Below are 55,855 nucleotides of genomic sequence, written 5' to 3'. Positions count from 1 at the left end.
GGTGCTGAACTCCCTGGCCGGCGACGATTTCGTCCGTACGGGATTCCAGTCGCGTACGCCCGCGACGCTGCGGGACTTCGAGTACACGAACGCGTATCTGACGCCGGAGGAGATCCGGGAGCGCACCGGGACCGGGTGACGAGCACGTCCGTGCGGTGCCGGAAAGCGGCCCGGAAGGCGGCCCGGAAGACGGGCCGCGTGATGCGTACCGAGGTGGGGCGCACGCCAATTCACGGCGTGCGCCCATCACTTCGGTGAGGGACCCTCCGAGGGGTACCCGCCGGGGCATGACCGTCTACGGATTGCACGCCTCGCACGAACAGGTGCCGCCCGCGGACCTGCTCGACGCCGTGGTGCACGCGGAACGCAAGGGCTTCACCGCCGCCATGTGCTCGGACCACTTCTCCCCGTGGAGCGTCCGCCAGGGCGAGTCCGGGTTCGCCTGGTCGTGGCTCGGAGCCGCCCTCCAGGCCACCGAACAGGTGCCGTTCGGGGTCGTGAACGCGCCGGGCCAGCGCTACCACCCCGCGATCGTCGCCCAAGCCGTCTCCAGCCTCGCCGCCATGTACCCGGCCAGGTTCTGGGTGGCGCTCGGCAGCGGTGAGGCCTCGAACGAGCACATCACCGGAGCGCGCTGGCCCCGCAAGGACGTCCGCAACGCACGGCTGCGCGAGTGCGTCGACATCATCCGCGCACTGCTCCAGGGGGAGGAGGTCAGCCACGACGGCCTGGTGACCGTCGACCGGGCCCGGTTGTGGACGCTGCCGGCCGAGGTCCCGCCGCTGATCGGAGCCGCCTGCAGCACGGCCACCGCCGCCCGGTGCGCCGAGTGGGCCGACGGCCTGATCACGGTCAACGCCCCGAGGGAGCAACTGCGCGCGATCGTCGGCGCCTACCGCGACGCGGGCGGCCGTGGCCCGCTGCACCTCCAGGTGCACCTGAGCTGGGCGCCCGGCGAGGAGGAGGCCGCCGCGCTCGCGCACGACCAGTGGCGCACCAACGTGCATGGCCCCCCGGCCAGTTGGGACCTGGACTCGGCGGAGCTGTTCGACGCCGTCAGTGAGCACGTCACCCCCGACCGGGTGGCCGGGAGCGTCAACATCTCCTCCGACCTCGGCCGGCACACCGCCTGGCTGCAGGAGTACGCCGAACTGGGCTTCGACGCCGTGATGCTCCATCACGTCGGCCGCGCGCAGGGCCCGTTCATCGACGCGTTCGCCGCCGAGGTGCTGCCGCGGCTCGACGTGACGCGCCCGCTGCCCGCCACGGCGAAGGAGTACCGATGCGTCTGACCCGTACCTCCGACCTGTGGTGGAAGAACGCGGTCGTGTACTGCCTGGACGTCGAGACGTACCAGGACGGCAACGGAGACGGGACCGGCGACTTCGCGGGCCTCACCCAGCGCATCGACCATCTGGTGCGCCTCGGGGTGACCTGCGTATGGCTCATGCCGTTCTATCCGACCCGCGAACGCGACGACGGATACGACATCACGGACTTCTACGGCGTCGACCCGCGCCTGGGCACCCTCGGAGACTTCACCGAGTTCGTCCGCACCGCCCGGGACCGCGGCATCCGGGTGATCGCCGACCTCGTCGTCAACCACACCTCCGAGGACCACCCGTGGTTCAAGGACGCCCGCTCAGGCCGGGACTCCGCCCACCGCGACTGGTACGTCTGGGCGGACGAGCCGCCCGAGGACGGCCCCGAGGGCGTGGTCTTCCCCGACGCGGAGGACAGCCTGTGGGAGTACGACCAGGGCAGCGGCCAGTACTACCTGCACCGGTTCTACAAGCAGCAGCCCGACCTCAACGTCGCCAACCCCGAGGTCCGCGACGAGACAGCCCGCGTCATGGGCTTCTGGACCCGGCTCGGACTGTCCGGCTTCCGCGTCGACGCCGTGCCCTTCCTGCTGGAGACCGACGGCCAGGCGGACGCCGGAGCGCTGCCCGACCCGCACGAGTACCTCGCCGATCTCCGCGCCTTCCTCGGCCGCCGCAACGGCGAGTCGATCCTGCTCGGCGAGGTCAACCTGCCCTATGACGGCCTCGCCCGGTTCTTCGGCGACCCCGACTCGGACCGCGGCGACGAACTGACCATGTGCTTCGACTTCGTCGCGATGCAGCAGATGTACCTGTCCATGGCGCGCGAGGACGCCGGACCGTTGGCCGCCGCGCTGCGCGAGCGCCCGGCGGCGCCGCGGGACGCCCACTGGGCCACGTTCGTGCGCAACCACGACGAGCTGACCCTCGACAAACTGAGCGACGCCGAACGCGCGGAGGTGTTCGCGTCCTTCGGCCCCGAGAAGGACATGCAACTGTACGACCGGGGACTGCGCCGCAGGCTGCCGCCCATGGTCGACGGCGACCGGCGCCGCGTCGAACTCGCCTACAGCCTGCTGTTCACCCTGCCGGGCACCCCCGTCCTCTTCTACGGCGAGGAGATCGGCATGGGGGAGAACCTGTCGGCCGCGGGTCGCCAGGCCGTGCGTACGCCCATGCAGTGGACTCCGGAGGCGGGCGCGGGCTTCTCCACCGCACGGCCTGAAACATTCCCCAACCCGCTGGTGGAGGGCGCGTTCGGCTGCCGGCAGGTCAACGTGTACGAGCAGAGCCGTGATCCGGGCTCCCTGCTGAGCCGCATCCGGCTGTTCGCCGAACGCTACCGGGAGGCACCCGAACTGGCCTGGGGTGAACACGGCCTGGTGGACACAGGGGAGCGGGCGGTCCTCGCGCACGTCGGCCGCACCGGCGACGGGACGGTCCTGGCGGTGCACAACTTCGCCGCCGAGCCGGTCACCGTACGGCTGCGGCTGTCCGAGGCCGGGCCCGGCGGGCGGCTGACCGATCTGCTCGACGAGGGGCATGCCGGCCTCACGGCGTCCGACGACGGGCGGTTCCGCGTCGAACTGCCCGCCTACGGCTACCGGTGGCTGCGCGTCGGCACCCCGGTGGACGATCCCGAGCGGGTGGTGGCCGACTGAGTCCGGTCCTGACCGGGGCCTGATCGGACCCCGGCCCGGCCCTGGCCCGTTCCTGACCGGTCCTTGGTCCGGCCCTGGCGCGCGTCACCGCCGGAGCACCCGAGAATCAGCGCAGGAACCTCCGCGAATCACCGCAGGAACCGCAAGGCCTCCGTATGTACCATCGACGTGCCCGTCACCTCCCACGCACCACGCGGACACCGCCCACCACACAACAGCGCAACGGGGCCCACGGCCCCCCACCACACGATGGGGTAACCAGTGCTTTTGAAAACCTTCGGCTGGTCGTTCGCGGTCACCGCGCTCGCCCTGGTCGCAGCGGTCTTCTACGGAGGGTGGACCGGCTTCGGCATCGTGGCGATCCTCGCCATCCTCGAAATCTCCCTGTCGTTCGACAACGCGGTCGTCAACGCCGGAATCCTGAAGAAGATGAACGCCTTCTGGCAGAAGATCTTCCTCACCGTCGGTGTCCTCATCGCCGTGTTCGGTATGCGGCTGGTCTTCCCCGTCGTCATCGTGGCGGTCAGCGCCTCCATGGGCCCGATCGAGGCCGTCGACCTCGCCCTCACGGACAAGGACCGCTACCAGCAACTGGTCACCGACGCCCACCCGTCGATCGCCGCCTTCGGTGGCATCTTCCTGCTGATGATCTTCCTCGACTTCATCTTCGAGGACCGCGACATCAAATGGCTCGGCTGGCTGGAGCGCCCGCTTGCCAAGCTCGGCAAGGTCGACATGCTGTCGGTCTGCATCGCCCTGATCGTCCTGCTCATCACCTCCCTGACCTTCGCGGTCCACGCCCACCAGCACGGTGGCGCGCACGCCGACAAGGGGGAAACGGTCCTTCTCTCCGGTATCGCGGGCCTGGTCACGTACATGATCGTGGGCGGTCTCTCGGGTCACTTCGAGAACCGGATCGAGGAGGACGAGGAACGCGAGCAGGAGGAGCAGGGCGAGGCCGAACGCACCGGCACACCCCGCTCCGCGGTCGCCCTGGCCGGCAAGGCCGCGTTCTTCATGTTCCTCTACCTCGAAGTGCTGGACGCGTCCTTCTCCTTCGACGGCGTGATCGGCGCCTTCGCCATCACCAACGACATCGTCCTGATGGCGCTGGGCCTTGGCACCGGCGCGATGTACGTCCGTTCGCTGACCGTCTACCTGGTCCGCCAGGGCACCCTCGACGACTACGTGTACCTGGAGCACGGCGCGCACTACGCGATCGGCGCCCTGTCCGTCATCCTCCTCGTCACCATCCAGTACGAGATCAACGAGGTCATCACCGGCCTCGTCGGCGTCGTCCTGATCGGCTGGTCCTTCCTGTCCTCCGTGCGCCGCAACAAGGCACTCGCCGCCGAGGAGGGCTCGGGGGACCCGGCCGATCCGGACCGGGCCGGGGCCTCGACAGGTTCCTGAGACCCCGCCAACACTTCCGTCCTGTCACCGAGGACCTTTGTCCATGGCCCCACCCTGCCGGCGACGGCGAGGGTGGGGCCATGAGTCGATCGGGCACACGGGCGGGCACGAAGACGCCGGCGGGTACGAGGCCGCCGACGGGTACCGGGATGCCGGCCGGGCTCGTCGCGCTGGCGCTCGGCGGGTTCGGCATCGGTCTGACCGAGTTCCTGATCGCCGGTCTGCTGCCGCAGGTGGCGTCGGGTCTCGCGGTGTCCGAGGCGGCGGCGGGCCGGCTGATCTCCGGGTACGCGCTCAGTGTCGCCGTCGGTGCGATGGTGCTGACCGCGGCGACGGCCCGACTGCCCCGCAAGGAGGTGCTGGCCGGTCTGGTGGCACTGTTCGTCGTCGGCAACCTGCTCTCCGCGCTCGCACCGAACTACGAGGTGATGCTGCTCGGGCGGATCGTCGCGGCGCTGTGCCACGGTTCGTTCTTCGGCATCGGCTCGCTGGTCGCGCGCGCTCTGGTCGCCCCGGAGAGGAAGTCCCGCGCGGTGGCGGTCATGTTCGCCGGACTGACGGTCGCGAACGTGCTGGGCGTGCCCTTCGGTGCCCTGGTCGGCGAACGCTGGGGCTGGCGCGCCGCCTTCTGGTCGGTCACCGCGATCGGCGTACTCGCCCTCGCGGGCATCCTCGCCCTGGTGCCGCCGGACCCGCGGGAGACACGGTCGGCCGCGGCGACGACGGGCGGGGTACGGGCCCAGCTCCGCGCGTTCCGGTCCTGGCAGGTGTGGCTGACCCTGACGGCCACCGCACTCGGCTACGGCGGCATGTTCGGCGCGTTCACCTACATCGCGTACACGTTCACCGAGGTAGGCGGCTTCTCCTCGGCGGACGTCGCCTGGCTGCTGATGGTGTACGGGGTCGGTCTGGTCGTCGGCAACATCGCCGGCGGGCGAGCGGCCGACCGGGACCGCGACCGCGCCCTGGTGCTCACCCTGCTCGGACTCGCCGTCACCCTGGCCGTGTTCGGTCTGCTGGCCCACAGCGCCGTCGCATCGGTGGTCCTGGTGTTCCTGATGGGGGTGTTCGGCTTCGCCGGTGTTCCCGGCATGATCACCCGGGTCACCGACCACGCCCACGGGGCGGCGCTGGCGGCGAGCGCCAACGTGTCCGCGTCCAACCTCGGCAACGCGCTCGGCGCCTGGCTCGGAGGCCTGGCCATCACGGCGGGCCTCGGCTACACCGCCCCGCTGTACGTCGGCGCGGGGACCGCCCTGATCGCCGCCGTGGTCATGGCCGTCGCCGCGCGGCAGGCCGGGACGCCCGTGCGGAACATCCCTGAGCACCGCGTGCCTGGTGCCTGACGGCCGGCGGCGCGGACCGACGGGCCACCCCCGCCGCCGACGGGCGCAGCCGCGGGCCGCCGGCAGAACCTCCGGTTCGACCCGCGGTGCCGACCTCGACGAGACTGGACGGGACCGCAAGAGAAACGACAGCCGTTCCCCCCCACCAGTAGGTCGGTAGATGCAGCAGCCACAGAACGAACTCGGTGCCTTCCTGCGAGCGAACCGCGCCCGCACCGAACCGACCGACGTCGGCCTGCCCGCCGGTGGCGGCAGCCGCAGGGTCGCGGGTCTGCGACGGGAGGAGGTGGCCGTACTGGCCGGTGTGAGCGCCGACTACTACGCGCGCCTGGAACAGGGGCGTGAGCGCAACCCCTCACCGCAGGTGGTCGACGCGGTGGGCCGGGCGATGCGACTGACACCGGACGCGCGGACCCACCTCTTCCGGCTGGCCGGACTGCACCCCGCACTCACCTCCGCCGCGGGCCGCGACCTGGTCCATCCCTCGCTGCTGCACCTCCTGGACGCCTTCCCCGGGGCCGCCGCCTACGTCCTGAGCCCCGCCTTCGACGTACTCGCGAAGAACGCCGTCGCCACCGCGCTCCTCGCCCCCTTCGAGGGCACGCCGAACATGGTCCGCGTCCTGTTCCAGCATCCGCGGGCGCGAGAGGTCTTCGTCGACTGGGCCGTCGTGGCGCGCGCCACGGTGCACGCCCTGCGGCTGCACGCGGGCCGCTTCCCCGACGACCCCGCCATCGGCGGCCTGGTGTCCGAGCTGTCGCGGACGGCACCGGACTTCCGGCGCCTGTGGCAGGAGAACGAGGTGGAGAACCTGGCCCGCGCGTACAAGGTGTTCGTGCTGCCCGGCGCAGGCCGCATCGAGCTGACGTACCAGACCTTCGACGTGCACGACGCTCCCGGGCAGCAGCTCCTGGTCGGTGTGCCCGAACCCGGCAGCGCGAGCGCCTTGGCGATCGAGTCCCTCCTGGCCCCGGCCGAACGGGGGAGCGGTTCCTGACGGGCGGCGGTGACGACCAGGTGGACCGGGCAGCGACCTCCGGGAAACCAGGACCGTAGGTGTCCGGATCTGCTCCTAGCCTGGACGCGAGGCACACAGCACCGGGCGGGACACCGCCCCGGACCGGCCTTGTCCGCAGTCCTCACCCTCCACCTGGTCCCTTTGGGAGCGCATCATGTCAGCCACCCCCCGCCTGCTTGTCTACGGAGCCACCGGATACACCGGAGGGCTCGTCGCCGAGCACGCCAAGGAGTCGGGCCTCGACGTCGTCGTGGCCGGCCGCGACCCGGAGCGCGTCGAAGCGCTCGGCGACCGACTCGGCGTCGAGAGCCGCGCCTTCACGCTCGACGACCCCGCACTTGTACGTGCCGCGCTCGACGACATCACCGTCGTCCTGAACGTCGCCGGCCCCTTCCACCGCACCGCACGCCCACTGATGGACGCCTCCATCGGCCAGGGCGTCCACTACCTCGACACCACCGCCGAATACGACGTCTTCGCCACCGCGCGCTCCCGGCACGCCGAGGCCACGGCCGCCGGCGTGATGGTCATGTCCGGCGTCGGCTGGGACGTCGTCCCCAGTGACTCCGTGGCCGCCCACGCCGCCGCACGCGTCGCCGAGCCCACCACCCTGCGCCTCGCCCTCAAGCTCCTCAGCGCCACCCCCGAGGAGGCAGAGGGCCTGAACCTCTTTTCCCGCGGGTCCATCGCCAGCGCCACCGAAGGCATCGGCGACCTCGGCACACTGGTCCGCACCGACGGGGACATCGTCGCGCTGCCGGAGCCCAAGGTGGCCTTTTTCGACTTCGACGACGACGGCCCCGAGGAGTCCGTGTCCGTGTCCATGGGTGACCTGATCACCAGTCACTACGCGCTGGGCATCCCCTCGATCGAGGTGTACGTACAGCTCGGGCAGCCCCTTCCCGTCGACCTCGACCTCTCGGCGCTGCCCGACGGGCCGACCGCGCGGGAGAGGGAGGTGGGACGCAGCAAGGTCGTCGCCGAGGTGACGGGCCGGGACGGTACCGTGGTCCGCTCCCTGATCGACACACCCACGGGGTACCGCTTCACCCAGCTCTCGTCCGTGGAGATCGCCCGCCGTGTGCTCGCCGGCTCCTTCACACCCGGCTTCCAGTCACCTTCCTCCGCCTACGGGCCCGAGCTGGCCCTGGCCGTCGGCGACACGCACATCAAGGACCTGTAGGCAGCCGCAGCCGGCCGTACCGACCGGCGACCGGGCGCAGCCTGGGTGTGGGACTCCTGGGCAGACACGTCCTTCTTGGTGGGGCGCCGCTCGACCAGACTGACGGTGTTCGCCCGACGGAGGCGAACGGAACCCGGTGAAAGGCCACCGCCATGCCGTCCCCCACTGCCCCGATGTCGAGCGCCCGACAGATCGAGAACCTCATCGCCCGCTACTCCCACCTCGTCGACGAGGGCGACTTCGAGAAGTTCGGCGCACTCTTCGAGAACGCCGACTTCGTATCCGGCGAGGTGAGCCTTCGCGGCGGCAAGGCCATCGAGGAGCTGATCGGCTCGATGCTCGTCGTGCACGACGACGGGACCCTGCGCACCCGGCACATCACCACGAACATCCTGATCGAGGTCGACGAGGACGACGACAGCGCCGAGGCACGCTCGTACTACAACATCCTCCAGGCGGTGCCCGGTCTCCTGCCGCTGCAGATGGTCGCGGGAGGCCGGTACCACGACCGCTTCGAGCGGCGCGACGGCATCTGGTTCTTCGCGCGACGGGAGGTCACCATCGACTTCACCGGCGACACCCGCTACCACCTCAAGGCCCCGCAGGACGCCTGAAACCTGCCGGAGAAGTCATCTGGCAACGCCCTGGGGGAGTTCCTGCGGGCCCACCGGTCACAGCTGACTCCCGCGGACGTCGGTCTGGGCTCCGGCGGCCGGCACCGACGGGTCGAAGGACTGCGCCGGGAGGAAGTCTCCGTCCTGTCGCAGGTCAGCGTCGACCACTACGGCAGGCTCGAACAGGGCAGGGAGCGACACCCCTCACCCCGCATCGTCGAAGCACTGGCCAAGGCCCTCCGGCTGGACCGGGACGCGCGAAACCACCTGTTCCGTCTCGCCGGGCTCGACCCCGCTCTGCGCCCCGACGACCCCCGCGAGCACGTACACCCCGAACTGCTGCGCCTGCTGGAGTCGTCGCACCCGTCGGCGGCCTACGCGCTGAGCCCGTCGTTCGACGTCCTGGCGGCCAACGCGGAGGCGAGGGCACTGCTGTCGCCGCTCGCCGGCGACGGCGGCCCGGCCGGTGCCGGCCGACAACTGAACCTGATCCGCGCCCTGTTCACCCACACGCAGGCCGGAAACTACTACCCCGCGTGGCAGCTGGCCGTGACCGCCTCCCTGTACGCACTGCGCCTCAACGCGGCCCGCCTGCCGGGAGACGTCGAGATCGCGGACCTCGTCGCCGAACTGTCCACCGGGACGGCCGGTTTCACAACGGCGTGGCAGGACGGGTCGGCAGCCTCCCTGGAGCGCGCGTTCGGGACCGTCGTCCACCCCGCGGCCGGACGTGTCGCGCTCACGTACCGCGTCCTCGGTGTGCCGGCCGCCCCGGGACAGCACCTGCTGATCGGCACTCCCGCCCCGGGCAGCCGCAGCGCCGAAGCCCTCGTCTACCTGGCGGCCCTGGGCGAGCAGTGACCACGACGCCGAGCGGCAACCGCGCCGCACGACGGCAGAACCGATGTCGAGAACCAAGAAGGAACATCATGTCTCTCACCTCGTACCGCACCCTCGGCCGCTCCGGTCTGCGGGTCAGCCCGCTGGCCTTCGGCGCCATGAACTTCGACGACGGCAGCTGGGGCTCCGGCCCGGAGACCTCGTTCGGGCTGCTGGACCACTATCTCGACGCGGGCGGCAACTTCGTGGACACCGCCAACATGTACAACGGCGGCGCCTCCGAGGAGACCCTGGGCCGCTACTTCGCCCAGCGCCCCGGCCGCCGCGACCGTGTCGTCCTGGCGACGAAGTTCGGTGGCACCATGCACGCTGACGACCCCAACTCGGGCGGCGCCGGCCGCAAGGCGATCCGCACCCAGCTCGACGGCTCCCTGCGCCGCCTGAACACCGACTACATCGACCTGTACTGGATGCACCAGTGGGACCGGCACACCCCCGTCGAGGAAACCCTGTCCACCCTCAGCGACCTGGTCCGTGCCGGAAAGATCAACGCCATCGGCCTGTCCAACGTGCCCGCCTGGTGGGTCGCGGAGGCCGCCACGACCGCCCGGCTGCGTGAGTGGGAGCCCGTCGCCGCGCTGCAGGTCGAGTACTCGCTGCTCGCCCGGAGCGTCGAGGGCGAGACCTTCGGCGCCGCCCGCCGTTTCGGGCTCGGCATCACGCCGTGGAGCCCGCTGGCCAGCGGCGTCCTGTCCGGGAAGTACTCACGCACCGCCACCGAGGTGGCCGGTTCCGGCCGCACGGCCTACGCGGCCGCCTACCTGAGCGAATCCACCTTCGTCCTCCTCGACGCCCTGCGGGCGATCGCCGACGACCTCGGTACGACCGTGGCCGCGGTGGCGCTCGCCTGGGTCCGCCAGAGGTCCGAGGTGACATCAACGCTCGTCGGCGCCCGTACACAGGAGCAACTGGCCGCCAACCTCGCCTCGCTCGACGTCACGCTCACCGAGGCGCAGATCGGTGAGCTGAGCGCCCTCACGGCGCCGGTCCTCGACTACCCGCACAACATGATCGAGTCCATGGTCGGCTTCCAGCAGGGCGACACCACGATCAACGGCCTGGCTGCCAAGGCCTTCGTCCGCTGACCGCTCCCTCCCCCCCCATGGGCCACCGGCCCCACCACGCCACGAGAACGGAACACACCATGGCCACCCTGTCCGAGACACTTGAGATCACCACCCTGCGCCCGGCCGCGGGCCACACCGCCGACGACTTCGTGAAGGCGAACGCCGACATCGACGCCTATCTCAGGCGCCGGCCCGGCTTCCTGTGGCGGCGCATCGTCGGGACCGACGACGGACGGATCATCGACATCGTCGCCTACGACAGCCTGCCCCACGCGCGTGCCGGTGCCGCCGGAATCACCGGCGAGATGGCGGACTCACCCGTCCACGCCACGATCGACCACGACAGCGTGGACTGGCAGCTCACCACGGCACTGCATCACCTGGCGTGATGGAGTCTGCCTACTGGACACGTCCCCATTTGTTGGCAGATGGACCTCATCGCCCACCATCACTCGAAGGACACCGGGATGAACGAGACACCAGCGCACGACGACAGGGCCGGACTCGCCGAGGCCGACGACAGGGCACTCAAGGTCCGGGCGCAGTACGAACAGGTCGAGCAGCACGTACTGGGCAGGACATGGACCCTGCCGGAACTCGCGATCGGCTTCACCAACGACGCCGCCTACGTCGGACGCCTGGTCCTCGCCGCCGAGCGCACCTGGGGCATCGACGGTGACGTGGACGCCGAACTGCGGCACAAGCTGGCCGAGTGCCTGTGGTGGGTCTTCGTGCTCGCCGACCGGCTCGACGTCGACATGCCGGAGGCGTACGCGGCCACGATGGACCGTATCGGCGACGGCCTGGAGCGGACCCTGCGCGGTATGGGCGCGTAGGGCCCCCGACCTACCGACCTACCGAAAGGAGTACTCCGATGGCTTCTCACACCGATTCCGTTCCAGCGGTCCGCTATCTGGCCGTCACCTTCGACTGCGCGGACCCCGTCGAGCTGGCACGCTTCTACAGCGAGGCACTCGGCCTGCCCGTCGCCCTGACCACCGACGGCTTCGTCCTGGTGGGCCGCGAGGGCACACCAGGACTGGGCTTCTACCGCGTGGACGACTACCGCCGCCCCACCTGGCCGGACTCCTCCGTACCGAAGCAGGCCCACCTCGACCTGGGCGTGGACGACCTGGACGCGGCCGAGGCCCGGCTCGTCGCTCTGGGAGCCGTCACGGCCGGGGTGCAACCGCTCCCCGACCGGCGCCGCATCCTGCTGGACCCCGCGGGGCACCCCTTCTGCATCACCCTCTGAGACCGCGTCCGGGCCGGGACGGCGGGCCGCGCGGTGGCCGCCTCAGCCGTCCTGGCCGACGGGGATGTAGTTCGCGTACGCCTCGATGCGGCTGATGAGTCCGGCGTCGTCGAAGCCGAAGTAGACCGCGGCGTGCACCTCGCCGCGCCTGCCGTCCTTCCCGGTCACGTGCACGACGTGCTGCTGGAGGACCCCGCCCGGCTGCGAGAGCTGGCGGAGGATGTCGTAGCGGACCGATTCATAGGACCCGATCTGCCCCTTCAGCCCGTCGAAGTACTCGTCGAGGGTCTCGTCGCCCTTGCCGTCGTTGTGCCAGACGGTGGCGGTGTCGGCGCACAGGGCACGCGCCGTCTCCCAGTCGGGCCTCTCCAGGGCGAGGAGATAGCTGACGACCCTGTCTTTGAGGTTCGAGCTCATGATGGTCCGTTTTCCTTACTGGGCGGGGGGCGGGTTGTCGTGGTTGACGATTCCGTAGTCCGCCGCGAGGTCGGTGTGCTCGGCGTCCTCCCGTGCGTCGGCGGGGCCGACCGTGTGGAAGAGGCCTTCGATGGCCCCGGGGTTGTTGATGACGAGGACTTCCGCGGTCGGCGTGATCGTCTGGAAGGTGTGCGGGACCAGCCGGGACACGTAGACATAGGCGCCGGGCTCGGCGTCCCGCACCTCGCACTCCGCCAGTGAGGTCGAGCCGACCCAGAACCGGACGCGGCCCGACAGGACCACCCAGCTCTCGTCCTCGCGGCTGTGGGTGTGCAGCGGGGGCGCGTCCGCGCGGCCCACGGTGAGCCGCATGACGCTGGCCGCGCCGCTGGTCTCGGCGTTCGTCGCCACCTGCTCGATGACGTTGTCGTAGTAGCGGAAGTCCTGGCCGTCGCCCGGATTGCGTACGAGGGCAATGCTCATGGTGGGTCTCCTTGCGACGCGCGGCCCCGTGCCGCGGCTCGGGGCCGCGGGCAGGGCGGATCGCCGACGGTGCGGGCCCGTCGCGGCCCGCACGCCGGTCATGCCGGGCGTCGAGGTTCAGAAGCCGCAGTGCGGCACAGGGGGCAGGGTGATGTCGTCGAGCGTGCTCGCCGTCCCGGCACGGGCCGGGAAGGCGGATCAGGCTGTCGTCGTCGCCGGCTGCGGTGGGTGGTGGATCCAGTCGGGCAGCAGTGCGTACAGGCGGACCGCGATCTCCTCCGGGTCGCAGTCGGTGTTGCCTCCGACGGCGGCCGAGAAGACTCCGTGCACTCCGGAGGCCGTGTAGACGTCCTCGACCGAGTTCTGCGGCCCGGACTCCCGCTCGTCGATGCCGAGGTCGCGCCGGAGAGCGTGGAGCTGTTCCAGGAGGAGGTCGCCGATACCCATCAGCCCGCTGGACGACCGCCACGTCGAAGCCAGCAGGAAGAGGCTTCTGCGCTGCTTGAGGGTGTCGAGCATCGCGTTGAGTGTCGCCACGGCCACCTCGGCAGGCTCCCCGCCCCTCCGCCGGTCGCTGATGTTCAGGTCGTGGAGGGCGCGGAAATCATCCGCGATCACGTACACCGCGGCCTCTTCCACCGAGTCGAAGTGGTTGTAGAAGGTGGCGCGGTGAATGCCGGCGGCTTCCGCCAGGGCGGAGACCGACGGAGTTGTCCGCTTCCGCTGCATGAGGTCGGCCAGGGCGTCCGCGATCGCCCGTCGCGAGCGGGTGAAGCGCGGATCCGCTTCGACGGCCGGGGACTGGTCACTCACCATGCACGCACACTACTGCGCAGGTCATCGACAGGCCCCACCCCCTCGGCCTTCGACTGCGGTCATGGGGCCCGCCCGTGACCGCGGACGGCGGACGGGCGCCTTTGCAGCACTGGATTCCACTTCGTACACGACACTCCTTCGGCTGGTTCGCTCTCGACGCTACCACTATTCGACAGCTGTCAATTAGTGGTCTACGGTGAAGGAACAACAACCCACCGACGAAGGACGCATCATGTCGACCACCGACAGCCCCACCTCTCCCACGGCGACCGAGGACAAGTTCGCCGTGGTGGAGACCCTCTACCGCTACGCCGCAGGTCTCGACCTGCGCGACAAGGACCTGCTCGCCTCCGCCTTCGCGGACGACGCGGTGGCAGACTTCGGTCCGGCCACGAAGAAGGCCGGCCAGGAGTACCCGCCGATCAAGGGCGGGGAGACCATCGCCACGGCCCTGCTGGGCTCGCTCGGCCACCTGGACACCACGCACTCGTTGAGCAACCCGCGGGTGAGCCTCGACGGCGACACCGCCCGCCTCGAAGGCATCATGGCGTGCCAGCACCTGCCCCGTACGGACCACTCGCGCCACGTCCTGATGACCAACCGGTACGACGTGGAGCTGGCCAGGCAGGGCGAGGTATGGGTCGTCCAGCACCTCACCGTCGACAATGCCTGGACCGAGGGCGACCCCTCCGTTCTCGCCGGGATCTAGGAACACACCCCATGAGCGACACAACCATTGCTGACCAGGTCCAAGTCCGTGACGGTGACGGTGACCAGGTCCGAGTCCGTGACCGTGACGAGATCCGTGGTCTGCTCACGGCCTATGTCTTCGGCCTGGACCGTCGCGACTTCGCCCGCGTCGCCGCCGCCTTCACCGAGGACGCCGAGGTGCGGAACGTCTTCGACGCCTATCTGCCGGAAGGAGAGGCATTCAGCGGCGTGACGGTCGGCGGCAGTGTCGTCGCCGAGGGCGCCCGGCAGTTGTTCGCCGGTCTCGACGCGACCCAGCACCTGCTGGGCGCGCAGGAAGTCGAGTTCACGGACGCGGGAGCGCACGCGTCCACGCAGATCGTCGCCCACCATCACCGGGGTGGCGAGTACTACCACAGCGGTGGCATCTACGAGGACGACCTCGTGCGTACACCCGACGGCTGGCGCATCTCCCGTCGCACCCTGCGCATCACCTGGACGACCGGCAGCCCGGACGTGTTCCTCGCTGCCTGAGCAGGTGTCCGGCCACAACTGGCGTCCGGGCGACAGCGGCTGTCCGGAGTCAGTGCGGGCGAGGCGCGTACATGATGACCGCCATGCCCGCGAGGCAGACCAGGGCGCCGACGACGTCGTAACGGTCGGGGCGGTAGCCGTCGGCGATCATGCCCCAGGCGATCGAACCCGCGACGAAGACCCCGCCGTACGCGGCCAGGATGCGGCCGAAGTTGTCGTCGGGCTGGAAAGTGGCGACCACGCCGTAGAGGCCGAGCGCGATGACGCCGGCACCGATCCAGATCCAGCCCTTGTGCTCCCGCACGCCCTGCCACACCAGCCAGGCGCCGCCGATCTCGAAGAGGGCGGCGACGACGAACAGGGCGACGGAGCGGGCTACGGTCATAACGGCCGACCCTACCCGCGGACCTCGGCCGCTACCTGCAGCGCCCGGTCGCGCCCGGGACCGCCCCCCGATGCGCCACCCGATGTCCGGAATCCGGCGGGAAGTCGTACCAAACCGGTGGGCGTTACTCCACGAACCCCGTAGTGACAGCCGGTGCGGTGCCCGATCGCCGAATCGCGGGATCCGAGCGGTAGCGGGATGCTCGCGCGTCCCGGGAGCGGTTCCGGAGATCGGGCGGCACCGGACGGGTTCGGATGGCCACGGCCGGGCGGCGCCCACAGCGCTCGCCCCGCCCGCGCCGGTGCGGAGGATGCGAACGAATGTCAGGCGGACCGGGGGCGACGGCACATCCGGCGGACGGGGAACCGAGGCAGGCGGCGGGCCTCGGCCCGGTCGACGCCGTGCACACGACCGAGGAACTGGCGGCGCTGCTGCGCCAGTTGCGCAGACGCGCCGCGCGCAGGGACGGCGGCGCACAGCCCACCTACCGTCAGCTGTCCGCGCGCACCGGCTGGGCGCACGGGGTGATCGGCGACTACTTCGCCGGCAAGACCCTGCCGCCGACGGACCGTTTCGACACCCTGGTCCAACTGCTCGGTGCCACCGGCCACGAGCTGCGGCAGCTGGCGACGGCCCGCGACCGGGTGGAGGAGACCCGCCGTGCCCGCCTGGCTCCGGCTTCCCACGGCCGCGCGGGCCCGCCCGGCACGGAGGACCCCGGTGCTCTCGTCCCCGTTCCCCGCCAGTTGCCCGCGGACATCCCCGAACTCCCGGGACGGAGCGGGGAGTTGCGCGCACTCGACGTGCTGCGTCCCGGGCAGCGGGGGAGCGGCCCCGTCGTGGTCGCTCTCGACGGCCCCGGAGGCGTCGGCAAATCGGCGCTGGCGGTGCACGCGGCCCACCGGCTCGGCGAGCGCTTCCCCGACGGCCAGCTCTACGCCGACCTGCGGGGAGCGCACCACGACGAGCGTCCCGTCCCGCCCGCCGCCGTTCTGAGGCGGTTCCTCGGCGCGCTCGGCGAGCCGAGGCCCTGCCCCGGCAACGAGGCGGACGCGGCGGCGGCCTACCGCACGCTGCTCACCGAGCGACGGATGCTGATCGTCCTGGACAACGCGCTGGACGCCGCCCAGGTGCGTCCGCTCCTGCCCGCGGCACACGGCTGCGCGGTCCTCGTCACCAGCCTCGGGGTCCTCGCCACTCTCAACGGCGCCGCCCACCTCCACCTCTCGCCCCTCGCACCCCCTGCGTCCGTCGAGGTCCTCGGTCTCTGGGCGGGTCCGGGGCGGCTGTCCGCCGAACGCGGCGCCGCCGAGACGATCGCCCACCACTGCGGCCATCTGCCCCTGGCCCTGCGGATCGCGGGCGCCCGTCTGGCGGCACGCCCCCGCTGGCCGGTACGGGAGCTCGCCGACCGGCTCGCCGATCCCGCGGGCCGCCTCGCGGAGCTGTCCTTCGCGGACCTGGACATACACGCGGCCCTGGACGCCGGCCACCGGGAGCTGCTGGCCAGAGGGCCGACCGGCCGCGCGGCGGCCCTCGCGCTGCCTCTGCTGGCGGCAGGACAGGGCGAGCTGACCGTCACGGAGGCGGCCGCGACGACCGGTGCGGCGGTGTCGGCGACCGAGGTGATCCTGGAGCAGCTGGTCGATGTGCAGCTCCTGGAGTCCCGCGCCCCGGGCCGTTACCGCTTCCACCCGCTCACCCGGCTGTTCGCCCTGCGATCGGCCGCCCGGAACACGGTCGTCGCCCGCGCGGCTGCACCGCCCGACGCGCAGTGGGCGGACTGACGGCGTCCGCGACGCCGGGCAGCCGGCGCATCCACGGCAGTTGCGGCCTCCGTGGCTGCCGCCGTCTTCAGTTCTGCGCTGCCGCCGCCCGGTACGGCCGGAAGAACGCCCGCAGTTCCTCCGCGTACAGCTCGGGCTCCTCGAACGGCGCGAAGTGCCCACCGCGCGCGGGCTCGTTCACGTACACGGCGTTCGTCGTGCGTTCCAGCCACGCTCTCGGCGGGCGGACGATGTCGCCCTGGAAGAGCGAGAAACCGGACGGCACCTCCACCCGGCGGGTGAGCTGCTCGGGCGGGAGCGCGCCGTTGGCGTGGTACATGCGCATGGACGAGCCGATCGTCCCCGTGAGCCAGTAGAGGGTGACGTTCGTGAGGATCTCGTCCTTCGTGAAGCTCCGTTCGACCTCGCCGTCGCAGTCGCTCCACGCCCGCAGCTTCTCGACGATCCACGCGGCGAGCCCGGCCGGCGAGTCGTTGAGTCCCGCGGCGGCGGTCTGGGGCTTCGTGCGGTGCACGGCGCCGTACGCGCCCTCGCTCGCGCCCCAGGCCGCGGCGTCCGCGAACCAGGCGCGTTCCTCGGGCGTGAGCTCGGCCGGGTCGCCGGTGAAGACGGGCAGCCCGCCGTCCATGCGGTGGACGGCCACGACCCGGTCGGGGTGGTCGAGCGCGAGATAGCGGCTCACGTGGCTGCCGATGTCCCCGCCCGCCGCACCGAACCGCGCGTAGCCGAGGACGTCCATCAGCTCGGCCCACAGACCGGCGACGCCGACGGAGTCGAGCGGCGGGCCGGAGGGACGGTCGGAGTAGCCGTAACCCGGCATGTCCGGCACGACCACGTCGAACGCGTCCGCGGGGTCGGCGCCGTGCGCGCCGGGGTCGGTCAGCAGTGGGACGACCTTCGAGTAGCGCCAGAACGAGTCCGGCCAGCCGTGGCTGAGGACCAGCGGCAGTACGGGGCCGGCCGGCGCGACGGCCCGGGAGTGCACGAAGTGGATGCCCAGGCCGCCGAGCCGGACGCGGAAGCGGGGCAGCCGGGCGAGCGCGGCCTCCTGCGCCGGCCAGTCGAACGTGTCCGTCCAGTGGGCGACGAGTTCACGGAGGTAGCCGACATCGGTGCCGAGGGACCAGCCGGCGTCCTCGGGGGCGTCCGGCCAGCGTGTCGCGCGCAACCGCGTACGGAGGTCGTCGAGCGCGGACGGCTCGGTGTACGGCGTGAACGGCTCCGGCCGAGGCGATGCGTCCGACATGGCACGCATGCTATCCGGGGCACGCCGGGCACGCGTGCGAGGCGGACCCCGGGCGCGAGCGGGTGCTCAGGCGCGCACAGCCTGTTCAATGGTGGGGTGGCAACTGATCAACGTGTCCATCCCGACGATCTGCAGGATCCGCAGCACGGACTCCTGCGCACCGGCGATGCGCAGCCAGCCCTGGGTGTCGCTCACAGCCTGGTACGCGCCGATGAAGACGCTGATCCCGCTGGAGTCCATGAAGGTCACACCGCTGAGGTCGACCACCGTCCGCGGATGCGCCACGTCGTCGGGCGGCAGCAGGGCCTTGCCGAGCATGTCCTTGACGGTGTGGTCGATCTCGCCGCGCACGGTCACGACACGGATGCCGTCGATCGCGGAGTGCTCGACGGAGAGCCGGCCTGGCTGATCCACGCTCTGAATGTTGGTCACCGTCTCCTCGACTGTGATCGGGTGCCCGGACTTGTCCCGGGCCACGAGATGCCCGGCCATTGTGCCCGAACGCTCCCGCTCCCGCACCCACACAGCTGTGCGGGAGAGCACATTTGTACGATGCATGAATGACGTGACGACGGGTAGCGGAGCGCCTGTGAACGGAGAATGAGGGCGATGTCGGTGGGATCCCACGACGACGGTGACGGCTGTACAGGGTCGGACAGACACATGATGCAGACCGGCTACGCCATAGGCGGGGACGACGGATGCATCGCCGAGGCCCGCCACCACGCCGCGGCCTTCCTCGAACAGGTCCGTACCGAGCACCACTCGTCCGTGACCGCCCGCGTGCTGGATCTGACGCAGCTGGTGGTCAGCGAACTGGTCACCAATGCCTGCAAGTACGCTCCCGGCCCCGTCCTGATGGAGCTTCGCGTCACGGCCGAGACCGTGGACGTCATCGTGTGGGACAGCGACCCGACGGTCCCCGAGGCGCATGCCGCCGACGCGGGCAGGGTCGGCCAGCACGGCCTGGAGATCGTCAAGGCGGTGGCCCAGGACCTGCAGATCGACAGTGAGCCGGTCGGGAAACGCATAACGGCCCGCATCGCCCTGACCGACCCGCGACAGTGACCGTGCCCGACAGCGACAGCGGCCGTGCCCCTGCCGTGGCCGTCCGTCCCGCCCCCGCACCTCGCTAAGGTCGGTCCGTGATCGCTACCTCCGCCCGGCTGCTGCGGCTGGTGTCCCTCCTGTCGAGCAGGCCCACCTGGTCGAACGCCGAACTGGCACGGCAACTGGACGTCACCGAGCGCACCGTGCGCCGGGACATCGACCGGCTGCGTGAGCTGGGGTACGGCGTCGAGTCGATCCCGGGACCGGGCGGCGGCTACCGCTTCGGCGCGGGCAACCGCATGCCTCCGCTGAACCTCGACGACGACGAGGTCTTCGCCGTGGCCGTGGCACTGCGGGAAGCAGCCCACGGCGCGGCGCTCGGCGCCGATCCGGCAGCCCTGTCGGCCCTGCTGAAACTGCGGCAGATCCTGCCCACCCGGATGGCGAAGCGTCTGGCCGGTCTGGACGCCACCGTCGAGCACACCCCGCGCTGCGAGCCGCCCCAGGCTTCGGCGGACGTGCTGTTGCTGCTGGCCTCGGTGTGCCGGGCGTCCGAGCGCACCACTCTCACGTACCGCGACATGCACGGCACCACCACCGTCCGGAGTGTCGATCCGCACCGCCTGGTCCATACCGGCGTGCACTGGTACTTCGTGGCCCGTGACGTCGACCGGGAGGCGTGGCGGACGTTCCGTGTCGACCGGGTGGTCGGTGTCGAGTCCAGCGGAGAAGTGGTCGAGCTGTCCGACGCCCCGGACGCCGCGCAGATGGTCTCCGACACCATCACCCGTACCGGCTACCCCTTCTTCGCCCGGGTCCGGCTCCCGTTGTCCTACGACGACGCCCGCCGGCTGGTGGCCCCCATCGTCGCCACCCACGAGGCCGACGGACCGGACGCGACGGTCATCACCATCGGCGGCTCCGATCCCGACCAGCTCGCCGGCTACCTGCTGAGCCTGCGCACACCGCTGGAGATCCTGTCCCCGGAGCCGGTGCGCGAGGCACTGCTCGCCCGGCTCGACGCCCTGTATCGCGGCAATCAGGCAGGCAGTCAGGGCCGTGACCCGGCCTCTCGCCCCCTTCCGGAGGAGCAAAGGTGACGTTCGAGGAGGGCTCCGGCAGCGTCCGGTACGAGATCAGGACCGTCACTGTCCTGATCTGCTCCTAGCCTGGAACGCAGCTCACCACGACCACCGCCGCCCGCCGCACCCCGCCCCGCAGACCGACAGTCCGAGCAGAGGGACCGCCATGCCGTTCGCCGACGAACTCATCGGCCGCCACACCGTCGACAGCCTCACCCGTGCCATTCGGACGGCCGCTCCGAAGGCCGGACTCACGGCGCTGCGTGCGGCGCCCGGGCTGATCGATCCGCTGTCCCTGCGGGAGCGCGCCGATCTGCTGCGCGACGCCCTGCTCGCGGATCTCCCGGGTGACTACGCGGCGCTGGCCCGGACCGTACGTACGGCCCGCGACGAGGCGCCGCAGTTCACCGGTTGGCTCATCTGGCCGGTCACCAGCGCGCTCGCCACCCGCGCGGTCCAGGAGGGCGGGACGGCGGCCTTCGACGACGCGATGGACCTGCTCGCGAGTCTCACCGGGCGGCTGTCCGCGGAGTTCGCCGTCAGGACCCTGCTGCGGCACGACCTCGACCGGGCCCTCGGCATCATCATGGGCGACTGGACGGGATCGGCCGACGCCGACGTGCGCAGACTGGCCTCGGAAGGCACTCGGCCCTACCTTCCCTGGGCGGTACGGGTCCCGGACATCCTGGCCCGTCCCGCGGTGACCGTGCCCATCCTGGACGCCCTCCACCGCGACGAGAGCGACTACGTACGCCGCTCGGTCGCCAACCACCTCAACGACCTCAGCCGCGACCATCCCGAGGCCGTCGTCGACACCGCCCGGCGCTGGCTGGAGAGTCCCGACGCCCCCACAGAGCGCCTGGTGCGCCACGGGCTGCGCACCCTGGTCAAGCGCGGCCATCCCGGCGCACTGGAACTGCTCGGTTTCCCTCCCGCGACCCTGGAGGTCGAAGGGCCCCGACTGGACGAGGACGTCGTCCCGTTCGGCGGCACGGTCCGCTTCACCGCCTCGATCCGCAACACCGGGGACGTCCAGGCGCGGCTGACGATCGACTACGTCGTGCACCATCGCAAGGCCAACGGCGGCCAGACCGGCAAGACCTTCAAGCTCACCACCCGCACCCTCGCACCGGACGAACGCATCGACCTCGTACGGGAGCATTCGTTCCGGCCCGTCACCACGCGCCGCTACCACCCCGGGCCGCACGCGGTGTCGCTCCAGATCAACGGAGTGACGACACCCCGCGCCGACTTCGAACTGGCGGCCCCGGACACGCCCTGAGCGGCCCACCGCACCTCATTGCCGGGTGCCGTCAGACGTAACCGGGCTCTCCGGACGCCAGCCGGGCCGGCGGCGGCAGCGGCGCGTGCCGGGGGCAGGCCTCGAACGCCTGGATGACGAATCCCGCGAACCGCCGCGAGGCCGTCACCTGGGCGGCGGTCGAGGCGGAGTGGATCCCCTTGTTGGCCATCAGCATCAGAACGAGGTCGTCCAGGACGAAGTCGGCACGCAGGCGCCCGGCCTCCTGGGCCCGCCGGGCCAGTCCGGCGATCGCTGTCACCGTGTACTCGCGGCCCGCGTCCACGTCCGTCGTGCCCGGGAACGTGGACATGAAGGCCTCGGTGAAACCCCGGTCGCGTGCGTGCAGTTCACAGACCCGCTCGATCACCTGGCAGAAGCCCCGCCAGGGGTCGGGGTCGGCGCACCCCTCGTCGACGATGTCCCGGCACGCGCGCAGCTGGTCCGCGAAGACCGCGGTGACCAGTGTCTGCTTGGTCGGGAAGCGGCGGTACAGGGTGGCGGGGCCCACCGCGGCACGGCGGGCGATCTCCCGCATCGGTACGTCCAGGCCCTCGGCCGCGAACAGCCGCCTGGCCGCGTCGAGGATGCGTTCGCGGTTGTCCAGGGCGTCGGACCGCAGGGTGTGAGGCAAATGATCGGTCACCGCTCTCACTTTACCCAAGTGGACGGGGGCGTCCGTTAGCGTCCGGCAGAGAAAGCAGCCGCCCAGGTCATCGGGGTGCGGCACACCGGTCCGAGCACGTGGAGACGACATTGAAGGCGATCGAGATCCGTACCTACGGAGGCCCCGAGGGGCTGACCGAGGTCGACCTGCCCACACCCGTACCGGCCGCCGGAGAAGTGGTGATCGACGCGGAGGCGGTGGGCGTCGGCGGTGTCGACACCGTGATCCGCAGCGGTGCTCTGGCCGCCTACGGTTTCCAGGAGGGGCATGTCCCCGGCAACGAGGTGGCCGGCACGGTCAGCGCGGTGGGCGACGGCGTCGACCCCTCATGGATCGGCCGACGGGTGTGGGGGTTCACGGGCACGGGCGGCGGTTATGTCGAACAGGCCGTCGTGCCGGTGGGGGAGATCCTCGCCCTCCCCGAGGACCTCTCCGCCGCCGACGCGGTGACGCTCGGCACCTCAGGAGTCGTCGCCCACTACGCACTGGCGCACGCCCGTTTCACCCCCGGCGAGGCGGTCCTGGTGCGCGGCGCGGCCGGCGGCATCGGCGTCATGGCCGTCCAGTTGGCGGCCAGGGGCGGTGCCGCCGCGGTGGCGGTCACCACCTCGTCTGCCGAACGCGGCACGCGGCTGCGCCAGTTGGGCGCGACCCATGTGCTGGACCGCTCCGGCGAGGGCGGCCAGGACGCCCCGGCGGGCTACGACGTCATCATCGACGTCGTCGCCGGCGCCGACCTGCCGTCCTTCTTCGACAGACTCAACCCCAACGGCCGCATGGTCGCCGTCGGCGTCGTGGCGGGCCAACCACCGGCGGACTTCGGTACGAGGATGCTGGCCTCGTTCCGCAAGTCGCTGTCCTTCGCCACCTTCAGCGCGGACACCGTCACCCCGGCCGACCGGCATGCCGTACGGGGCGAACAGTTCGCCGCGGCCGGGCGCGGCGAACTGGAGGCCGTCGTGCACGAACTGCTGCCGCTGGACCAGGCCGTACTGGCCCACCGGAAGATGGACGACGGCGAGGTCCTCGGCCGGATCGTGCTGACCCCGTAGCGCTCTCCCGGCCCTCTCCGCAGCCCAGCCCTCTCCGCGGCCGTGCCCTCTGCGCAGCCCTGCGTACGGAGCGAGCGCGTCGGCTCAGCCTGAGAAGCGCGTCGCGATCCGGGAGATGTTCGAGGTGTGACTGTGGGCCCTCATCAGCTCCTCGGCCCGTTCGCCGTTGCCGGCGGCGATGGCCTCGTAGATGATCCGGTGCTGTCTGTACCGCTCGTCGACCACCTTCGCGTGTGCGCCGCGCACCTCCGACAGGATGCTGTCCCGCCGCTCCTCCGAACCGAAGGCGTCGACGGTACGCAGCATCTGGATCAGGGTCGCGTTACCGCTGGCCAGGTCCACGACCATGTGGAACTGGCGCATGAGTGCCTGCATTTCCAGCACCAGGTCCCGCTCCGCGTCGGTGCCGGGTTCCGCGTCGCGCAGTTCGCCGCGCAGGGCGTCCGCCCTGTCCAGGCAGTCGGACATCTCGCGGCGCTGGGCCGCCGTCGACTTCTCCGCGGCAAGGCGGGCGGCGAGGGCCCGGAGCACGTCCTCCATCATGGTGAACTCGCGCAGCTCCTCCTTGCCGAACTGCGCGATACGCACCGACCTGGGCCCCGTCCGCTCCACCAGCCGGTCCTGCTCCAGGCGTCGCAGCGCCTCACGGACGGGGGTCGCGCTGATGCTCAGTGACTCCGCCAGGCCCCGCTCCGTGACCTTCTCCCCGCGCTTCAGGGCTCCGGTGACGATGGCCTCGCGGATCGCCGCGTACGCCTGATCGCCGAGGGTGACCGGGGACGAGAGCTGGGGGAGCAGAGCCATGCGGAACATGGTATTTGCTACAGCATCATTGTCAAACAGGTCGGCCGGACGGGCGGGCCGGTCGTGGAGAAGGCCGTCAAGAAACCGTCAGGTTCGGCGTGGGGCGACCGTCAAGTCCGCCCAGCAGGATCAGTGCCTCAACCACCTAACCCATGGGGGGAAGCAGGCATGGCAGCACTTCTGTACCGGCTGGGCGCATTCGGCGCCCGACGGTGGCGAACGATGGTGGTCGGATGGCTCCTGGCGCTCGGCGCGGTGACCGGTCTCGGCTTCTCGTTCGCCGGCTCCTTCGAGGACAGCGGTTCCATTCCCGGGTCACCGGCGCAGACGGCACTGACCAGGATGGACCGTCACTTCCCCTCCCCGGACGTCCAGTCCGCGGACATCGTGTTCCAGGCCCCGCCCGGCCGCAAGGTGACCGACCCCGAGCTGCGCGAGGCGCTGGCGTCCGGCATCGCCGCGATCGGCGACGTGCACGGAGTGGCCGAGGTCGGTGACCCGGCCGAGGACGACACCGTCTCCGAGGACGGCCGGACCGCGGTCGCCCAGGTCGCCTTCACGACGAAGAAGGACGACGACGTGCCCGCCGGCACGCTCGACGGGGTGAAGGAAGCGGGGGAGCGGGCCCGGCAGGCAGGTCTCACGACGGTCTACGGCGGTGACGCCTACGCGCCCTCTACCTCGCCCTTCGGACCTCCCGAGCTGGTCGGACTGGGCGTGGCCCTGGTCATCCTCGTCATCACCTTCGGTTCGCTGCTGGCCGCCGGACTGCCGCTGATCACCGCCGTCCTCGGTGTCGTCGGCACCATGGCGGCCATGATGGGCGCGGCCACCATGCTCGGGGTGAGCGACAGCGCGCCCACCCTGGCGATGATGCTGGGGCTGGCCGTGGGCATCGACTACGCCCTGTTCATCGTCTCGCGCCACCGGGCCCAACTCGCCACGGGAATGCCTGTGGTGGAGTCCGTCGCCAGGGCCAACGCGACCGCGGGCAGCGCGGTCGTCTTCGCCGGCGCCACCGTGGTCATCGCGCTCGCCGGACTCTCGGTGGCCGGTGTCCCGATGCTGACCTCCATGGGACTCGCGTCCGCGGGAGCCGTCGCCGCCGCCGTCGTGCTCGCGCTCGGACTGCTCCCCGCACTGCTGGGCATGTGCGGCCGCAGGCTCACCCCCAAGGCCGGCACACGCTGGAGTCGGCGCGCGGCACGGGCGCCGGGCAGGCCCTCCATGGGAGTGCGCTGGACCGAAGTCGTACTGCGCCGGCCGGTGCGCACCCTGATCCTCGGCACCGTCGCCCTCGTCGCCCTCGCCCTGCCGGCCCTGCAGCTCAAGCTCGCCCTGACCGACGAGGGCAACAGCCCCACCACGACATCGAGCCGTCAGGCCTACGACCTGGTCGGTGACGCCTTCGGCCCCGGGGCGAACGGCCCGCTCGTCATCCTCGTCGAGGACGACGACCCGAGCGCCGTCGCCACCACGGCCACCGCCGTCGAGGACAGGCTGCGGGACGTCAAAGGCATCGCGGACGTCAGCGGCGTCGACCTGGCCGAGGACAAGTCGGCCGCCCGCATCCGGATCATCCCCGACACCGGACCGCGTACCCAGGAGACCAGCGACCTGGTCGCCCGCCTGCGCACCGAGATGAAGCCCCTCGCCGCGTCCGGGGGCAGTTATGTGGCCGTCACCGGCCTGACCGCGGTCAGCATCGACGTCTCCGACAAACTCAGTGGCGCGCTGGTCCCCTTCGCGGTCGTCGTGGTCGGCCTCTCCCTGCTCCTTCTGATGATCGCCTTCCGGTCCGTCGCCATACCCGTCAAGGCCACCGTCGGATTCCTGCTGTCCGTCGGAGCCGCGTTCGGAGCCACCGTCGCCGTCTTCCAGTGGGGCTGGCTCGCCGGCCTGCTGGGGGTGGCGAGCACCGGGCCGGTGGCGGGCTTCATGCCCATCATCGTCATGGCCGTGCTCTTCGGACTCGCCATGGACTACGAGGTGTTCCTGGTGTCCGCGATGCGGGAGGACTACGTCCGCCACCGTGACGCCCGCGCCGCCGTCGTCACCGGAGCCCGCAACGCCGCCCGCGTGGTCACCTCCGCCGCCCTCATCATGATCGCGGTCTTCGTCGGCTTCCTGTTCTCGCACGACGCCGATATCATGCCGATCGCTTTCGCCCTGGCCTTCGGAGTCATGGTGGACGCCTTCCTGGTCCGTATGACGCTCGTGCCGGCGGTACTGGCTCTCCTCGGGGACCGGGCCTGGTGGCTGCCCCGGCGCCTCGACCGCTTCCTGCCCCGGCTCGATGTGGAGGGCGAGAACTTCCACACACCCGACGCCGCGCCCCCGGCCGCCGACAAGCAGCCCTCTGCCGTGAGCGGCTGACCGGCCCGTGCCGGTGGAACCCGGACCTGTGTCGACGGCCTTCGGGCAGCCCGACCCGCCCGTACAAGGAGCACGTATGAACGCCGTCGACGCATCCGGCACCACCGACCGGGTGCTGGTCATCGATGACGACCCCGGCATCAGACGCCTGCTGATCTCGGCCCTCGGGTTCGCCGGATTCGAGGTGGACGTGGCGGGCGACCTGACCGAAGCGCTCGAACAGGTCGCCCGCACACCCCCCGACGTGATCGTTCTCGACGTCATGCTCCCCGGCGCCGACGGCTTCGAGATCCTGCAGCTCCTGCGCGACCGCGGGATCGGGGTGCCGGTCCTCTTCCTCACCGCACGCGACGCGATCGAGGACCGGGTACGGGGGCTGCGGCTCGGCGGGGACGACTACGTCACCAAGCCCTTCAGCGTCGTCGAGGTCGGCGCCCGGCTGCAGGCACTGCTCCGGCGGGCCCGCAGCGGGGCGCAGGCCGCGCCCGAGGAGCCGGCGCTGTCCCTCGCGGACCTCGCGATGGACGACCCCCGCCACGAGGTCCGCCGCGCGGGCCGGCTCCTCGACCTGTCGCCCACCGAATACCGCCTGCTGCACTACCTCCTGAGCCACCAGGGCCAGGTACTGTCCCGCGCCCAGATCCTCGAAGCGGTCTGGCAGTACGACTTCGGCGGGGACACCGTCGTCGTCGAGCGCTTCGTCTCCAACCTCCGCCGCAAGATCGACCACGGCCACCCGCCCCTGCTGCACACCGTCCGGGGCGTCGGCTACACCCTCCGGGAGCAGGCCCGCACATGAGACTCCGCGACCGCCGCGTCTGGTCCTTCGCCAGTGTCCGTCTGCGTCTGCTGACCGGCCTGGCCGTACTGCTCGTGTCCGGACTGACGGCCAGCGCCGTCATCACCGGCTTCCTCCTGGAGGACTACCTGGACAGGCGCTACGAGAAAACCCTCGAAACGTACGCCGACCGGATCACCGAAGTCGTCGGACGCGGCCCGCAGACCGCCGACGCCGAGCAGCTCGGCACACTCCTCGGGCCGCCGCTGGGCCTGGTCGCCGTGGACGCCGACAACAAGGTGCTGCTGAGCACCGGTTCCGCGTCCTCGGTGGCCCGCCGGGTCGCCGAGCTGAGCACGACCGCCCCGGCCGGCACCATCGTCGACTACGACGGGCACGACGAGGAGCACGGCCTCGCGGCCATCCGTATCCCCAGCCCGGGGCTCACCGTCGACCGCGGGCCGGACGAAGCCGACGTACGACCGGCGGCGCTCGTCCTCACCGTGGACTCCTCGGTCGGCGACGGAACCGTCGCCGCGCTCGTCAAACGCCAGCTGATGCTGGTCGGATCCGCGTTGCTGCTCCTGCTGGGCCTCGCCGTCGTCGTCCTGCGGCTGGGGCTGCGGCCCCTGGCCCGGATGGCCCGTACCGCCGACGCCATCGCCGAGGGACACCTCACCGAACGGCTGCCGGCCACCCGCAACGGCAGCGAGACCGACCGGCTCGCCGAAGCGGTCAACCGGGCCTTCGACGCCCAGGCCCGCGCGGAGGCGACCGTGCGCTCCCTGGCGGCCGACACCTCCCACGAACTGCGCACCCCGCTCTCCACCATCTCGGGCTGGCTCGACCTGCACCGCCAGGGCGGTGTCTCCGGACCGGGCCTGGAGACGGCGCTCGAACACATCGAGAACGAGGTGGGGCGGATGCGGCTGCTCGTCGAGGATCTCTCCCTGCTCGCCCGCCTGGACGCCGGCCGTCCTGTCGAGCGGCACGAGGTCGACCTCACGGCGCTGGCCGCCAGCGTCGTCGAGGACGCCCAGATCATCTACCCCCAGCGCGACATCACCATGGCGCCCGCGCCCGAGGCGCCCGTCGTCGGCGAGGCCGGCCGCCTCCAGCAGGTGCTGCGCAACCTCGTCGGCAACGCCGTCCAGCACACGCCCGCCCGGACCGCCGTACGGGTCGAGCTCACCCGCGACCGCAAGGACGTCCACCTGCGCGTCATCGACGACGGTCCCGGTATCCCCGCCGAGGACCTGCCCCGTGTCTTCGAACGCTTCTGGCGTGCCGAGGCCAGCCGCAGCCGCGCCTACGGCGGTTCGGGCCTGGGCCTGGCCATCGTGGAGGCCATCGTGCACGCGCATCAGGGGCAGGTACGGGTGCAGTCCGAGGTGGGAGCCGGCACCACCGTCACCATCCGGCTCCCGCACGCTCCCCGCGGCGCAACTGGTTGACAATCATGCTGTAGCAAATACCATCTCTCCCGTGGGGTGATCCAGCTCCGTGGGGCGATGGCGGCCCCGCCCGGTCCTCGCCGTACACACCGCCTCGATCGGTGTGCTGACCCCCACGAATACCGATCCCTGCCTCTTCCGCCCGCATCCCGAGCCCCGCATACCAGCAGGCCGCGCAGGGTCGCGCATCCCGCGTCCCGCGCAGAATTCGACCGTCCATCTACAGCACTAGTGCTATAGCAAATAGTGGAGGATCAATGATGATCTCGCTCCCCAGGGCCAGGGTCTGTGCCCTGGCAGCCGCCTGCATGGTCGTACTGGCCGCGTGCGGAGGCTCCACGGGCACGGACGGGTCGGCGAAGCCGACGTCCTCGGTCGACGTGGGCAAGGCGGCCCCCGTCACCCCACTCGACGCGGCCACGGTGGACAGGGCCAGGAAGCAGGGATCGGTCCTCCTCTACACGAACGCGGACGCCGACCAGATGACACCGCTCACCAAGGCCTTCGAGGCGAAGTACGCCGGCATCAAGGTGCGCGTCCTCAACATGAACGACCCGCAGACCTTCCAGCGTTACGCGACCGAATCCGCCACCGGTGTCCGCACCGCGGACGTCGTGATGGCCACGGACGCGGTGGAGGTGCTGAACTTCGTCAGCAAGGGCAATGTCCTCGACTACAAGGACCCCAACCTCAAGCACCTTCCCGCCTACGCACAACTCGCCCCGGGTGTGGTCTCCATGTCGGAGGACCCGCTCGTCGCCGTCTACAACACCGCGCTCATTCCCAAGGACAAGCAGCCCAAGGACCTCGCATCCCTCGCGGCACTGTCCAAATCCCTCAAAGGGAAGATCGGGACCACCGACATCAGCAACCCCCATTCCTTCGGCGCGGTCAGCAACTACACCGCCGCGCACGGAGACGCGGGGTGGAAGAACATCGAAGCCCTGGGCCCGAACACCGGCGTCGAGTCGGGCAACGGCAACCTCATGCAGAAACTGGCCCAGGGGCAGTACCAGGCCACCTATTTCGTCGCCGGATCGGTCCGCGCGCTGATCGAGGGGGAGGAAGCGGCGAAGATCCTCAACTACACGTATCTGACGGACGGAACGCCGCTTCTCCCGAGGGCCGTCGCCGTCACCAAGAAGGCGAAGTCACCGGACGCGGGAAAGCTCTTCGTGAACTTCCTGCTGTCGGTCGAAGGACAGGAAGCCGCCTGCAAGGGCGGATTCACCCCGTACCGCGACGGAGTGGAATGCGCCTACGGCCTGAAGGCCGTGGAAAAGGTCGTCGGCGCCGACAACATGATGCTCGGCGGCTATCCCAAGGACATCGTCAAGAACAAGCCGGAGATCGTCGACCGCTGGAAGAAGGCGTACGGCCGATGAGCACTGTCCGACTCCGGCCGCCCCCGGCCCGTGTCCCCGCTTCACCGCCGAAAGGATCCCGGCGGCGCTGGATCTCGACCAACGCGAGTCACTACATTCTCTGGGCACTCGCCCTGCTGGTCATCGTCGGTTCCGTCGTCCCGGTCGTGGCCGCCGCGGTGTGGTCGACCCCGCTGTACGCATCAGGCGGGCATCTGACGTGGGACAACTTCGACGCGCTGCTCACCGACCGCACTTGGTGGACCGCGGTCACCAACTCGATCCTGTTCGCCGCCCTCAACACCGCCGGATCCATCGTCGTCGGCGTGACGTGCGCGCTGTTCCTCACCCGCACCGACGTTCCCGGACGCCGCGTACTGACGACATTCCTGCTCGTTCCGATCGCGCTGCCCGGACTCGTCCTCATCATCGGCTGGGCGGCCATGTGGACCCCGGCGGGATTCGCGTCCTCCTGGCTTGAGGCGAACACCGTCCTGAGCATGCCGGTGAATCTCTACAGCATTCCCGGTATGGCCATGGTCGCGATGAGCGTGGCCTCACCCACCGTCTTCCTGCTGTGCCGCGGCACGCTGCTGTCGATCGACCCGTCCCTGGAGGACGCCGCCCGTACGTCGGGGGCGAGTCCGCTGCGCAGCCTGCTGTCCGTGAGCCTGCCGCTGATGCGTCCGGCGATCACGAATGCGGCACTGCTGGTCTTCGCCCTCTCGATGGAAGTACTGGGGCTGCCGCTGATTCTGGGATTCTCCAGCAAGATCAGTCTGATCTCCACGTATCTCTACGACCACTGGGTGAACGACTCCCAACAGGGATCGGTGTCCGCCGGCGCGGTGTTCCTGCTCGTCACGGTCTCCGCACTCCTCGTACTGCGGAACCGGCTCGTGGGGGATACCGCACGCTTCACCACGACCACCGGAAAACCCACCGGTGTCCGCGTATTGAAACTGGGTCCCGCGCGCTGGTTCACCGCGGCCGCGATCGCCTTCTTCCTTCTCGTCTTCGTGGTCGTACCGCTGGCCGGAGTCGTGCTGGCGGCCTTCACCTCCATCCTGTCGCCCTTCATCTCCCCGTGGAGCGTGCTGACCTTCAGCAATTTCTCCGCCGTGTTCGAGAATCCGCTCTACACCGACTCGATCGTCAACAGCCTTCTCATCGCGGCGGTCGGCGGGGCGCTGACGACTCTTGCCATCGCCGTTCTCTCGGTGATCGCACACCGTTCCCGATTCCGTTTCCGCGGATCCCTGCAACAGGGCATGCTCTGGCCGCGCATGATGCCGGCGCTCGTCACCGGTATGGCGTTCTTCTGGAGTTTCGCTCTCCTCGACAGGTCCGGGGCCATCCGCGCCAGCCTGTGGGGAATCGGTATCGCGTTCGCCGTCAGAAGTCTCGCCCTCGGCTACAGCGCCTTCTATCCGGCGCTCGCCGGAATCGGCGCCGACCTCGACAACGCCGCCCGTACCTCGGGTGCCACCTGGTGGACGGCGATGCGCACCGTCGTCCTGCGACTCGTCGCACCCGCCATGGGCGCCTCATTCGTGCTGCTTTTCGTGGCCATGCTCAACGACGCCGAACCGGCGGTCTTCCTCGTCACCGACGAGACCCCCGTACTCGGCCTCACCATGCTGCAACTCGCGGCAACAAGCATCGGCGGGACCGTCGCCGCGTTGGGAGTCATCCAGATGGTCATCACCTTGGTCGTCCTGGGCGCCGGCCGCGCCCTGCTGGGGGTGCGTCCTCGTGCCTAGTCTCCAGCTGAACAAACTCACCAAGCGATTCGCTCAGCACACCGCTCTGCACGAGGTGTCACTCACCGTCCGGGACGGCGAGATATTCACCCTGCTCGGCCCCAGCGGCTGCGGAAAGTCCACCACCCTGTGGTCGATCGCGGGCCTGCACCGGCCCGACTCGGGCAGCATCGCGTTCGGCGACCGCGTCGTCTTCGACCACGGACGCGTCAACATCGAACCGGAACACCGCAATTGCGGTGTCGTGTTCCAGTCCTACGCCATCTGGCCGCACATGTCGGTCGCACAGAACGTGGGGTATCCCCTCAAGCTCCGCAAGACCCCCCGGGCCGAACGCGACCGCCGGGTGCGCGAGGTCCTCGAACTCGTCGAACTGGGCCGCCACGCCGGCCGATACCCCCACGAGCTGTCCGGCGGCCAGCAGCAGCGGGTCGCGCTGGCCCGCGCCCTCGCCCACCCGCCCGACCTGCTGCTCCTGGACGAACCCTTCTCCAACCTGGACGCCAAACTCCGCGACCGCTCCAGGCAGTGGCTCAAGACCCTCCAGACCCAGGTCGGGGTCACCACCGTGTTCGTGACCCACGACCAGGACGAGGCCCTGTCCGTCAGCGACCGCGTCGCCGTCATGGACCAGGGGAAGGTACGCCAGGTCGGCACCCCCACCGAGATCTACGAGCACCCAGCCGACCTGTTCGTCGCCGACTTCGTCGGAACCGCCAACATCCTGGCCGCCACGGTCGTCGAGGCGGACGGCACCCATGCGGTGCTGCGCGTCGACGGCGTCGGCGAACCACTGCGGGTGCCGCACACGGACCGGCGCCTGGGGCCGGTACGGATCTGTATCCGCCCCGAGAACATCGAGATACAGCGCGGTGGAGGCGAGGCGGGCCGACCTCTCGACACGCTGACGGCGAAGGTCGACAACCAGGCCTACCTCGGCGATCACTACCGGTACACCATCCGCATCGGCGGCACCCCGGTGATCGTGACCACCACGCGCCCGGCGACCACCGGCGAACTCACCGTCAGCCTTCCGCCGGAAGACATCCGCATCTTCCACGAGGAAGCCGACTCCAACGAGGAGAACCACCATGCCCCCGTCCACTGACTCCGTCACGCGAGTCGGAATCCTGACGCCGTCCGGCATGCTCGGCGCCGGCTTCACCCCGGAGAGCATCGAGCGCGGCCTGACACTCGGCCCGGACGTCATCGCGGTCGACGGCGGATCCACCGACTCCGGACCCCACTACCTCGGCGCCGGGGTCGCGAAGACCACCGCCGCCGCGGTGGGCCGCGATCTGCGCATCCTCCTCAAGGCCGCCGCCACCGCGGACATCCCCCTCATCGTGGGCTCCTGCGGCACCAGCGGCACCGACTCCGGCGTCGACTGGGTGGCGGGGATCGCGGAACAGATCATGGCCGAGGAAGGCCTCGGCCTGAAGATCGCCCGGATCTACAGCGAGCAGGAGGCCACGTTCCTCAAGGACGAACTCGACGCGGGACGGATCCACCCCCTGGCCCCGCACGGCCCTCTGGAGCCGGAGACCCTGGAGAGCTGCACGCACATCGTCGGCATGATGGGCCACGAGCCCTTCGTCGACGCCATCCGCGCGGGCGCCCAGGTCGTCCTGGCGGGACGGGCCACCGACACCGCCCTCGCCGCCGCGGTCCCCCTGATGCTCGGCATGCCGGCCGGACCCACCTGGCACGCCTCCAAGATCGTCGAATGCGGCGGACAGTGCACCACGGACCCGCGCGCCGGTGGTGTCTTCGCCACCATCGACCAGCAGGGATTCACCATCGAGCCCCTCGACCCGGCCAACGCCTGCACACCGATCTCGGTCGCCGCACACATGCTGTACGAGACCGCCAACCCGTACCGGATGCGGGAACCGGCGGGCACGCTGGACGTCTCCGACGCCACCTACACGGCACTGGACGAGCGCCGGGTACGTGTGGAGGGATCCCGCTTCGAGCCCGCCGAGCAGCACACCGTCAAACTCGAAGGAGCCAGGGTCACCGGCTACGAGACGCTCTCGTTCACGGGCATCCGGGACCCGTACATCGTCACCCACATCGACCGCTGGGCGGCGCTCCTGCGCGTCATCCTCACCGAGCGCGTCAGCCAGACCCTCGGCCTGACCGACGACGACTACGGCCTCGACATCCGCCTCTACGGCCACAACGCCATTCTCGAAGACATCGACCCCGACTCCGGCCCGCCCCGCGAGGTCGGCGTCATGCTCCTCGTCAACGCGCCCTCGCAGGCCACCGCGACAGCCATCGCCAAGGTCGCCAACCCGCTCATGCTGCACCTCCCGCTGCCGGAGATGGAGTACCTGCCCAGCTTCGCCTTCGCCACCTCACCGGCGGAGACCCAGCGCGGGGCGGCCTACGAGTTCGTCCTGAACCACGTCGTCGACGTCGACTCGCCCACCGGCATGTTCCGTATCCAGCACTCCCGCGAGGTCACCCATGTCTGAGCAGGCCACCCGTCAGCCCGTGCTCGGCGACTACGCGAGCGAGATCCGCTCCAAGAACGCCGGACCCTTCTGGGTCACCATGGAGACGTTCATGAAGGACAGCGCCGGTTACGCCGTCGCTGCCGACGAGTCCTTCCTCAACGAGGCGGTCGTCGCCGACCTGTACCGGGTCGACGCCGAGCAGGTCCAGATCTTCCGCATCCCGGCGCTGAACGTCGTGAAGATCTCCTTCCCGCGCCCCGTCACCCAGGCCAGCCTCCGCGACCGGGACATCCACGCCGGCCAGCACCACGTCCCGCTGGCCGCCTTGAAGGTGCCCGACCGGCTGACCCGGGAGGACCTCGTCCCGATCCCGGAGGAGAAACTGATCTTCCGGCTCCCGACCGTGTTCACCGACTCGGCCGCCGAGCGACGTCATCGCAAGGAACGCCTCGCGGGCGCCCTGCGCATCTTCGGCCGGTTCGGGTTCGAGGAAGGCGTCGCCGGACACATCACCGCACGCGACCCGGAGTTCCCCGACCACTTCTGGGTCAACCCCTTCGGCGTGTCCTTCAAGCACGTGAAGGTCAGTGACCTGCTGCTCGTCAACCACCAGGGCGATGTGGTGCAGGGACGCCACCGGGTGAACCGGGCCGCCTTCGCCATCCACGCGGCCGTCCACGCGGCACGGCCCGACGCGATCGGCGCCGCCCACAGCCACTCGGTGTACGGCAAGGCGCTGTCGGCGACGGGCCAGCGGCTCGAACCGCTCACCCAGGACGCCTGCGCCTTCTACGAGGACCACGGCTGCTACGAGAACTACTCGGGCGTGGCCGACGACCCCGCGGAGGGCCGGCGTATCGCCGAGGCACTGGGCGGACACAAGGCGGTCATCCTGCGCAACCACGGCCTGCTCACCGCGGCGGGCTCGGTCGACGCCGCCGCGTACTGGTTCATCACCATGGAACGCTCGGCCCAGGCCCAACTCGCCGCCAAGGCCGCGGGACCCACGATCCGGATCCCGCACGAGGAGGCCAAGCACACCTACGGGCAGGTGGGCTACGACCTGGCGGGCTGGTTCCAGTTCCAACCGCTCTTCGACCAGATAACCCGCACGGACCCGGACCTCTTCGGCTAGCGCCCGCCCGCCGCCCGTTGTCGTAGGTAGTCGGCGGGCGGCGGGCGGCGGGCGGCGGGCGGTGGTGGATCCATGCGACACCGTGTCTCCCGCCCGCGCAAGCGAGCGCCGGCCGTCGGACTCGCGCTGATCGTGGCCGTACTCGCGCCCGCGGGCTCCGCCGACGCGGCCGATCCGTACGAGTGGGCCGAGGCTGACCGACCGCCCCGACCCCGGCCGCAGGTACCCCGGCGCCGTGCCAAGGAGCCCCGGCCGCCGCGTCAGTTGACGGTGAACCGGGCCCGTCCCTCCAGCGCCGCCACGAGTTCGGCGGCGCCCGCCAGGCCCGCCGCGCGGCGGGCCTGTGCGGTCTGGCCCGCGAGGTGGGAGTACACCGTGATCCCCTCGATGTCCCGCAACGGACTGTCCGCCGGGAGGGGTTCGCGCGTCACCACGTCGAGCGCCGCACCCGCGATGCCGCCCGTCCGGACCGCGTCGGCGAGCGCCCGCTCGTCGACGACGGCTCCGCGTGCGGTGTTGATCAGCACGGCCGTCGGCTTCATCCGCGCGAAGGCGGCGGCGTCGAACATGCCGCGGGTTCCGTCGGTGAGCGCGGTGTGGATCGACACGTAGTCGGAGACGGCCAGCAGTTCGCCGAACGGGACGAACCGCACCCCGAGGTCAGCGCGCAGCCCCTCGGGAACACCGGTGGTGCACACCACGTCCATCCCGAACGCCCTGGCCAGCGGTACGACGGCCCGAGCGGCCGCGCCGAAGCCGACGAGGCCGAGTGTCGCCCCGCGCAGCTCGTGCCCGTCCTCGCGCGGCCACCCTCCGGCCCGCACGCCCGTCGCGCTGTGGACCAGCCGGCGCGCGGAGGCGAGCAGCAGGCCCAGCGTGTACTCGGCCACCGCGTTCGCGTTGATCCCGGGCAGGTTGCTCACGCCGACACCGAGCCGGCGCGCGGCCCCGATGTCGATGGAGTCGTACCCGACCCCCGTACGCACCACCACCCGCAGCCGCGGAGCACGGGCCAGTACCCCGGCGGTCAACGGCTCGTTCGCGACGAGTGCCGCGTCGATCCCGGCGAGCGCGGACACGAGTTCCTCCGGATCGCGCCGTCCGACCATCGGGGCGTGGCGTGTCTCCAGACCGGCAGCGCGGAGGTAGTCGTCCACCTCGTCGCCGGGACGCAGATAGTCAGTGGTGATCAGGACGCGTGGCACGCTCCGCCTCCTCCTCCGCCTTCGCGCGGCCGGCCCCGGCGCCGATCCGGCGTGCGACGGCCGATCCGAGCGCCGTCGTCGTCCCGTTCCCGCCGAGGTCCGGCGTGAGGACGTCCGGCTGCCCCTCCAGAACCGACTCGACGGCCGCGACCATGTCAGCCGCCGCCGCGGCCTCGCCCAGGTGCTCCAGCATCATCGCGCCGCTCCAGATCTGCCCGACGGGGTTGGCGATGCCGCGCCCCGCGATGTCGGGCGCCGACCCGTGCACGGGCTCGAAGAGGCTCGGATGGGTCCGCTCCGGGTTGATGTTCGCACTCGGCGCTATCCCGATCGTGCCGGTACAGGCTGGACCCAGGTCGGAGAGGATGTCACCGAACAGGTTGCTCGCGACGACGACGTCGTACTGATCGGGCCGCAGCACGAACTTGGCCGCCAGGATGTCGATGTGGTCCTTGTCGGCGGACACCCGCGGATAGCGCAGCGCCATCTCGCTCGCCCGCTCGTCCCAGTACGGCATGGAGATCGAGATCCCGTTGCTCTTCGTCGCCCAGGTCAGCTGCCTGCGCGGCCGGGAGTCGGCGAGTTCGAAGGCGTAGCGCAGCACCCGGTCGACGCCGACGCGGGTCATCACGGTCTCCTGCAGTACGGTCTCGCGCTCGGTGCCCTCGAAGATCCGTCCGCCGATGCTGGAGTACTCGCCCTCGGTGTTCTCGCGCACCACGTAGAAGTCGATGTCTCCCGGACCGTGGTCGCGCAGCGGACCGCGCACGCCCCGCAGCAGCCGGACCGGCCGCAGATTGACGTACTGGTCGAAGCCGCGGCGCAGTTGTAGCAGACTTCCCCACAGCGACACATGGTCGGGGACGACCTCGGGCCAGCCGACCGCTCCGAAGAAGATCGCGTCGAAGCCCCCCAGCACCTCGCGCCAGTCCTTCGGCATCATCTCCCCGTGGCGCGTCCAGTAGTCGGCGCTGGCGAAGTCGAACTCCTCCACGTCGAGGACGAAGCCGTACGCGTCGGCCGCGGCGCGCAGGCACCGCAGCCCCTCGGGAACGACTTCCCGGCCTATGCCGTCCCCGGGCACGGCGGCGATGCGGTAACGCTGTGGCACGACTACTGCTCCTTGGCTGATCGGGTGTGCGGCTCTTCACGGCTCTTCACTCTGTGCTCCTGCGGGGCCGACCACAATGGGTGCCGAGGCAACCTAGACTTGCCGCACAAGAAAACGGGCCCGGACGGGAGACGGCATGGACTCGGACGGGAAACCCATGAAGTCGTCCGTCGACGACCTGAGGTTCTTCCAGGTCGTGGCAGCCGGCGAGACCCTCACGGCGGCGGCGCGCCGGCTCGGCTGGTCCCTACCGGTGGTCAGCAAACGGCTCAGCGCACTGGAGAGCCGTCTCGACGTGCGGCTCGTCCAGCGGGGCACCCGCCGACTGGTGCTGACCTCGGAGGGCGCCCTGTACGCGAGCGGGCTCGACTCGATCCTCGACCGGCTCCGCGAGCTGGAGGACCTGGTCACCGAACGGTCCGGGGAACTGCGCGGCGCGCTGGTCGTCCAGGCGACCCTGGGCCTCGGGCGGGCGCATGTCGCCCCGCTGCTCGCGGAGTTCGCGGCGGCGCACCCCCAGCTCCAGGTGCAGCTGAACACCTCGGCGTTGCCCCTGCGCCCGCACCGGCGGACCTTCGACGTGGCCGTCCACGTGGGCAGTCCGCCGGACTCCTCGCTGCGGATGCGCCGGCTGGCGGAGAACCGCCGGGTGCCGTGCGCGTCGCCCTCGTACCTGGCACGGCACGGCGCGCCCACCTGCGTGGAGGATCTGGCCCGGCACGACTGCATCGTGCTGCGGGAGAACGAGGGGGACTACGCGCTCTGGCGGTTCGGTGACGTCAGCGATCCGCGCCATGTCCGGGTGAGGGGTCCGCTGCAGAGCAACGACGGGGACATCGTGACCGGCTGGGCGCTGGAGGGCCGAGGCGTGATCATGCGCTCGGAGTGGCAGGTCCGGCCCCATATCGAGCGCGGTGACCTGGTCCGCGTACTGCCGCACATCCCTACGCCCGCGGCCGACATCTACGCGCTGCTGGAAGACGACGGGCATGTTCCCCGGCGGGTTACGGAGCTGATCGAGCACCTGGCGGCGCGGCTGCCGGGACGGCTTGCGGCGCGGTCGGCCTGACGCGACTGTTTCCGGCAGGGAAAGGTTGGGTTGCCCCGGATGTGACGTATCGCTTGCACAGGGCGGTCGGCAGCCGTGCCGTGACTAGCCGTGTCGCAACAGGACGTCCTCGGTCAGGTCGGGGAGGGGGCGCCCCGTTCCCAGGGCCGTGGAGCGCAGCCGCGCCAGCGCCTCGGCGGGCGTGATGCCCAGCCGCTCGGCCATCACGCCGGTCGCCACATGGGTGCGCTGCCAGTGCGCGTCCAGCACGGGGGTGATCCGCGCGGTGAGCAGGATGAGCGCCGCGGCCCGTACGGCCAGCCTGGCGGCCTCTTCCGCCTCGACCCCCAGCGGACCGGCCTCGAAGCGCAGCATGTCCGCCGTCCCCAGATGCGCATGGCCCTCCACCAGCGGAAACGCGTAAATGGCACCCACCGTGGACAAGCGTTCCCGGGCGAGGGGGCCGAACAGGGGCCACGGGGTCACGGAGCCGTGCAGGTCCTCGACCATGAGCGGCCGGCCGATCGCCGCGGCCGACACACAGGGCCCTTCGCCCACCTCGAACTGCAGCTCCTCCAGACGCTGGGCCGCCGAACTGGTGGCGTACAGCATCCGCCGGTGCGGTGTCTCGGTCCACAGGGCCAGAGTGACGGCGTCCACCGGCAGTTCTTCGCACAGGGCCTCGGCCACCCGCTGGGCCATCCCGCGCTCGTGGTCGGGGCCGGTGGCGGCCCGGACCACCGCTTCAGCGGGCCACGGGTCGGCAACCATGTCGGCCTCACTCTCCACGCGGTTCCCCGGAGCCCCCGCCGGAACGGGGTGCCCTTCGGGTTTCCGCACAGGAGGCTTCTAAACGGAAGACGCCCTCCGCCCGTTCCGCGGTCACCGCGGTCACCCCGGGTCATGTCACCGGCCCTGCTTCCGATCACCGCCGCTCCTCCTCTACGCTCGGCGCAGGCGCAGTCGGGTTCTCGACCGCACCGCAGGCTCCCGGCCCCCGAGCCCTGACCGACTGTCACGGCCGGCCGGAGCCGCATCGCCGACATCGTCCGTGGCTCCGGCCCTGCCCTCCTGGCGCGTCGGCGAGGCAACTCCCGCCGTCTGGCCCTGCTGCCAGGAGGGCCATTCGCACGGCGGCCCGAGCCGCCCGTCCCCGTCGAAGCGACGTTCCGGCGACGTTGCGGCCACCATCCGGAGGTTCTGAGCAGGCGTCCCTTGGTGCAGGAGTGGCTGAATGGGTACTCAGCCGACGAACGCAGAGGAAGGGGCGTACGGAATGCGCATCGATCTGACCGGCCGCACGGCACTGGTCACCGGATCCACTCAGGGAATCGGCGCGGCGATCGCCACGGGCCTCGCGCGGGCCGGCGCCCGCGTCGCCGTCAACGGCCGGAACCCGCAACGCACCGAGGAGAGCGCGGCCCGGCTGGCCAAGGACGTGCCGGGCGCGGACGTGATGCCCGTGGCGGCGGACGTGACCACCGAAGAGGGGGCGGCGCAGGTGGTGGACGCCCTGCCGCAGGTGGACATCCTCGTCAACAACCTCGGGATCTTCGGGTCCGCGGCCCCCCTGGAGATCACCGACGACGAATGGCGCCGCTACTTCGAGGTCAATGTGCTGGCGGCCGTACGACTGATCCGCTCGTACCTGCCGGGCATGACGGAACGGGGCTGGGGGCGCGTCCAGAACATCGCCAGCGACTCCGCCGTGGTCATCCCCGCGGAAATGATCCACTACGGCATGTCGAAGACCGCCCTGCTCGCGGTCGGCCGGGGCTTCGCGAAGGAGGCGGCCGGCACCGGCGTCACGGTGAACTCGGTCATCGCCGGCCCCACGCACACGGGAGGCGTCGAGGACTTCGTGTACGGACTCGTCAACCGTGACCTTCCGTGGGACGAGGCCCAGCGTGCCTTCATGAAGGAGCACCGACCGCAGTCCCTGCTGCAACGGCTGATCGAGCCGGAGGAGATCGCGAACATGGTCGTCTACCTCAGCTCCGACCAGGCGTCGGCCACCACGGGCGGCGCGCTGCGGGTCGACGGCGGATACGTCGACTCCATCCTGCCGTGACGCGATCGGCGCTCACCTGCTCTCGCACGCACTCCGAGGCGCTGTCACGCGGGGCGTGGGCCGTCACTGCCGGGCTGCTCGACCATCCGTGACAGCTCGACCCGTGAGCGCACCCCGAGCGCGGCGAACACCTTGCGCAGGTGATAGTCGACCGTGCGGGTGCTCACGGCCAGGCGCAGCGCCACCTCCCGGTTCGTGGCGCCCTCGGCCACACAGCGCGCGATCCGCAGCTGCTGCGGTGTGAGGCCGTCCAGCGCACCGGCCCGCGCCGCGGCCGGAGCGGCTCCGTTCGCCCTGAGTTCGGCCCGCGCCTGGTCCGCCCAGATACGGGCGCCGCAGCGCTCGAAGGCGACCAGCGCGGCCCGCAGACAGCCGCCCGCCTCGCGGAGTCTGCGCCGTCTGCGCAGCCACTTGCCGTACAGCAGCTGGGTACGCGCCTGTTCGAAGTCACCGCCCGCCTGCGCGTGCAGGGCGAGGGCGTCCTCGTACAACGCGTCCGCCCGGTCCGCGTCGGCCACCAGCGCACGGCACCGGGCGAGTTGGGCGGGCGCCTGCACGTCCGCGCCGAAGCGCGCCCACAGCGCGAACTCCTCGACGACCGCACGGGCGTCCTCCCGCTGTCCGGCGAGCACCGCGGCCTCCACATAGCAGGGCATGACCAGCATGCGTACGGCGAAGTGACCGCCGTCCGGGCCCGGGCGGACCAGCGGGCCGAGCCGGGCAGCCGCCTCGAACGGGCGCCCGCGCCCCAGGTCGGCGCGGCCCGCGGCCCATTCGGCGAGGGTGGCCGCCTGCATCAGCCCATGACGCCGCGCGATGGTCAGCGCGGCGTCCGCATGGTGCGCGACGAGCGTCGACTCGTCCGCGATCGACGCCGCGAGGGCCAGCACGGCATGGTGGTGGGCCGCTACGTTGGCCTGCCCGTACCGGTGCGCGGCCCGAAGTCCCTCCTCCGCGTGCGCCCGGGCCCGCGCGTGCTGTCCCGTCCGCAACTCCGCGTAGGCCAGCAGTTCCAGGGCCCGAGGCAGGGCTGCCTCCGGGCCGTGGGAGCGGGCCGTCGCGAGAGTCCGGGCGCCGATCCGGCAGGCGGCGGGTACATCCCCCAGCAGGAGCGCCGCCGCGCCCGACCACAGCAGCCGCTCCGGCGCGTCCTCCTCCCAGGCGTGCTCGACCACGCGTCGCAGCCGGGGGATGGCCCGGCCGAAGTCCCGTTCCAGCATCGCCCGCATGCCGTGCAGGTAGTCCCGGGGCAGACCGTCCGGTCCGGCGGCGGGGGCCGCCGAGGGCGGGACCCCGGAACGCGTGGCCGGGCGGCCGACGGCGGCCGGCGCCGGGGCGCCGGGGGCGGTCGCCCCGTCCGCGACCGCCCGCACGTGCAGGACCGTGCCGGCCGTCGCCACCGCGGTACGGTCCGCCGCGTTCAGCGCCCGCAGACAGGCGACGGCGTCTCCCGTGGCCCAGGCGGCCTCCGCCGCGGCGAGCCCCGCGAGCAGGGCGTGCGCCGGATCGTCGACGGCGAGCAGGGAGCGGGCGAGCAGCAGGGCCTCACCGGCGTCGGCCGCGGGGCCGTCACGCAACGTGAGGATTCCCCGCACCCAGGCCGCCCGCCCCCGGACGACCGCGGGCAGGGCGCTGCCGTCGCCGGCCCGGCCGGCCAACCGGCGGGCCGCCCGCGCCCGGCCCGCGAGCAGCGCCTGCCCGGCCGCCGCGGTCAGGAGCTCCGCCCGCTCGCGCCCGTCCGGCGTCAGCTCCGCGGCCCGGGCGTACGCCGCCGAGCGCTGGGCGCGGGACGCGGCGACGCACGGGTCGGCCGCGGCGGCGGACAGCTGGTCCGCCAAGGCAGGGGCGTGCCCGGCGACCGACCAGGCCCGGTGGAGCAGCGCGACGAGCCCGTGCCCCTCGCCCTCCGCAGCGGAGGCGAGCGCCCGGTGCGCGGCGCGCCGCCGGTCGGGAGGAGCGCAGGCGTGGACCGCTTTGCGCAGGAGCGGGCCGGTGAAGCGGAACCGGCCGCCGGACAGCACCAGGACGTCCGGGAGCCGGTCCGCGCCGAGGACGGCCCGCGCCCGGCCGAACCGCGCCGCCGCCCCGCGGACCAGGTCGTCGTCGGCGCCGACGCCGTCGGGATCGTGTTCGTGCGCCGCGGCCACCAGCAGGAGGAGGTCGCCCGCGGCGGCGGAGAACCCCGCCAGATGCGCGCCTGCCACCCTGCGCAGCGCTTCGGCGTCGGCCAGGGGCCACGGCAAGCGGTGTTCGCCGGACAGCTCGGCAAAGGACAGCCCGGCCACCAGCGCACGCAGCAGGGCCGGATTGCCCTGGGCCTCGTCCAGCAGCTCCCCTCGGACGGCCGGGGCGACGGGGCCGCGCGCCGAGCCGTCGAGCAGCGCGTCCATGGCGGACGACGGCAGCGGTCCGAGCGTCAGGACGGGCAGCGCGGCGAAGTCGGGACCGGTCGCGTGCTGCCCGGCGACCGTCAGGAGCAGCCGCACCGGCCCGGCCGCGGGCAGCCGCCGGGCGGCGAAGCCCAGTGCGGCCCGTGAGCGGGCGTCCCACAGGTGCGCGTCGTCGACACACACCAGCAGGGGCGAGCCCGCGGCGGCGTCGGACAGCGAACGGAGCAGCCATTCCGGTGCCGTCCCGGGAGCAGGAACGCCGAGGGTCCGTCCGCCCGGGAGACCGTCGGCGGCACACCGCAGCGCGTGCACGCCACTGAGCGGAAGCGATGATTCCGCACGGCTGGCCCGTACGCGCAGCACGGGTCCGGCCGTGAAGGAGCGGGCCGCCCAGTCGAGCAGCGCGGTACGGCCGAGGCCCGGATCCCCGGTCAGTACGAGCACCGGGGCGTCCGGGCCGGACAGGTCCGACACGGCTGCCAGCGCGGCCAGTTCCGCGTCCCGGCCGAGCGGTGGAAGAGAGCGTGGTGGGGGTGTGCGCGGTGCGGGGGAGCGCGGTGGGGGAGACTGGGGCGCGTTCGTCCGTCCGGTCATCCCCGTGACGTTACGTTCGCGCGCCGAGAGGCGGAAGCTTTCCGTCCGGCGCCTGCCGTCACGTGGTTTCCCGCTCCCACCTGGGCCGACACGTCCGGTGGCCCGGGTTCGCGTGTACGTCTGCCCAGCGGCGTCACCGCAGATCTGTGCACACGCACAGCCGCGCACCCGCACCCGCATCCGCACGCGCCGATGGGCGGCCGCGTTCCCCTCGCGACCGCCCACCGGCTGCTCATCGGAGCGCCGGCCTCAGGAGGTGTGCGGGCAGTTGCCCCGGTACTCCTCGATGGTCAGGCTCGGCCGCGGCAGCGGGCAGAGGAACTGCTCGTAGCGGGTGTCGTTGTCCACGAACCGCTTGAGCCAGGAAATGCTGTACTTCGCGATCGTCGTGTCGGACGAGTTCGGCGTGAAGTGCGTCGCGCCGTTGAGCTCCAGATACGCCTTGTCGGTGGACGACGGCAGGCTTCCGTAGAACGGCTCCGCGTGCGAGGCGACGGGCGCGATCGTGTCGCCGTCCGCGCCGAAGATCAGCGTGGGTGTGCTGACCTCGGGCCAGGACTTGTCGGTGTTCCAGGGCGTCAGCGGGATCGCCGCCTGGAGGGCCGGGCGGGACTTGGCCGCTTCGAGGCTGCCGCCACCGCCCATCGAGTGGCCCGCCACCGCGAGCCGGCTGCTGTCGATCCTGGTGCGTACGCTGCTGCGCTCGGTGAGGTAGTCCAGCGCGGCAAGCAGCTGACGGCCGCGCGAGTCGGGCTGGTCCAGGGTCGTCAGGGTGTCGATGGTGAAGACGACGAAGCCCTGGGAGGCCAGCCGTGGGCCCAGCCACGAGATCGAGGACTGGGTTCCGGTGTACCCGGGGGAGATCGCCACCGCGCCGAACGTGCCGTCGCTGGTGCTCGTCGGGTAGTACACGGTTCCGCCGCCGAAGCCGGTGACCGCCAGCGAGGAGACGGATGTCTGGGACACGCTGTAGGAACCGCGTGCCGCCTCGATGCTCGACGTGGTGGGCGCGGGACCGCGCTCGTAGGGGTTGTCCGCGGCCTGCGCCCCGGGAGTCGCCAGGGAGCTGAGACCCACGACGGCGGCCAGCGCCGCGAGGGCACCGGTCATCCGCCTCGCGGTCCTGCTCCTGTGGTCGCGCCGACCGTGGACGGCGGACCCGGGCGAAGGTGTCCCGGGGGTGAGCGAGCTGTTCTGCGAGTGCTGCTGCACGACGAAGTCGTCCTCTCGGCCGTGACGTGCCGCCGGACCGGACGTGCCGCACGGAGGGCCCGCGCGGTGCGTCCGGCAGCTCTGCCGACGGCGCCGACCGGTGGTCGGCCGTGCCACTGTCGAGCCGGCGGGAGGGCGCGGCCATCGGCAATATCACCGGTCTTCAACAAACGGGTCTTCAACGAACCGCTCCGCGACGAACCGGGCTTCGGCCAACGCCCCCCGCGCCCTGATCACTTGACGGTGATGCTGCCCACGTGGCCGAGATCGGCGACGGATCGGGGGGCTGGTTCCGAGGCCGTTGGCGTGAGTACGCCGTCCGGACGGCCATGACACCGTGTCTCGTCGTCCGGGGGAGCGCCGGCGGTCCGAGGGGCCGTTCAGCGGCGTCTGGCGATGCCGGAGGATGCCTGCGGCCGGTTCGGCGGGTCGGGCCGCCGGTTCAGCGGGTCAGGTCGATGCACGCGGTGACGCACTTGCCGGCCGGTTCGAGGTCCACCCGGAACTCCTGGGCGACGGCCATGACGATCTCCAGGCCGTGCTGGCCGACCCTGTGCGGGTCGACGGAGCGGGCCACGGGCCGGGCACCGACGCTGTCGTGCACGCTCACCGCGACCAGCTCGTCGGTGATGCGCAGCTCCATCCGCAGCGGGCCGGGAGCGTATTTGTGCGCGTTGGTGACCAGCTCGCTGACCACCAGCTGTGTGAGGTCCGTCGCGCGGGGCGAGACTCGTACCCCGTGGTCCGCTCCTGCGCGGGCCAGGAAGTCGGCCGCGAAGCGCCGGGCCTCGGCGATGCAGGCGCCGCCTCCGGTCATGGAGACGGTGGCGGCTATGGCATGGGCTTGTGACGGCCCCGCGCCGCCTCTCCCGACTGACTCCACTTTTTGTCCACCTTCATTACCGTTGTCCGTTCGCGGCTACCCTGTTTGGCGTGACACATGCTGCTTCCGCTGGGATCGACCACTCGTTCGAGCGTGGCGGCCCGTGTCATCGGGGCAGGCCTCAGGCGCGAGCTCCGGCCTGAGCCGCGTCGGTAAACCGAGTCGAGGACATGGTGACAGACGCACCTCCCGCACGGTCCGGCCATCTGTCGGCGACCCGGTCCGCCATCGGCGGTCGGCGGGGGCGTGGCGGTCCGTACCGCGGGTGCCGCGGGTGATCGAGCTAGTCGGGGTCGACGCCCCCGTCCCGTGCCGTTCCGGGCTGCGGCAGGCGCTGGAGAGCTGACCCGCGCGGGGCCCGCGCGCTCGCGCCCCGGGCGCCCGGCCCGGCCGCGTCGATCCTCGTCGAAGAGGTCCCCTCGGTGCGCGCGGTGGAGGGCCTTTCCCAGGTCGCGCCTGTCCGTGTGTGCAGGTGCCGTAGGCTTCCCAGGTCGTCCCTGGCACGTAAATATGAACATTGAAGGAGCGCCGGAATGGCGAAGCGAGACAGCGCTGCGGACCTGGTAGGGCTCTTGACGATCGAGGGTCAGGACCTGGCCGCGGCGTGGGTACGGGAGGTGTCGGGGTCCCTGGGCGGACGCATCGGCGCCGCCGAACTCGACCGCGAGCTGCGGGAGCTGTACGACGCCCTGGTGGACGCGCTGCGGCAGGGTGCCACCGACGTCCACTCGGAACAGATGTCCGAAATCCGTGCCCTGCTCACGGAGCTGTCGCGGAACAGGGCCCGTCAGGGGTTCTCGCCCACGGAGACCGCGATCAGTGTCTTCGCGCTGAAGCGGGTCCTCGAACCCGTCCTGCAGGACGGCACCGCCGGACAGATCCGCGCCTATCTGGAGTTCAGCGGCATCCTCGACGGGCTTGGTCTCTTCGTGATCGAGACCTACACGCGCACGCGCGACGAGATCATCACCGCGCAGGCCGAGCAGCTCCTGGAACTGTCCACGCCGGTGGTGCGCCTGTGGGACGGGGTCATCGCCGTGCCGCTCGTCGGCACGCTGGACTCGGCGCGCACGCAGGTGGTGATGGAGAAGCTGCTGCAGGCGCTCGTGGACACGGGCTCGGAGCAGGCGATCATCGACATCACGGGCGTTCCCGCGGTGGACACCCAGGTCGCCCAGCACCTGCTGAAGACCATCGTCGCCGCCCGGCTCATGGGTGCCGAATGCACGGTGTCCGGCATCAGCCCGCAGATCGCGCAGACCATCGTCGCGCTGGGCATCGAGTTCGAGGGCATCGTGACGAAGGCCAGCCTGGCCGACGCGCTCAAGCTGGCGCTGCGCCGGTCCGGTGTGGACCTCGTCGCCCACGAGGGTGCGCAGCGATGAGTGAGCGCCTGCCGATCCTGCGTATCGGAGACATCCTGCTGGTGTCCGTCCAGTTCGATCTGGAGGACCAGATGGTGCTGAACCTCCAGGAGGACCTGGCCAACGAGATCGTCGCCAAGTCCGCCCGGGGCGTCGTCATCGACATCAGCGCCCTGGAGATCGTCGACTCCTTCGTGGGGCGCATGCTCGCGACGGTCGCCGCCATCTCACGTGTGCTCGACGCCAGGACGGTGGTGGTGGGCATGCGTCCCGCCGTGGCCATCACCCTGGTCGAGCTGGGTCTTTCGCTCGGCGGGGTCAGCACTGCCCTCGACCTTGAGAAAGGGCTGGCGAAGCTGCGTCACACCACCAGTTCGGTCTTGCGGTGACAGCGCCCTGGACTGCGGGCGAAGACCCGCAGGTCTACCCCATCGCCCGCAGCGGCGATCTCGTGCACATCCGCCAGGCGATCCGGACGCTGTCCCAGGAGTGCCGGCTGTCCCTGGTCGACCAGACGAAGATGATCACCGCGGCGAGCGAACTCGCCCGCAACACCCTCATCTACGGAGGCGGCGGCACGGTCAGTTCCGGCCTGGTCAGCGCGAACGGCAAGCGGGGCGTGGCCGCCGTCTTCGAGGACTCCGGCCCCGGTATCGCCGATGTCGAACAGGCGATGACGGACGGCTGGACGTCCGGCGGCGGGCTGGGTCTCGGCCTCAGCGGTGCCCGGCGCCTCGTCGACGACTTCCGGCTGGACACCACGCCCGGCGAGGGCACGACCGTGACCATCATCAAGTGGGTGCGGTGAACACCGCCGACGCCCTGAACTGCGAGGACGTCGCGTGGTTCAGGGACGGCGCCTCCCTCGCCGCGTCGGCCCGGGGCGCGGCCGCCACACTGGCCAGACGCATCGGACTGAGCAGCCACCGGTCTGCCGAGGTCGCCCTCGCCGTCACCGAGGCCGCCACGAACGTACAGCGGCATGCCGACGACGGAGCTTTGCTGCTGCGCGTGGTGCGATCCGGGGACCAGGCAGGTGTGGAGTTCCTCACCGTCGACTCGGGGCCCGGGATGACGGACGTTCCGGCCGCGCTGGCCGACGGATCGTCCAGCGCGGGCACCCTGGGCATCGGCCTGGGGGCGGTCTCCCGGCTCGCGGACCATTTCGACCTGCACTCCGTGCCGGGCCGCGGCACGGTCATGGCCGCGCAGTTCTGGCCGCGCGGCGCCGACGGCCGGGCCGTCGTCGCCTCCCGGGACCTGTCCACCGCCGCCGGGGTGACGCGGCCCATCAGCGGTGAGACCGTGTGCGGCGACGCGTGGGCCGTACGCACCGACGACAGCGCCACCGCCGGGGACCGCCCGGCGATCCTGGTGATGCTCTGCGACGGACTGGGGCACGGCCCCCTGGCCGCGCGGGCGAGCCAGGCGGCGGTCAAGGCGTTCCAGGACACCCGTGATCTCAGTCCGGCGGGCGCCCTCGACGCGATCCACCTCGCCCTGCGGGGGACACGCGGCGGCGCGGTCGCCGTGGCACGCATCGAGCCGGCCGCCGGACGGGTGCTGTACTGCGGAATCGGCAACGTGAGCGGATTCCTCGTGGGCGACGCCGGCCGCAGGGCCCTGCTGTCGGCCCCCGGTATCGTCGGCTCGCAGATGCGGCGGCTGCGCACGTTCGAGGAGGCGCTCCCGGCGCACGGCGCCCTGGTGATGCACTCCGACGGTCTGACCGAACGCTGGGACCATGGAACCCTGCCCGGCCTGCTGCACCACACACCGCTCGTCATGGCCGGTCAGCTGCTGCGCGAGGCAGGAGTGCGACGGGACGACGCCAGCGTCGTGGTGATCAAGGGGGCATGGTGAGCGGCGAGGGGCGGGATGAGCGTGATGTCTGACTCGGGCCCCCGTGGCGAGACGGCCCACCACGGCCACTCGTCCGCCGTCGGCCCCGCCCACCCGATGGTGCCGTTCGCCCTGTCCTCCTCCCAGGACGTGTTCGGCCTGCGGCGAACCGCCCAGCAGGCCGCGGCGGCCCTGTCGCTTGAGCGGCAGGACCAGGTCCGGCTCGCGACCGCGCTCAGCGAACTCGGACGCGACCGGCTCGGCTGCCGCGGCCTGGAGGTCTCCTTCGGGCTGGTCCCACCCGGCCGGCCCACGGCCCTGCTCGTCACGTTCGTGTGGACCGGCGGACCGCCCCCGGCGCAGGAGACGCTCGACCTGGCCGCGAAGCTCGTGGGGATCGAGTACGAGGCCGCCCCGGCGGGCGGCCGCATCGTCGTCAGCCAGCCGCTGACCCCCGAGGCCGGCGGCGCGGCCGGACAGCGTGCCCGGCTGACGGACGTCCTCAAGGCCGCTTCCCGGTCGACCGAGGCGGACGACCTGCGTGCCCAGACCCGCGACCTGATCGCCACCCTGGAGGAGACCCAGGCCCAGCGGGAGGAACTGCGCCACCTCAACGAGGAGCTGGAGGAGACCAACAGAGGTGTCCTCGCGCTGTACACCGAGCTGACGCAGGAGCTGGAGGCCACCAACAGCGGTGTTCTCGCACTGCACACCGAACTGGAGGACAAGCGCCACCAGTTGCAGGAGGCGAGCGAGGCCAAGACCCGCTTCTGGACGAACATCAGCCACGAACTGCGCACCCCGGTCAACTCCGTGGTCGCCCTCTCCACACTGCTCCTGGCCCCCAGTTCCCCAGCCCTCACCGTCGAGCAGCGCGAACAGGTCGAACTCATAGGTTCGGCCGGCCACACGCTCCTGTCGCTCGTGAGCGATCTGCTGGACGTCGCCAAGGCCGAGGCCGGTCACCTGGAGATCCATACGGAACCGGTGGACCTGCGGCTGCTGGTCGCCCACCTCAGAGGCCTCATCCTGAGCGGCCACGGCCACGAACGGGTGACCCTCGTCACCCCTCGCGCCGAACAGCAGCCGCCCCTGGTGACCGACGAGACGCTGCTCGTGCGCATTCTGCGCAACCTCCTCTCCAACGCCCTGAAGTTCACCGAGCGCGGCGAGGTACGCCTGGAGATCGACGTCGATCCCGAACCCTCGGCGCCCGCCGTGCTGTTCACCGTCACGGACACCGGGATCGGCATCCCGCCCGAGGAGCTCGGCCGGGTCTTCGAGGTCTTCTACCAGGTCCGCGGCCCGCACCAGAGCGGCCGGCCCGGCACCGGCCTCGGCCTGCCCTACGCCCGTACGCTCGCCGAACTGCTCGGCGGCACCCTGACCCTCACCAGTACCGTGGGCGTCGGTACCAAGGTGGAGGTCCGCCTCCCGGATCTCGGCCACGAGTACACGCAGCGATCGCAGAACCGAAAGGGCGGGCCGTGACCGACAGTGCCCAGGAGCGTCTGCCCGCGACCGTCCTGGTCGTCGACGACAACGAGACGAACCGTTACGTCCTCACCAGCTGGCTGCAGCGCGCGGGGCACTCCGTCATCAGCGCCAGCACCGGGGAGCAGGGCCTCGACCGGCTGCACGGCGGACCGGGCACGCTCCCGGACATCGCGATCATCGACGTCCGGCTGCCCGACATGAGCGGCTTCGAGGTCAGCGAACGCGTCAAGAACAGCCCCCGGACCGCCCACCTGCCGATCATCCAGATCTCCGCCGCCGCCATCACCCCCGACGACCACGCGGAAGGGCTGAGACGGGGCGCGGACGCCTATCTCGACCAGCCCATCGACCCGGGCGAACTCCTCGCCACCGTCTCCGCGACCCTGCGCTACGCCAGGGCCCGGCAGCGCGCCGAGAAGCTCGCGCACCGCCTCATAGCGCTCAACCAGGCGACGCTCGACGTCTACAGCGCCGTCGGCTTCCACTCCTTCGCGTCGGCGGCCACCGGCGGCGCAGCCGCCGTCCTGGACAGCCCCGCCAGCGCGGTGTTCCTCTCGCCCCAGGCGCAGGCCGTGCACAGCATGACCGACGACGCCCGGTCCACCGTACGGATCCGTCCCGCACACCCGGGCCTGCTCAAGCAGCTCGCGGCCCACAGCTTGAGCCAGGACACCGGCGTCGCCATCGTCCGTGTCCCGCACGGCCAGTGGCAGGCCATGCTGCCCGGCGACCACCTCACCGCAGACGTGGCGCTCGCGGTGGCCCGCACCAAACGCGGCCGTCCCCCCGTGTGTCTGGCCGTCCCCATGAACGCCCTGCGCGGCCCCGACGACGAGCAGCTCCTGCAGCAGCTGGCCAACGCCAGCGCCCTCGCCCTCGAAGCCCTGCGGACCTACAACGAGGAACACGCCCTGGGCCTCGCCCTGCAGCGCTCCTTCCTCCCGAAGGAACTGCCGACCGTCCCGGGCGTCCAGCTGGCCTTCCGCTACCTCCCCGCCTCCGAGCACGCCGAGATCGGAGGCGACTTCTACGAGGCGGTGCGTACGGTCAACGGCCTGCTGCTGGCCATCGGAGACGTCGTCGGGCACTCGGTGACGGCCGCGACCGTCATGGGCGAGGTACGCCACGCACTGCGGGCCTACGCCATCGAAGGGCACCCCCCTCACCACATACTGGACCGGCTGGAAACACTGCTCGGGCAGTCCCAGCCCGGCATCACCGTCACCCTGTGCCTCGTCCTGGTCCAACCGGACGAACGCCGTCTGCACATAGCCAACGCGGGCCACATCCCGCCGCTCGTGATCGACCCGGAGAAGGGGCCGCGGTTCCACGAACACCACGGTCCGCTGATCGGCCTCGGCCTGCCGCATCCGCCGCCCACCGTGGTTCAGGCCCCGCCCGGCACCCGGCTGCTCATGGTGACGGACGGTCTCGTCGAGGTACGGACCGCGCATCTGGACGCCACCCTCGCCGAGTTCCGCGAGGCCGTCGCCGACGGGCCGGCCGATCTGGAGGAGATGTGCGACCTGCTCCTCGCACGCTTCGGACAGAACAAGGACGACGACATCGCCCTGATCACCGCACTGTTCACATAGGGGGTTTCCAAACACCCCCTGCTCCGCGGCCGGATCATCGAGGGTCCGGCAGGGGGCTAGGCTCTGCCTGTGCGCGGATCAGCGGGGTCGGACTTGAGGAAGAACACGCCTGTTCTCGCGGCCCGTTGGGGTGCGCTGGACGTGGTGAGCCGGGACGCGGTGTTCACCGTGCTGCTCGCCCCGCTGGTGTTCGCGCCGGTGACGGCCCCGATCGGCGCACAGTTCGGCGACCTGCCGGAACACCCGCCCGGACTGCCGGGCGCGCTGGTGACGGCCGCTCTCTGGCTGCCGCTGGTGCTGCGGCGCAAGTGGCCCCTCGTATGCCTCGCGCTGATCGCGGGCGCGTTCGCGGTCCATGAAGTCGTCGGCTATCCGCAGACCTGCGCGAGCCTCGGCCTGTACATCGCGCTGTACAGCCTCGGAGCCCACGGGAACCGTGCCGTCGGTGTGCGCCGCGCTCTGGCGGTCGCCGTCGCGATCACTGTCTTCGTGCTGTTCGCGCTCGGACTGCACCACAGGGGCTCGCCCCTGCACGTCCCCGACTTCGTCCTCATGTTCTTGATCCTGGTGGTGTGCTGGGGCATCGGCAGGACCGTACGCGCCCGGCAGGACGGCGAGGCGGAACGGCGCCGGCTCAGTGTGGAGGCGGCGATGGCACGCGAACGGGCCCGTATCGCGCGCGAGTTGCACGATGTGGTGACCCACCATGTCACCGCCATGGTGGTCCAGGCGGACGCCTCCCAGTTCCTGCTCGCCGACGCGCCGGAGCGGGTGGAGACAGGACTCGAAGCGATCAGCGACTCCGGACGGCGGGCCCTGAGAGACCTGCAGCATCTGCTGGGTGTGCTGAAGGCGTCCGGCGACACGTCCGAGGGCCCGTCCGGCGGCACGGCGGCCGACGGCCCCGAGGATACGTCGGCCGCGCCGGAGCGTAGCCCTGAGCCGGGCAGACTGAGCGATCTGGTCGAGCAGACCCGGACCGCAGGACAGCCCGTGGAACTGGCCGAGCGCGGCGAACGGCAGGAGCTGGCGACCGCGGTGGAACTGGCCGCGTACCGCGTGGTGCAGGAGGCGCTCACCAACGCGCTCAAACACGCCCCGGGCCACCGGACGCTCGTCCAGGTCCACTACGGCAAGGACGTGGAGGTCGAGGTGACCACCGAGGGGGCGCCCGCCACCGCGACCGCCCAGCGCCGCAGACCACTGGGCCGGGGCGGCGGGCACGGCCTGATCGGGCTGCGTGAACGGGTGGGTGTGTTCGGCGGCGAACTGCTCGCGGGCGACCGCCCGGACGGCGGCTTCAGCGTCCGCGCGCGCATACCGTCCACGGGACACGGCGAAGCCGCGGCGGACGGAGGAGAGGCATGACCTGGCCGGGCGCCGCGGCGCCGATCAGGGTCCTGGTCTGCGATGACCAGGAACTCGTCCGCACCGGCTACGTCACCATCTTCACCGCGCAGCCGGACATCGAGGTCGTGGGAGAGGCCGGGGACGGCCGCACGGCGGTGGAGACCGCGCTGCGGCTGCGCCCCGACGTGGTGGTCATGGACATCCGCATGCCCCTGCTCGACGGCATCGAGGCGACCCGGCTGCTCGCCGGCCCCGGCGTCGCCGATCCGATGCGGGTCCTGGTCGTCACCACCTTCAACCTCGACGAGTACGTGTACGAGGCACTGCGGGCCGGAGCGAGCGGCTTCCTGCTGAAGGACTCGCCGCCGCGCGACCTGGTGCACGGCATCCGCACGGTCGACGCCGGCGAGTCACTGCTGGCGCCCGCCGTCACCCGGCAGCTCGTCGGCAAGTTCGCCGACCGGCTCCGCCGGCCCCAACGGCACCCCGCCGCACCGGCGCTGGCCGCTCTGGCGCCGCGCGAGACGGAGGTGCTGAAGCTGATCGCCGAGGGCCTGTCCAACACCGAGATCGCCGACCGGATGGTCATCAGCCGCGAGACCGTCAAGACGTACGTGTCCCGCATCCTGACCAAGCTCGATCTGCGCGACCGGGTGCAGGCGGTCGTGCTGGCCCACCGGGTGGGCCTGGTCGGCGCCTCCCACGACTGAGCGCGGGCTCCGGTCAGCTCGACGGGTACGGGGACGCCTTGAGCTGCCGGGCCAGATGGGCGGTGTTGGCCGCCAGGGTGGCCGTCGTGGCGGACGTGGTCTCGGGGGTCTTGTCGAGATCCTGGTAGTCGGTGCCCTGCATGGCTTCACCGACCCAGTAGGTGACGGCGTTGGGAGCGAGTGAGAAGCCCACGTCGTTGAGCCCCTGGAAGAGGTCGGCGCTCACCTTGTGGGCCCCGTCCTCGTTGCCGACGACACACACCGCGGCGACCTTCCCGTAGGTGAGCATCCGCCCCTCGTCGTCCTTCTCGGAGATCTCCGCGTCCAGACGCTCCATGACCCGCTGGGCGAGGCTGGAGGGGTGGCCCAGCCAGATCGGCGTGGCCAGGACCAGGATGTCGGCGCCCAGGACCGTGTCCCGGATGGCCGGCCACTCGTCACCGTCCCCCATGTCGGTCTCCACTCCGGGGCGCACGTCGTGGTCGGCGATCCGGATCACCTTCCCGGTGACACCGTGCTCGCCCAGCGCGGCCATGGTCTGTTCGGCCAGCAGCTGCGAGCTGGAGGCGGCGGGCGACGGCGACAGGGTGCAGACGAGTGCGACAGCGCGCAGAGGGGTCGTATCTGTGTGGGTCATGGCGCAGGGGTACCCCTCCTCGCCGCCGCGTACCGAAGTTCACCGAAGAGGCGCAGGACCGGCTGCGGGTCGGCCGTGGAATGTGCGCGACCCGTGAATTCGTGTGAATGGATGGAGATCATCCGGGCACCCGGTGCTTCGGAGGTCAACTGACATGATTCCCCTGCTTCTTGTTCTTCTGCTCGCCCTGATCCTCTTCGGTGCGGGTTTTGCGCTGAAAATTCTCTGGTGGGTCGCGATCGTCGTTCTGGTCCTGTGGCTGATCGGCTTCGTCGCCCGTCCGAAGGGCGGGAGCGGTCGCTGGTACCGCTGGTAGCCGACCGCATCACACCAGCTCAGGGCATATATGGCAGCGTCGGCTTCCCGGCACGGGGACAGCGCTTGCCCCCTCCGGGAAACCGGAGGAAATCCTGGCCCGAATCGGGTGCGTGAAGCCCCGGACGAGGGGCACCCGCCGCAAAGACGGCGGTTACGGAAATCGCCGTGCACGACGTACGGAAAAAGAGAGGACCGGCGGGAAACCCCGCTGTCCTCTGTTTACCGGAGGAGTTGTTTTCGCGTGACTGAAAATGTATGGGGTTACAAGTCGACCGCCGGTCGTCTGGCGGGCGTCGACCTCACGGGGTACAAGGTCGAGGCCACGGACGGCAGCATCGGCAAGGTCGACAAGCACTCCGACGACGTCGGTGACGCCTACCTGGTGGTCGACACCGGTGTGTGGATCTTCGGCAAGGAGGTTCTGCTCCCCGCCAGCACGGTCGTCAGCATCGACCAGGACGAGCAGAAGATCGTCGTCGACCGCACGAAGCAGCAGATCAAGGACGCCCCGGAGTTCGACCGCGACAAGCACCTGGGCGACCAGGGCTACCGCGACGAGCTGGGCACGTACTACGGCACGGGCGGCCCGCACATCTGAGCC

General features: G+C 71.1%; 55 protein-coding genes and 1 pseudogene (1 of these 56 cut by a window edge). 41 read left to right on the top strand and 15 right to left on the bottom strand.

The features are described 5' to 3' along the window. The 13 genes from ACFWGJ_RS05655 to ACFWGJ_RS05595 all read left to right on the top strand — a co-directional run. Positions 1 to 139, top strand: partial view of an NAD(P)/FAD-dependent oxidoreductase gene (locus ACFWGJ_RS05655; protein ID WP_387321288.1) — the 3' end only. It extends 1,223 nt beyond the left edge of the window; 139 of the gene's 1,362 nt are visible here — the last part of the coding sequence; the start codon falls outside the window, past its left edge; the stop codon is at positions 137 to 139. 148 nt (positions 140 to 287) lie between these two features. Further along, positions 288 to 1,292, top strand: coding sequence for a TIGR03885 family FMN-dependent LLM class oxidoreductase (locus ACFWGJ_RS05650; RefSeq protein WP_387321287.1), 1,005 nt, complete (start codon positions 288 to 290; stop codon positions 1,290 to 1,292). After that, the gene (locus ACFWGJ_RS05645; RefSeq protein WP_387321286.1) at positions 1,283 to 2,983 is read left to right on the top strand and encodes an alpha-amylase family protein; all 1,701 of its coding nucleotides are present in this window, start codon (positions 1,283 to 1,285) and stop codon (positions 2,981 to 2,983) included. The genes ACFWGJ_RS05650 and ACFWGJ_RS05645 overlap by 10 nt, the downstream gene beginning before the upstream one ends. Positions 2,984 to 3,244: 261 nt before the next feature. Beyond that, positions 3,245 to 4,396, top strand: a complete 1,152-nt coding sequence (locus ACFWGJ_RS05640; RefSeq protein WP_387321285.1) for a DUF475 domain-containing protein — start codon at positions 3,245 to 3,247, stop codon at positions 4,394 to 4,396. 149 nt (positions 4,397 to 4,545) lie between these two features. Continuing rightward, positions 4,546 to 5,742 (top strand): MFS transporter, encoded by a 1,197-nt coding sequence (locus ACFWGJ_RS05635; protein WP_387321297.1) that lies wholly within the window; start codon positions 4,546 to 4,548, stop codon positions 5,740 to 5,742. Positions 5,743 to 5,902: 160 nt separating this feature from the next. Further along, positions 5,903 to 6,739, top strand: a complete 837-nt coding sequence (locus ACFWGJ_RS05630; RefSeq protein WP_387321284.1) for a helix-turn-helix transcriptional regulator — start codon at positions 5,903 to 5,905, stop codon at positions 6,737 to 6,739. 175 nt (positions 6,740 to 6,914) lie between these two features. Then, positions 6,915 to 7,943 (top strand): saccharopine dehydrogenase family protein, encoded by a 1,029-nt coding sequence (locus tag ACFWGJ_RS05625; protein WP_387321283.1) that lies wholly within the window; start codon positions 6,915 to 6,917, stop codon positions 7,941 to 7,943. A gap of 173 nt (positions 7,944 to 8,116) precedes the next feature. After that, complete coding sequence (locus ACFWGJ_RS05620) at positions 8,117 to 8,557, top strand: nuclear transport factor 2 family protein (RefSeq protein WP_387321282.1); 441 nt, start codon at positions 8,117 to 8,119, stop codon at positions 8,555 to 8,557. A 3-nt stretch (positions 8,558 to 8,560) separates the two neighbouring features. Next, positions 8,561 to 9,418 carry a helix-turn-helix transcriptional regulator gene (locus ACFWGJ_RS05615; RefSeq protein WP_387321296.1) on the top strand — a complete coding sequence of 286 codons (858 nt, stop codon included), beginning with the start codon at positions 8,561 to 8,563 and terminating at the stop codon, positions 9,416 to 9,418. Positions 9,419 to 9,486: 68 nt separating this feature from the next. Further along, positions 9,487 to 10,542, top strand: coding sequence for an aldo/keto reductase (locus ACFWGJ_RS05610; protein ID WP_387321281.1), 1,056 nt, complete (start codon positions 9,487 to 9,489; stop codon positions 10,540 to 10,542). A gap of 59 nt (positions 10,543 to 10,601) precedes the next feature. After that, complete coding sequence (locus tag ACFWGJ_RS05605) at positions 10,602 to 10,913, top strand: hypothetical protein (protein WP_387321280.1); 312 nt, start codon at positions 10,602 to 10,604, stop codon at positions 10,911 to 10,913. Between the two features lie 78 nt (positions 10,914 to 10,991). Then, entirely contained in the window at positions 10,992 to 11,360 is a 369-nt protein-coding gene (locus ACFWGJ_RS05600) for a hypothetical protein (RefSeq protein WP_387321279.1), read from the top strand. Positions 11,361 to 11,398: 38 nt separating this feature from the next. Beyond that, positions 11,399 to 11,779: a VOC family protein gene (locus tag ACFWGJ_RS05595; RefSeq protein ID WP_387321278.1), complete on the top strand. Its 381-nt coding sequence runs from the start codon at positions 11,399 to 11,401 to the stop codon at positions 11,777 to 11,779. Between the two features lie 42 nt (positions 11,780 to 11,821). Here ACFWGJ_RS05595 and ACFWGJ_RS05590 read toward each other — a convergent pair whose 3' ends face one another. From ACFWGJ_RS05590 to ACFWGJ_RS05580, 3 genes are all read right to left on the bottom strand, one after another. Beyond that, positions 11,822 to 12,196, bottom strand: coding sequence for a nuclear transport factor 2 family protein (locus ACFWGJ_RS05590; protein WP_387321277.1), 375 nt, complete (start codon positions 12,194 to 12,196; stop codon positions 11,822 to 11,824). Positions 12,197 to 12,211: 15 nt separating this feature from the next. Continuing rightward, a complete protein-coding gene (locus ACFWGJ_RS05585) occupies positions 12,212 to 12,679 on the bottom strand; it encodes a cupin domain-containing protein (RefSeq protein ID WP_210885926.1) in 468 nt (155 codons plus the stop codon). A 198-nt stretch (positions 12,680 to 12,877) separates the two neighbouring features. Continuing rightward, entirely contained in the window at positions 12,878 to 13,495 is a 618-nt protein-coding gene (locus ACFWGJ_RS05580) for a TetR/AcrR family transcriptional regulator (RefSeq protein WP_387321276.1), read from the bottom strand. A 232-nt stretch (positions 13,496 to 13,727) separates the two neighbouring features. On the opposite strand from ACFWGJ_RS05580, the gene ACFWGJ_RS05575 reads away from it, so the two are divergent. Next, the gene (locus ACFWGJ_RS05575) at positions 13,728 to 14,204 is read left to right on the top strand and encodes a nuclear transport factor 2 family protein (protein WP_387321274.1); all 477 of its coding nucleotides are present in this window, start codon (positions 13,728 to 13,730) and stop codon (positions 14,202 to 14,204) included. Positions 14,205 to 14,215: 11 nt separating this feature from the next. Next, positions 14,216 to 14,719 (top strand): nuclear transport factor 2 family protein, encoded by a 504-nt coding sequence (locus tag ACFWGJ_RS05570; RefSeq protein WP_387321273.1) that lies wholly within the window; start codon positions 14,216 to 14,218, stop codon positions 14,717 to 14,719. 49 nt (positions 14,720 to 14,768) lie between these two features. Here the strand turns inward: ACFWGJ_RS05570 and ACFWGJ_RS05565 are convergent, their stop codons facing one another. Beyond that, a complete protein-coding gene (locus ACFWGJ_RS05565; protein WP_387321272.1) occupies positions 14,769 to 15,104 on the bottom strand; it encodes a YnfA family protein in 336 nt (111 codons plus the stop codon). A 320-nt stretch (positions 15,105 to 15,424) separates the two neighbouring features. Between ACFWGJ_RS05565 and ACFWGJ_RS05560 the strand changes: the two genes are divergently transcribed. Further along, positions 15,425 to 16,891, top strand: coding sequence for an NB-ARC domain-containing protein (locus ACFWGJ_RS05560; protein ID WP_387321271.1), 1,467 nt, complete (start codon positions 15,425 to 15,427; stop codon positions 16,889 to 16,891). 67 nt (positions 16,892 to 16,958) lie between these two features. On the opposite strand, the gene ACFWGJ_RS05555 is transcribed toward ACFWGJ_RS05560, so the two are convergent. Both ACFWGJ_RS05555 and ACFWGJ_RS05550 read right to left on the bottom strand, forming a co-directional pair. After that, the gene (locus ACFWGJ_RS05555; RefSeq protein ID WP_387321269.1) at positions 16,959 to 18,137 is read right to left on the bottom strand and encodes an epoxide hydrolase family protein; all 1,179 of its coding nucleotides are present in this window, start codon (positions 18,135 to 18,137) and stop codon (positions 16,959 to 16,961) included. 66 nt (positions 18,138 to 18,203) lie between these two features. After that, positions 18,204 to 18,680, bottom strand: coding sequence for an STAS domain-containing protein (locus ACFWGJ_RS05550; RefSeq protein WP_387321268.1), 477 nt, complete (start codon positions 18,678 to 18,680; stop codon positions 18,204 to 18,206). A gap of 72 nt (positions 18,681 to 18,752) precedes the next feature. On the opposite strand from ACFWGJ_RS05550, the gene ACFWGJ_RS05545 reads away from it, so the two are divergent. From ACFWGJ_RS05545 to ACFWGJ_RS05535, 3 genes are all read left to right on the top strand, one after another. Beyond that, entirely contained in the window at positions 18,753 to 19,205 is a 453-nt protein-coding gene (locus ACFWGJ_RS05545) for an ATP-binding protein (protein ID WP_387321295.1), read from the top strand. A gap of 77 nt (positions 19,206 to 19,282) precedes the next feature. Then, complete coding sequence (locus tag ACFWGJ_RS05540; protein WP_387321267.1) at positions 19,283 to 20,287, top strand: helix-turn-helix transcriptional regulator; 1,005 nt, start codon at positions 19,283 to 19,285, stop codon at positions 20,285 to 20,287. Positions 20,288 to 20,435: 148 nt separating this feature from the next. Then, positions 20,436 to 21,551 carry a DNA alkylation repair protein gene (locus ACFWGJ_RS05535; RefSeq protein ID WP_387321266.1) on the top strand — a complete coding sequence of 372 codons (1,116 nt, stop codon included), beginning with the start codon at positions 20,436 to 20,438 and terminating at the stop codon, positions 21,549 to 21,551. 31 nt (positions 21,552 to 21,582) lie between these two features. Here the strand turns inward: ACFWGJ_RS05535 and ACFWGJ_RS05530 are convergent, their stop codons facing one another. Further along, entirely contained in the window at positions 21,583 to 22,215 is a 633-nt protein-coding gene (locus tag ACFWGJ_RS05530) for a TetR/AcrR family transcriptional regulator (protein WP_387321265.1), read from the bottom strand. 110 nt (positions 22,216 to 22,325) lie between these two features. Between ACFWGJ_RS05530 and ACFWGJ_RS05525 the strand changes: the two genes are divergently transcribed. Continuing rightward, a complete protein-coding gene (locus ACFWGJ_RS05525; protein ID WP_387321294.1) occupies positions 22,326 to 23,288 on the top strand; it encodes a zinc-binding dehydrogenase in 963 nt (320 codons plus the stop codon). An 84-nt stretch (positions 23,289 to 23,372) separates the two neighbouring features. Here the strand turns inward: ACFWGJ_RS05525 and ACFWGJ_RS05520 are convergent, their stop codons facing one another. Further along, positions 23,373 to 24,092, bottom strand: coding sequence for a GntR family transcriptional regulator (locus ACFWGJ_RS05520; protein WP_387321264.1), 720 nt, complete (start codon positions 24,090 to 24,092; stop codon positions 23,373 to 23,375). 168 nt (positions 24,093 to 24,260) lie between these two features. On the opposite strand from ACFWGJ_RS05520, the gene ACFWGJ_RS05515 reads away from it, so the two are divergent. The 9 genes and pseudogenes from ACFWGJ_RS05515 (at position 24,261) to ACFWGJ_RS05475 (ending at position 35,427) form a co-directional block, all read left to right on the top strand. Continuing rightward, positions 24,261 to 26,468, top strand: coding sequence for an MMPL family transporter (locus ACFWGJ_RS05515; protein ID WP_387321262.1), 2,208 nt, complete (start codon positions 24,261 to 24,263; stop codon positions 26,466 to 26,468). Positions 26,469 to 26,544: 76 nt separating this feature from the next. Further along, positions 26,545 to 27,267, top strand: coding sequence for a response regulator transcription factor (locus ACFWGJ_RS05510; protein ID WP_387321261.1), 723 nt, complete (start codon positions 26,545 to 26,547; stop codon positions 27,265 to 27,267). Next, on the top strand, positions 27,264 to 28,700 hold the full coding sequence (locus ACFWGJ_RS05505) for an ATP-binding protein (RefSeq protein WP_387321259.1): 1,437 nt from the start codon (positions 27,264 to 27,266) through the stop codon (positions 28,698 to 28,700). Before ACFWGJ_RS05510 ends, ACFWGJ_RS05505 begins: the two co-directional genes overlap by 4 nt. Before the next feature lie 257 nt (positions 28,701 to 28,957). After that, the gene (locus ACFWGJ_RS05500; RefSeq protein ID WP_387321258.1) at positions 28,958 to 30,085 is read left to right on the top strand and encodes an ABC transporter substrate-binding protein; all 1,128 of its coding nucleotides are present in this window, start codon (positions 28,958 to 28,960) and stop codon (positions 30,083 to 30,085) included. Continuing rightward, entirely contained in the window at positions 30,082 to 31,827 is a 1,746-nt protein-coding gene (locus ACFWGJ_RS05495; protein ID WP_387321256.1) for an ABC transporter permease, read from the top strand. Before ACFWGJ_RS05500 ends, ACFWGJ_RS05495 begins: the two co-directional genes overlap by 4 nt. Further along, a complete protein-coding gene (locus ACFWGJ_RS05490; protein WP_387321254.1) occupies positions 31,820 to 32,935 on the top strand; it encodes an ABC transporter ATP-binding protein in 1,116 nt (371 codons plus the stop codon). The genes ACFWGJ_RS05495 and ACFWGJ_RS05490 overlap by 8 nt, the downstream gene beginning before the upstream one ends. Continuing rightward, complete coding sequence (locus ACFWGJ_RS05485; RefSeq protein WP_387321252.1) at positions 32,919 to 34,310, top strand: acyclic terpene utilization AtuA family protein; 1,392 nt, start codon at positions 32,919 to 32,921, stop codon at positions 34,308 to 34,310. The genes ACFWGJ_RS05490 and ACFWGJ_RS05485 overlap by 17 nt, the downstream gene beginning before the upstream one ends. Then, positions 34,303 to 34,608: pseudogene (locus ACFWGJ_RS05480) on the top strand (DUF4387 domain-containing protein); the annotation flags it as partial. The gene ACFWGJ_RS05485 and the pseudogene ACFWGJ_RS05480, both read left to right, overlap by 8 nt. A 27-nt stretch (positions 34,609 to 34,635) precedes the next feature. Next, a complete protein-coding gene (locus tag ACFWGJ_RS05475) occupies positions 34,636 to 35,427 on the top strand; it encodes a class II aldolase/adducin family protein (protein ID WP_387321293.1) in 792 nt (263 codons plus the stop codon). 260 nt (positions 35,428 to 35,687) lie between these two features. Here ACFWGJ_RS05475 and ACFWGJ_RS05470 read toward each other — a convergent pair whose 3' ends face one another. Together ACFWGJ_RS05470 and ACFWGJ_RS05465 are read right to left on the bottom strand one after the other, a co-directional pair. Further along, a complete protein-coding gene (locus ACFWGJ_RS05470) occupies positions 35,688 to 36,632 on the bottom strand; it encodes a phosphoglycerate dehydrogenase (RefSeq protein WP_387321250.1) in 945 nt (314 codons plus the stop codon). Further along, the gene (locus tag ACFWGJ_RS05465) at positions 36,607 to 37,743 is read right to left on the bottom strand and encodes a tartrate dehydrogenase (RefSeq protein WP_387321248.1); all 1,137 of its coding nucleotides are present in this window, start codon (positions 37,741 to 37,743) and stop codon (positions 36,607 to 36,609) included. The genes ACFWGJ_RS05470 and ACFWGJ_RS05465 overlap by 26 nt, the downstream gene beginning before the upstream one ends. 136 nt (positions 37,744 to 37,879) lie before the next feature. Here ACFWGJ_RS05465 and ACFWGJ_RS05460 point away from each other — a divergent pair, with 136 nt between their 5' ends. Beyond that, positions 37,880 to 38,812 carry a LysR family transcriptional regulator gene (locus tag ACFWGJ_RS05460; protein WP_387321246.1) on the top strand — a complete coding sequence of 311 codons (933 nt, stop codon included), beginning with the start codon at positions 37,880 to 37,882 and terminating at the stop codon, positions 38,810 to 38,812. A gap of 84 nt (positions 38,813 to 38,896) precedes the next feature. On the opposite strand, the gene ACFWGJ_RS05455 is transcribed toward ACFWGJ_RS05460, so the two are convergent. After that, on the bottom strand, positions 38,897 to 39,562 hold the full coding sequence (locus tag ACFWGJ_RS05455) for a GAF and ANTAR domain-containing protein (RefSeq protein WP_387321244.1): 666 nt from the start codon (positions 39,560 to 39,562) through the stop codon (positions 38,897 to 38,899). Positions 39,563 to 40,067: 505 nt separating this feature from the next. On the opposite strand from ACFWGJ_RS05455, the gene ACFWGJ_RS05450 reads away from it, so the two are divergent. Beyond that, entirely contained in the window at positions 40,068 to 40,862 is a 795-nt protein-coding gene (locus ACFWGJ_RS05450) for an SDR family NAD(P)-dependent oxidoreductase (protein WP_387321292.1), read from the top strand. A 44-nt stretch (positions 40,863 to 40,906) separates the two neighbouring features. Here ACFWGJ_RS05450 and ACFWGJ_RS05445 read toward each other — a convergent pair whose 3' ends face one another. The 3 genes from ACFWGJ_RS05445 to ACFWGJ_RS05435 form a co-directional block, all read right to left on the bottom strand. Next, positions 40,907 to 43,846 carry a LuxR C-terminal-related transcriptional regulator gene (locus ACFWGJ_RS05445; protein WP_387321242.1) on the bottom strand — a complete coding sequence of 980 codons (2,940 nt, stop codon included), beginning with the start codon at positions 43,844 to 43,846 and terminating at the stop codon, positions 40,907 to 40,909. 249 nt (positions 43,847 to 44,095) lie between these two features. Beyond that, entirely contained in the window at positions 44,096 to 44,956 is an 861-nt protein-coding gene (locus tag ACFWGJ_RS05440) for an alpha/beta hydrolase family protein (RefSeq protein WP_387321240.1), read from the bottom strand. A gap of 544 nt (positions 44,957 to 45,500) precedes the next feature. Next, on the bottom strand, positions 45,501 to 45,875 hold the full coding sequence (locus ACFWGJ_RS05435; RefSeq protein ID WP_387321291.1) for an ATP-binding protein: 375 nt from the start codon (positions 45,873 to 45,875) through the stop codon (positions 45,501 to 45,503). 599 nt (positions 45,876 to 46,474) lie between these two features. Here ACFWGJ_RS05435 and ACFWGJ_RS05430 point away from each other — a divergent pair. The 8 genes from ACFWGJ_RS05430 (at position 46,475) to ACFWGJ_RS05395 (ending at position 54,299) form a co-directional block, all read left to right on the top strand. Then, positions 46,475 to 47,326, top strand: a complete 852-nt coding sequence (locus ACFWGJ_RS05430; protein ID WP_387321238.1) for an STAS domain-containing protein — start codon at positions 46,475 to 46,477, stop codon at positions 47,324 to 47,326. Further along, a complete protein-coding gene (locus ACFWGJ_RS05425; RefSeq protein WP_387321236.1) occupies positions 47,323 to 47,694 on the top strand; it encodes an STAS domain-containing protein in 372 nt (123 codons plus the stop codon). The genes ACFWGJ_RS05430 and ACFWGJ_RS05425 overlap by 4 nt, the downstream gene beginning before the upstream one ends. Next, complete coding sequence (locus tag ACFWGJ_RS05420) at positions 47,691 to 48,113, top strand: ATP-binding protein (RefSeq protein ID WP_387321234.1); 423 nt, start codon at positions 47,691 to 47,693, stop codon at positions 48,111 to 48,113. Before ACFWGJ_RS05425 ends, ACFWGJ_RS05420 begins: the two co-directional genes overlap by 4 nt. Then, positions 48,101 to 49,168, top strand: a complete 1,068-nt coding sequence (locus tag ACFWGJ_RS05415; protein WP_387321232.1) for an ATP-binding SpoIIE family protein phosphatase — start codon at positions 48,101 to 48,103, stop codon at positions 49,166 to 49,168. Before ACFWGJ_RS05420 ends, ACFWGJ_RS05415 begins: the two co-directional genes overlap by 13 nt. A gap of 96 nt (positions 49,169 to 49,264) precedes the next feature. Continuing rightward, on the top strand, positions 49,265 to 50,638 hold the full coding sequence (locus ACFWGJ_RS05410) for a sensor histidine kinase (RefSeq protein WP_387321290.1): 1,374 nt from the start codon (positions 49,265 to 49,267) through the stop codon (positions 50,636 to 50,638). Continuing rightward, positions 50,635 to 52,239 carry a SpoIIE family protein phosphatase gene (locus tag ACFWGJ_RS05405; RefSeq protein WP_387321230.1) on the top strand — a complete coding sequence of 535 codons (1,605 nt, stop codon included), beginning with the start codon at positions 50,635 to 50,637 and terminating at the stop codon, positions 52,237 to 52,239. Before ACFWGJ_RS05410 ends, ACFWGJ_RS05405 begins: the two co-directional genes overlap by 4 nt. A gap of 69 nt (positions 52,240 to 52,308) precedes the next feature. Next, entirely contained in the window at positions 52,309 to 53,607 is a 1,299-nt protein-coding gene (locus ACFWGJ_RS05400) for a histidine kinase (protein ID WP_387321228.1), read from the top strand. After that, positions 53,604 to 54,299, top strand: coding sequence for a response regulator (locus tag ACFWGJ_RS05395; protein WP_387321226.1), 696 nt, complete (start codon positions 53,604 to 53,606; stop codon positions 54,297 to 54,299). Before ACFWGJ_RS05400 ends, ACFWGJ_RS05395 begins: the two co-directional genes overlap by 4 nt. A 13-nt stretch (positions 54,300 to 54,312) precedes the next feature. Here ACFWGJ_RS05395 and ACFWGJ_RS05390 read toward each other — a convergent pair whose 3' ends face one another. Beyond that, a complete protein-coding gene (locus ACFWGJ_RS05390; protein WP_387321224.1) occupies positions 54,313 to 54,936 on the bottom strand; it encodes a flavodoxin family protein in 624 nt (207 codons plus the stop codon). 154 nt (positions 54,937 to 55,090) lie between these two features. Between ACFWGJ_RS05390 and ACFWGJ_RS05385 the strand changes: the two genes are divergently transcribed. Continuing rightward, positions 55,091 to 55,252: a hydrophobic protein gene (locus ACFWGJ_RS05385; RefSeq protein WP_210885851.1), complete on the top strand. Its 162-nt coding sequence runs from the start codon at positions 55,091 to 55,093 to the stop codon at positions 55,250 to 55,252. A 243-nt stretch (positions 55,253 to 55,495) separates the two neighbouring features. Continuing rightward, positions 55,496 to 55,852 (top strand): PRC-barrel domain containing protein, encoded by a 357-nt coding sequence (locus ACFWGJ_RS05380; protein WP_387321222.1) that lies wholly within the window; start codon positions 55,496 to 55,498, stop codon positions 55,850 to 55,852. Positions 55,853 to 55,855: the final 3 nt, after the last annotated feature.

Origin of the sequence: Streptomyces sp. NPDC060205 (genome assembly GCF_042728395.1) — a bacterium.
In the GTDB taxonomy this organism is placed as follows: domain Bacteria; phylum Actinomycetota; class Actinomycetes; order Streptomycetales; family Streptomycetaceae; genus Streptomyces.
The sequence above is the reverse complement of the archived record's forward strand: the minus strand, read 5'-3'. Positions and strand labels throughout refer to the sequence as shown.

Coding starts and splice junctions, on each gene's coding strand:
- ACFWGJ_RS05630 (WP_387321284.1), top strand. CDS start 5,903: ATGCAGCAGCCACAGAACGAACTCGGTGCCTTCCTGCGAGCGAACCGC.
- ACFWGJ_RS05600 (WP_387321279.1), top strand. CDS start 10,992: ATGAACGAGACACCAGCGCACGACGACAGGGCCGGACTCGCCGAGGCC.
- ACFWGJ_RS05495 (WP_387321256.1), top strand. CDS start 30,082: ATGAGCACTGTCCGACTCCGGCCGCCCCCGGCCCGTGTCCCCGCTTCA.
- ACFWGJ_RS05560 (WP_387321271.1), top strand. CDS start 15,425: ATGTCAGGCGGACCGGGGGCGACGGCACATCCGGCGGACGGGGAACCG.
- ACFWGJ_RS05595 (WP_387321278.1), top strand. CDS start 11,399: ATGGCTTCTCACACCGATTCCGTTCCAGCGGTCCGCTATCTGGCCGTC.
- ACFWGJ_RS05620 (WP_387321282.1), top strand. CDS start 8,117: ATGTCGAGCGCCCGACAGATCGAGAACCTCATCGCCCGCTACTCCCAC.
- ACFWGJ_RS05565 (WP_387321272.1), bottom strand. CDS start 15,104: ATGACCGTAGCCCGCTCCGTCGCCCTGTTCGTCGTCGCCGCCCTCTTC.
- ACFWGJ_RS05505 (WP_387321259.1), top strand. CDS start 27,264: ATGAGACTCCGCGACCGCCGCGTCTGGTCCTTCGCCAGTGTCCGTCTG.
- ACFWGJ_RS05425 (WP_387321236.1), top strand. CDS start 47,323: ATGAGTGAGCGCCTGCCGATCCTGCGTATCGGAGACATCCTGCTGGTG.
- ACFWGJ_RS05635 (WP_387321297.1), top strand. CDS start 4,546: ATGCCGGCCGGGCTCGTCGCGCTGGCGCTCGGCGGGTTCGGCATCGGT.
- ACFWGJ_RS05645 (WP_387321286.1), top strand. CDS start 1,283: ATGCGTCTGACCCGTACCTCCGACCTGTGGTGGAAGAACGCGGTCGTG.
- ACFWGJ_RS05520 (WP_387321264.1), bottom strand. CDS start 24,092: ATGGCTCTGCTCCCCCAGCTCTCGTCCCCGGTCACCCTCGGCGATCAG.
- ACFWGJ_RS05650 (WP_387321287.1), top strand. CDS start 288: ATGACCGTCTACGGATTGCACGCCTCGCACGAACAGGTGCCGCCCGCG.
- ACFWGJ_RS05570 (WP_387321273.1), top strand. CDS start 14,216: ATGAGCGACACAACCATTGCTGACCAGGTCCAAGTCCGTGACGGTGAC.
- ACFWGJ_RS05390 (WP_387321224.1), bottom strand. CDS start 54,936: ATGACCCACACAGATACGACCCCTCTGCGCGCTGTCGCACTCGTCTGC.
- ACFWGJ_RS05605 (WP_387321280.1), top strand. CDS start 10,602: ATGGCCACCCTGTCCGAGACACTTGAGATCACCACCCTGCGCCCGGCC.
- ACFWGJ_RS05455 (WP_387321244.1), bottom strand. CDS start 39,562: ATGGTTGCCGACCCGTGGCCCGCTGAAGCGGTGGTCCGGGCCGCCACC.
- ACFWGJ_RS05500 (WP_387321258.1), top strand. CDS start 28,958: ATGATGATCTCGCTCCCCAGGGCCAGGGTCTGTGCCCTGGCAGCCGCC.
- ACFWGJ_RS05435 (WP_387321291.1), bottom strand. CDS start 45,875: ATGACCGGAGGCGGCGCCTGCATCGCCGAGGCCCGGCGCTTCGCGGCC.
- ACFWGJ_RS05510 (WP_387321261.1), top strand. CDS start 26,545: ATGAACGCCGTCGACGCATCCGGCACCACCGACCGGGTGCTGGTCATC.
- ACFWGJ_RS05575 (WP_387321274.1), top strand. CDS start 13,728: ATGTCGACCACCGACAGCCCCACCTCTCCCACGGCGACCGAGGACAAG.
- ACFWGJ_RS05410 (WP_387321290.1), top strand. CDS start 49,265: ATGGTGCCGTTCGCCCTGTCCTCCTCCCAGGACGTGTTCGGCCTGCGG.
- ACFWGJ_RS05610 (WP_387321281.1), top strand. CDS start 9,487: ATGTCTCTCACCTCGTACCGCACCCTCGGCCGCTCCGGTCTGCGGGTC.
- ACFWGJ_RS05440 (WP_387321240.1), bottom strand. CDS start 44,956: ATGACCGGTGCCCTCGCGGCGCTGGCCGCCGTCGTGGGTCTCAGCTCC.
- ACFWGJ_RS05450 (WP_387321292.1), top strand. CDS start 40,068: ATGCGCATCGATCTGACCGGCCGCACGGCACTGGTCACCGGATCCACT.
- ACFWGJ_RS05460 (WP_387321246.1), top strand. CDS start 37,880: ATGGACTCGGACGGGAAACCCATGAAGTCGTCCGTCGACGACCTGAGG.
- ACFWGJ_RS05555 (WP_387321269.1), bottom strand. CDS start 18,137: ATGTCGGACGCATCGCCTCGGCCGGAGCCGTTCACGCCGTACACCGAG.
- ACFWGJ_RS05395 (WP_387321226.1), top strand. CDS start 53,604: ATGACCTGGCCGGGCGCCGCGGCGCCGATCAGGGTCCTGGTCTGCGAT.
- ACFWGJ_RS05430 (WP_387321238.1), top strand. CDS start 46,475: ATGGCGAAGCGAGACAGCGCTGCGGACCTGGTAGGGCTCTTGACGATC.
- ACFWGJ_RS05580 (WP_387321276.1), bottom strand. CDS start 13,495: ATGGTGAGTGACCAGTCCCCGGCCGTCGAAGCGGATCCGCGCTTCACC.
- ACFWGJ_RS05585 (WP_210885926.1), bottom strand. CDS start 12,679: ATGAGCATTGCCCTCGTACGCAATCCGGGCGACGGCCAGGACTTCCGC.
- ACFWGJ_RS05590 (WP_387321277.1), bottom strand. CDS start 12,196: ATGAGCTCGAACCTCAAAGACAGGGTCGTCAGCTATCTCCTCGCCCTG.
- ACFWGJ_RS05515 (WP_387321262.1), top strand. CDS start 24,261: ATGGCAGCACTTCTGTACCGGCTGGGCGCATTCGGCGCCCGACGGTGG.
- ACFWGJ_RS05485 (WP_387321252.1), top strand. CDS start 32,919: ATGCCCCCGTCCACTGACTCCGTCACGCGAGTCGGAATCCTGACGCCG.
- ACFWGJ_RS05535 (WP_387321266.1), top strand. CDS start 20,436: ATGCCGTTCGCCGACGAACTCATCGGCCGCCACACCGTCGACAGCCTC.
- ACFWGJ_RS05625 (WP_387321283.1), top strand. CDS start 6,915: ATGTCAGCCACCCCCCGCCTGCTTGTCTACGGAGCCACCGGATACACC.
- ACFWGJ_RS05445 (WP_387321242.1), bottom strand. CDS start 43,846: ATGACCGGACGGACGAACGCGCCCCAGTCTCCCCCACCGCGCTCCCCC.
- ACFWGJ_RS05385 (WP_210885851.1), top strand. CDS start 55,091: ATGATTCCCCTGCTTCTTGTTCTTCTGCTCGCCCTGATCCTCTTCGGT.